A 52,137-nucleotide genomic window follows, 5' to 3' on the forward strand; every position below is an offset into this window, starting at 1 on the left:
GTTGGGGGGGGGGGGGGGGGGGGCCGGGGGGGCGGGGGGGGGGGGGGGGGGGGGGGGGGGGGGGGGGCCCGGGGGGGGGCCCCCCCCGGGGGGAGGGTCAGCGGTGGCCGAGCCGCTCCAGGGCGCGGGCGATGGGGACCAGGTTCAGCGGCCCGTACAGGCCGCTGCGCTTCAGGGGGCCGTTCATCTCGCGGCGGGCGATGTTGTAGCTGTAGACGCGGGCCTCGGCGTTGAAGCGCCGGATGAGGATGGTCGCGATGCGCAGCAGCTCGTCCTCGTTGGGGATGTTCGCGAAGCCGGGCTCGCTGGTCAGCATCAGCCACCGGCGGCCCGGGCCCAGGGGGTTCTTGCCGTACTCCAGCTCGTTCGGCACGAAGCCCCAGTCCTTCTCAAAGCGCTCCCAGTAGGCCTCGACGGCCGCGACCGGGTGGGTGGCGTACGGCTCGCGGACGATGTGCGCGCCGGGGACGTCGAGCATCCAGGTGATCCGCTGCGGCTTGTCGCCCAGCGAGGAGGTGTCCTCCAGGACCTGCCGGTCGGCGGTCACCGTCCACACCTCGGGCTCGGTCCACTCGCCGCCGTCCAGCGCCGGGCGCTCCTTGGGCCACACCCCGGCGACCACGGCGGTGGCCGTGCCGTCGCCGTTGTCGCGCAGCCAGGTGTAGGCCAGGACGTTCTCGAAGGCCTCGCCCGGGTGCCAGGCCGTCGGCATGTCGGCGAACGCGTCCTTGGGGAACAGCAGCAACACCCCAGCCATCCCGGCCCGGTGGACCCCGGTGCCGTACGTCTCGTTGACGGCCCGCTCGATGTTGCGGCGAAGGCTGCGCTTCATGGGCTGCTCCTGACCTGGAGGCGGTGGGCGATCACCGCCCCGATGACTCATACTCTATATCAAAGAGTGCTAATTCTGCAAGTAGAGTTCCACGGCGATCGGGCACGGAGAAGGCGGCCGCCCGGCCGGGGTCGGAACCGGGGGCCGGCCGCGGTGCCGGGCCCGCGTGATGCGGCGGCCCGCTCGCCCGGCTCGGTGCGGGATTGGTGCGGGCCGGGGCCGGTCCGGCCCGGCCGGAGGCCCTGCGCCCGCCCGCCGCGACCGGCACAACCCCCTGGCGGGTGCGTCACCGCTGCGTCGGTGGGGCGCGTCGCTCGGTGCGTCGCGGCCCTGACCTGGGCGGACGCCGGGTGTGGCGGAGTCGGCGGCCGCGTCCCACCCGGGCCGACGCACCCCGCGTCTCAGCCTGCTGCTGTCCGGTGGCGCGGTGGGCGGCCCGGCGAGGGCACGGCGGCCGCCGTTGTCGGGCAGTGTCGGATCGTGGGGTGCCGATGTTGACGTCGATTAGAAAAACATGTAGATTAATACTTGTTGGAACGACCGGAACAGCACGAGGAGCAGCCATGATCGACACCACCGTTTTGGACGCGATGCTGGCCGCTGTTCCCCGGTGCGATCTGCAGGACACCGACTGCGAGGGCGACGCCTACGAGTACGGCGTCCACCCCACGGGCGTGGAGCTGGGCAACGAGGAGGGCTGGCTCAGCCTCTGGTACTGCTCCAACTGCGCGCAGAAGGCGGCTTGGGACGCCTGAGCCCCACCGGGGTCCGGCCGGGCCGCCGCCCCTGCCCCTGCCAGGTCAGGCCTCGCTTGCTGCGCCCCCGTCCTGACCGCCGGGGGCCTTCGCATGCCGGGGCCATCTGCTGCTCCGCACCACAGGCCGGCGCACCGCCGGTCCGCGTCACGTCGTCCGGTGCCGGTTCCCGGCGGGCGGCCCGCGACCTCGGCTGCGCCGTTCTTCGCGCAGGAGGACGGGAGAGTCGGTGAAACGCCGGGCCGCTCGCCGGCGGGCCGGTACGGTCGCCGACAGGGAAACCCGTCCGACGGGGCGGACCGGGCGCACGGCGTGACGCGTTGGACCCGAGACATCAGCCGGTAGTGACGGCGTACGGAGGAAGCATGCTCGAGATCTCGAACGGTGGCCTCGCCGCGGAGATGAAGATCGAGTACAGGGACGGAAGCACGCACTGGGTCGGCGTTCCCTGGGTGCTCCGGAGTCTGGAGGAAGCCCAGAGGGCGTTCGCCCGCAAAGGCAATGCGATCTGGACCGACGACCACCACAACGGCCAGTCCAACGCCGACATGATCCGCGTGGTGGCCTACCGCGGGATGTATCACGGGAATCAGCGGAGCTACCTCGCCAAGCCGCAGATCTGCCAGGGGTTCCGGCACCGCGAACTGGCTCCAGAGGAGCTTTGGCGGATCTCCCTGCTTGTCCGGGACTGCGACACGGCGGAGGTCTTCGAGCAGGCCGTTGACGCTGTGGCGTTCGTGTACCGCGTCATCGGCGACGACGAGATGGCTGCCCACTGGGCAGCGGAGTACCTCAGGTTGAAGCCCCCGGAGATCGAGGTGACCGAGCGCGCCCAAGCCGTGCTGGCGGAGCTCAACCCGGAACCGGCGTTCGATCTGTAGCCCGTGCGTCCGGGTATCCGGACTGTGCCGGCGCAGGTGAGCACGTCAAGCCGACGGGTTACGGCAGCGCCCGAAGTGCCGGAGCCCGCGAATCGGCGGACGGCGCGCGGGAGACTGCCGCCACGCGCCCGGCGGCGGCCGAGCCGCGGTGCTGTCGGTGTCCCCGGCGGCTCCCCGCTGCTCCTCCTACGGCGCGTCCTGGGACCAGGGGGCGGGCAGGCGGGGGCGTCGGTAAGGATCGTGTCCAGGCGTTCCCGCCGCACGCGCACAGGGTGCGCGGTCGGCGGCTTCCCGAAGGCATCGCGCAGCTCGTCGGTGCCCATCTCGTCCAGATCGGGCGGCACGGCCCGGTAGCCGGCGACCTGCCAGGTCCTCCCGTCCTGGACCCGGACGCGCAGCGGCTCGCCGTGGACCTCGGGGGTCGCGCCGGCGGTGCGCACCGTGCCGTCGGCGACGGGGACCGCGGCTCCGGGGGCCAGGTCCTCCCTGTTCGCCTCGGTCCTCCGGGGGCGGCGACGGGCGCACAGCGCCCGGGTGTGCCGGTGCCCCCCGGGCCCGGCTCGCGGTGAGCCGGGCCCGGGGGTCACGCGGTGAGGGCGGTCGGGGTGGTCGTGTGCAGGGCGGTGGGGGCGGGCAGGGCACCGAGGTGGACGGTGAAGCCCTCGGCGTCGGCGGTGCGGAGCACCTCGGCGGTGGTGTCCGGGCCGGCGTCGGGGCCGGTCGTCGCGTTGATCATGTCCAGGAGGTCCAGCGGGGCGGCGAGGGCGTCGTCCTCGACGGCGAAGGCGCGGCGGTCCAGGAACCGGGTGCTGTCGTAGGACCGGTAGTCGAAGTCCTGGACGCAGATCACGCAGATCGTGTCTTCCAGGTCCAGGTAGCGGCGGAAGTGGACGTCGGGGTTGTAGCGGTGGTCGTCGGTCAGGTCAAGGCTCAAGGGCGGTTCCTCCGGTAGGGGTGGGTGCGGTGCGGGGGTGGTCCCGGCCGGGGCGGCGGCCGGGACCGGTGGGGGTCAGTGCATGGGGGACAGGCGCGCGGAGACGATGCGGCCGTAGGAGTAGGGGGTCCAGGGGCCGCAGGGCGTGTAGCCGAGGTCGAACAGGACGCGCACGGCCTCGTCCAGGGTGGCGGCGGGGTAGTCGCCGACCGGTCCGCTGATGCCGCCGCGTACGTCGCGGATGACGGTGACCTCCCTGGCGTCGGCGTCGAAGGCGGCGTTGTAGGTCGCGTCCTGCTGGGTGTTCGTGCTCACGGGGCATCTCCTGGCCTGGCGAGTGTGGCGGGGATGACCGCCTTCCGATAAGTCATACTCTATATTGAAAAGTGCTAACTGTGCAAGCAGATGGGCGGGGTGGTCCCCGGGGCGATGTGCTTCCGCACGCCGGCCCGCCGGCTGCTGCTGCCCGTACCCGCCGGCGGCGCCCGGGCCGGCACCCGTCGGCGTCGAAGGCGTCGTACGGCCCGGCGCGGGTCGGTGCGAGGGGGCGCGGCTGCCGGCGGCATCGCTGCTCGGCCGGCCCGGTGCGACCCCCGTGGTGCTCCTGGCCGAGGGCCGGGCGGCCCGCGCGGTCTACGCCGGCGCGGGGTCGAATCGGATGTCGAGGGGGCCGGGCAGGTCGTAGTGGTCGGCGATGGCCCGCACGACGGCGGCCTCGGTGGAGATGTGGGCCGGCAGCGGGATGTCCCGGCCGGTGTGGTCGCTGGCCTGGTAGCAGGCGTAGGTGACCCCGACGCGCAGTTCGAAGGCGCAGGTACCGGTGTAGCTGGTGAAGGCGACGGCGCGGTTCAGCGATCCGAGCGGGCCCGGGCGGGTGACGCGGGCGGTGACCGGCTGCCGCGGGCGGGGCGGGGCGGTCCCGGAGGCGGAGCAGGTGCCGGTGCGCACCTCGGTGAAGCCGGCGGCCTTCAGCCGCTCCGCCCAGTCCGCGATGGTCCGGTCGTGGGCCGCGCGGGCGGCGCCGCCCCGGCGCGGGCAGCGCAGGTGGTCGTCGAACACGACCAGGACGCCGTCGGGCCGTTCACCGTGGAAGGTGACCTCGTAGGAGCCGGGCGCGCCGGCCATCGCCCGCCACCCCGTGGCCATGGGGTGGCGCCGGCCGGGGCCGGGAGGGTCGGGCAGGGGGCTGGTGGCGTCGGTGGGGGCGGGGTGCAAGCGGTACCTCCGGAGGTGGGGGCGGGGAAGGGGGCGGGCCGGGGCCGGCCGGTCGCGTTCGCGGTGCCGGACCCGGGTGCGGCGGGGACGCCTACAGGAGTCCGAGGGTGGGCCACAGCAATAGGACGCCGACCTCCAGCAGGCCGTCGCGGTGGTGCCCGCGCAGCGCGGGGTCCTCCCGGAGGTGGCGCTCGTCCAGGCGCAGCAGCATGTCGGTGCGCAGCTCGCCGCCGGGCCGCGAGTGGGGGTCCACGATCGTGCCCAGCAGGCCGTGCAGCGGGTAGGCGACGCGGTCCCCGGCCGCGGCCTGCTCGATCAGGGCCCGGCGCAGGCGGGTCCTGGCGCGGGTGAACGGGGTGAGCGCCGCGGACAGCTCCCGGTAGCGGGCCAGCTGCCCGGCGTCGCCCTCGAACACGGCCGCCTCCGCCCGGCCCAGTTCCTGCCACCGTTCGGCGAAGTCGGCGACGGCGGCCGCGCGCCCCCCGGTGGCGAGCAGGTCGACGGGCTCGGCCCACACGCGGGCGACCGCGGCGTCGGTCAGGAGTGCGATCTCGATTCCCTCGACCCGGAAGACCCGGCGCACGGTGCCGGAGGCGCCGTTCGGGCCGGCGGCCGCGCGCCCGGTCCAGGGGGAGCCGGGGACCGGTTCGGCGGCGGGGGTGAGGGGCTCGGCGTCGCAGGTCGCGCCCTGCTGGGTGTTCGTGCTCACGGGGGCATCTCCTGGCCTGGCAGCTGTGGCGGGGACGACCGCCTTCCAATAAGTCATACTCTATATGTGAATGTGCTAATTATGCAAGTAGATGGGTAAGGTGGCCCATGGTGATGAGCTCCCGGACGCCGGTCCGCGGGCCACTGCCCGTACCCGCCGGCGGTGCGCGGGTCAGCTGCCGTCGGGCAGGTCGTCGCCGAAGACGTCGTCCAGTTCGGCGTTGGTCAGCGCGAACCCGCAGTAGGAGTGGCCGCTGGGGGCGTCGCGGTGGTCGGGGTCGGGGGTGAGCCGGCCTTCGCGCCACCGCTCGGCGGCGTTCCGGGCCAGGCCCACAGGTCGGCGTCCAGGCCGGCGGCGCTCTGCTCGCCGAAGGAGGCCAGGACGCCGGCGTCGGGCCCAAGGCCCCGGCGGCGGTGGGTCTCGCGGGCGGCGGCGATCGCTTCGGCGACGGTCTCGGTGTGCAGCGGGGCGCCGCGCAGCCAGCCGGACAGGTACAGCGCTGCGGCGGGGACGTCGGGGTCGGTCACGGCGGTCGGGCTCCTCGGGTGGTCGTTGGTGTTCCGGTCTCATCTCAGCGCGGCCCGGGGTGTCCGGCGCGGACCTGGCCGGCGGTGACGCCGTCCAGGGCGACCTGCGGGGCGGCGCGGCGGGCCAGGGCCAGGGCGGTGGGCAGGTCGAACAGGTGCTGCTCCCACCAGGCGCCGTCGTCGTGGGGTGGTTCGCGCTGCCAGTGCCCGTCGGCGTCCAGGTGGGTGCGCAGGTGGACCACGGTCCACTGGTCCGCGGCGAGTTCCTCGACGGTGATCTCGTACAGGCCCGCGTCGCTGTGGCCCGCCGGCAGCACGCCGGCGGTGTAGCGCGAGGGACGGACGGCGGGGGCGTTCGGGTCGAGGGGGCTGATCTCGACCAGGGCCCGGACCTCCTCGCCGGCCGCCAGGGCCCGCTCGTGGGCGACGGGCTGACCGGCCAGCCAGCACGCGGCCTCCACGGCGTGCAAGTGGGCGCGGGCCGTGGCCCCAAGGGCGCGGGCACCGCGGTCCAGGACCGGCTGCAGCAGGCCGGCCAGGTCCTGCACCAACGCGTCCGGATCGCTCGCAAGGTCGGCCCGCAAGCGGCCGGCCTCGTCCAGCAGCAGGTCCCGCAGGTCGCGCCGCAGCGCCTCGGGGGTGGTCGTCATCGGGGCCTCCTGGTGGCGGGGTGCGCGGCGGCGCGGGCGGGAAGGGAGGTGCGGCCAGTGCCTGCCGACGGGGCCGGTGCGGCACGGGCGGAGCCGCGCGGGGCGGTTCGCCGACCGCCCCGGCTCTGAGCGCGCCCACGGTCTCCGGCGGCGCGGTCACGGCGCGAGGGTGTCCGGCGCCCCGAGGACGAGTTCCATGCGCTCGATCCGGGGGTCGTCCTCCGACAGGCTCCACCGGGCGCACGTCCCGTCCGCCAGTGCGAGTTCGACGAACGCGGTGGGGCAGGGGACGGTCGGGTCGGCCGTGGCCGTGGTCTGGTTCGGCATGGATTCCTCCGGGGTCTGTCATCGGTGAGGGTGGTGGGCTCGGTGTTCGGGTGCTGCACCCGGTCCGATCGCGGGGCGCGATCAGGCGGCTTCGCGGATGAGCCGCTCGGCGCTCTCGGCGCCGTACTGGGCGAGGATGTAGGGGATCTGGGCGTCCAGGCCGCCGTTGTTGACCGCGGCCGCCTGCCTGCCGGCTTCCCCGTACAGGCCCTCGTAGAGTTCCTCCTCGCCCTCGCCGTCGTCGCCCTGGTCCTCCTCCTCCGCTTCCGCTTCCTCTCCCTCGCTGTCGCCCTGGTCCTCGTCGGCGGTGCCGGGGTTGTTGCACCTTTCGGAGGCGTAGCGGGCGGCCGCGTCGTGGACGGCCTCGTCGAGGTCGGTCGGGTCGACTCCCAGGAGTTCGGCCAGCGCCAGCAGGCGAGCGGTGTCCGCGGTCTGCTGTTCGGCCGCGGGGAGGTGGGCTTCGATGTCGATCACGGTGTTCTCCCGGTGGTGTGGCGGGGGTGTCGGATGGTCGTGGCGAGGGGGGCCGGCTGCCCGGGGTCGGCCGGCGGTGGTCACTCCTGCGTCGGTGCCGGGTACCGGGCCCGCAGGGGAAGGACGCACAGCAGGGTCACCGGGCCGTGCTGCTCACCTGTGAGCAGCCAGTGGACGTCGACCCCGGCGGTCTCGGCGACAAGCGCGAGGTCCAGGGAGCTGGGCCGACGGCGGCCGGCCTTGATCTCCTCCAGCCGCCAGGCGTGCCGGGCCGGCAGCGGGCACCGGCCGGCGGCGGCCAGGTCCGCGACTCGCGCGGCGCAGGGGGACAGGCCGGCGGTGGGTTCGGGTCGGTCATCGGGGTTCGCGGTGGTCGGGTCGATGCGGTCCTCCCGGTTCGGCTTCGTCGGTGGTCGTGTTCGGAGTGGTGATCCACCGGGTGAGGGCGGCGGTGTAGGCGTGCTGGGCGGCGGCGTGGGCGCGCTGGGCGGCTTCGGCCTCGCGGCGCAGCCGCTGGGCCCGCTCGTGCAGGGGGACCAGGTGCGGGGCGTGCTCGTGCAGCGGGTCCCGCAGCCAGTGCGCCATGGTCGAGGCGAGCTTGGCCGGGGTCCGCTTGATCCGCCCGTGCAGGCAGATGTCGAGGAACGCGCGCACGGCCGCCTCGGTGCTCAGGTCGACGCCGGTGCGCACCGGGTCGGTGGCGTGCGGCCCGGCGGAGGCCGGGGTGTTCTCGGTGGTCATAGGGGACCTTTCCGGAGGTGGTGGGCGCGCCCGGCGAGCGGGCCGGTCAGCGCCAGGGCTCGCCCAGGGCCCCGGACTCGACACCGGCGTGGGCCATGGCCTCGGCGTCGCTCCAGGTGGCGGCCGTGAAGGTGCCGCTCCACCGGCCCTCGGTGTCGGTGTAGGCCCAGGGGCGGTCTACGAGGTCGACGCGGGCGGCCTCGCCCGCGATGACGCCGGCGACCTGGAGCTCGGGCCGCGAGCCGCTGCGGTTGATGATCCCGAACACGGTGAACGTCCCCTGCGGGGTCGGCAGTGAGGCGGGGTCCGCGGCGCCGCAGTAGACGCAGAAGCGTCCCGGGTCGAGCGCGACGGGCTTGGCCATGTGGCCGCCGCCCGGGTTGCGCGGGCATTCCTGCTCGGCGTAGGGGCTGGTCAATGGGGTGCTGCTCATGACGGGTGGCTCCGATCTGGAAGGGCTGGTCGCGATGGCGGGCCGCTCGGCAGGGGGACGTGCCGGGACGGGCGTCAGGCGGCGGGTGCGGTGGGCAGGTAGCGCAGCGGCGAGATCCAGATGCCCGCGGGCGCGGTGCACTCCGCGTCGATCCAGGCGTTGAACCGGGGCGCGGTCATGCGGTTCTGGAGCTCGTCCATGAGCCAGCCGCGCACGACGGCGAGCTCCGCGGTCATCGGGGCGGCGTTGGTGGCCATCCAGCTCTCGGCCAGGCGCCTGCCGGTCAGGCGGGCGATGGAGGCGCGGGCGAGGTCCTGGGACCGGTCGGCCCGCTCGCGCAGCGCGCGCTGCTCCTGGGCGACGGCGAACGCGGCGAATGGGTCCTGCGGGGTATCGGTGGTCACGCCGGGCCTCCCGGGGGCGGGTTGGTGGGGAACAGCGCCCGCGCTCTGCGGGGCAGGTGCGGGGCCGGTCAGCGGCGGTCGAGGTGGATGGCGTGGGCGCTGGGGGTGCCGATGTGGCGGTGGCCGCCGGTGGCGACGTGGACGGCGGCGGGGCGGCGGTGGGTGGAGTTGCCGTGGGTGGCCAGCAGCGGGGCGGTGAGGGTGGCCACCGCGGTGCGGGTGGGGCCGCCGGTCCAGGTGACGGTGATCTCGTAGCGGGCCAGGCCCTTGGCGTCGCGGCGTCCGCAGCGCACGGAGAACTTCGTCGCGGGGAAGGCGGTGCGCAGCAGGCGGCGCAGGTGCAGGGCGGTGTCGCGGGTGGAGAGCCAGATACCGGCCTCCATCCGCTCCTCCTCACCGAGCACCGGGACCACCGAGGTGTGGCGGACGTGGTGGGGTCCCGCGGTGCCGTCGGCGGCGATCAGGGCGTAGCGGTTGGCAGGGAAGCCGAGCAGGACGCGGGCGGTGCAGCCCGTGCAGCTGCACGGGCGGACCTTCCAGGCGCCGTGCGCCTGCGCCTGGGAGCCGCGGTACTCGACCTCGGTGCCCGGGTTCAGGCGCATCGCGAGGTAGGCGGGGGCGGTGACGTCCGCGCGGGTGATCATGGTGTCGCTCATGGGGTGGCCTCCCGGCATTCTGACGGGTCAGCTCCCCCGTTCCATGACTCATACTCTATATGCAAAGGTGCTAATTCTGCAAGTACGCGGAGAGGGTTCCCGCCCCGGGACCCGCACCGCCGCCCGCCCGTGCCGTCCCGGACCGCCGCGGCGCCGCGCTGCTCCCTGCGACCGGGCCCGGGCCGCGGTCCCCTGGGGGCCGCGGCCCGGTGCGGTGGCGGGGTGTCAGCCGTTGATGCTGACGGGCGCGATCACGTACTGGTAGCCGGGCGCCTCGGGGGAGGAGAGCACGAACGGCTTGCGTGCCGTGGCCAGGTCCAGTCGGGTGGTCGCGGTGCCCAGCGACTTCAGGCCCTCGATCAGGTGGGCCGGGTTGAGCCCGAGCACCTGGTCGAAGGACCCGGTCACGGCGGTGGCGTCGATCTCGTGGGCCACCTGCCCCTCGTCGAGGTTGCCGGCGCGGAACGTCGCGGCGCTGTCGGTGAACGTCACGCGGACGGGGGTGCTGCGCAGGGCCGCGGTGGCGGCGATCTCGGTGGCCTTGCGCGCGGCCGCGGTGTCCAGCTCGTAGCTCGCGGTGAACTCGCTGGGGACCAGGGTGTTCCAGGCGAAGTACGCGTGGGGCAGCGGGCGGACGGTGATCAGCGTGCCGCCGGCCTCGAAGACGGCGAGCTGCAGGCCCTGGGGGTCCGGGTCCAGGGAGAGGGTGACGCTGTCCTGCGTGCGCAGGTGGCGGGCGAGGTTCTCCAGGACGCGGGAGGGCAGCAGCGTGCGGACCTCGGCGGGGTTCTCGACGGCGACCGGGACGCGGCTCACCGCCAGGCGCTGATTGTCGCAGGCGACCACGGTCAGGGCGTCGGCGTCCAGTTCGCACCACGCCCCGGTCATGGCCGGCTTGGTGTCGTCGCGTCCGGCGACGGCGCGGGCCCGGGCGGCCAGGGTGAACAGGTCGGCCCCGGACAGGGCGAACCGGGGGGCGTCGGCCCGCGGAACCGGCAGGTCGGGGTAGTCCTCCACGGGCAGGGTGACCACGGTGGCCCGGGTGCGGCCCTGGCGGATGACGACGTGGGGGCCCTCGAAGAGCAGCGTGGCGGCCCGCTTGGGGTCCAGCGGCTTGAGCATGTCCTGCAGGGCGCGTCCGGGCACGAGCCGCACCCCTTCGCCGCTGGTGGCGGCGTCGAGGCGGCTGGTGCAGCCGACCTCGTAGTCGAAGCTCTCCAGGACCAGGCGGTCGGCCCCGATGCGGAGCATGATGCCGGCCATCACCGGGACCGGGGTCCGGGTGGGCAGCGCCCAGACGTTGCGCTTCAGCGCGGCCAGCAGGTCGGACAGCGGCACGGTGGCGCTCGGCTCGCCGGCGCCCTGCGGCAGGACGGCGGCGGTGGCGGTACGGGTCAATGGGACCTCCGGGGGTCGGGGAACAGGGGAGGGGCGGCCGGCGGCGCGGGCGCGCCCGCGCCGCGGGTAGGGGACGGCGGTGCGGGCGAAGGTCAGCTCTCGCGCAGCGGGAACAACTGGTGGGGGTCCATCAGGAGCTCGCCCTGCCCCAGGTAGCCGGCCAGGGTGCCGGGGTGGCCCAGCGGCTCGGTGACCAGCGGGCCAAGGCCCTTGCCGCGCAGGGCGTCGGTGCCCAGCGCCCAGTACGGGCGCAGGTACATCTCACCCACCGCCAACTGGTGGGTGCGGCCGCTGCCCAGGCGCAGCGGGTGCGCCGGGCCGGTGTCGGGGATCCGGCTGGCGCCGACGAACGAGACCAGCCCCGGGCCGGCGGACTGCACGAACATCCAGGCCGGCGCCCGGACCGTGTACGGGTCCAGCAGCAGTGCGGCGACGGAGGCTTGGGTGGGACGGTGACTCAAGGGCGGGTCCTCTCGTTGCTGCTGCTCCCCGGCGGCGGGGGTGCCGCCGGGGGTGGATGACCGGTGACCGGCCGCGCAGGGCCCGGCTGCCCGTGCCCGGCTGCCCGGGGCGGGCGCCCGGTCGCGGTGCTGTCTGTCAGTGGTGGTCGGCCGGTGCCAGGGGGCCGCGGTCCAGCTTGAGGAACCAGCGGGTGACGTTGGGCGCGGTCCAGCGGGCCGGGGGCCGGCCGTCCTCGCGCAGGGTGACCTGGACGCCGTCCGCGGTGCTGCGGACCGCGACGACGTGGGAGATGGACCAGTTGCCGCCGGCGACGCCGTCGTGCATCAGCCGGTCGCCCGGGCCGATCGGGGCGCGCAGGGTGCCGCCGGTGTAGCGGGTGTACTCGACCAGCACCTCGGGTGTGCCCGGCGGCACGGTCATCGCCCGCTCGGTCAGCGAGGTGACCAGGTGCTCGCGGATCAGGGGGTACAGCTTCTCGTCCGGGGCACGGTCCGGGTACAGGGCCGCCAGCGACTGGCGCAGCCCGTCGCTGCTCAGCGAGGGCGGGTACCCGCGCCGGTCGGCGCGGGCGAGGACGGCGTCGGCGTGCTCGCGGGCCAGCTCGCCCAGGTGCCGCGGCGCGGCCGGGTCCGCCGCCTCGATTCCCCGGCACACCGCGCACGACAGGCCGGCGTCCGTCCTGCGCGCCGGGTCCAGCTGGTGGTAGGGGTGCACGATCTCGTAGCGGCCCGCGCCGCAGGCCAGGTCGATCAGGAATCCGGTGTGCGCGTTGAAGAGCCCCTCGTGGACGGCTCCGCTGTGGTCGGTGACGTTGTGGCGTTCGATGGAGGTCTCCTTGTCAGCTGAGGCGCTGCCCGCGCAACCGCGGGGCGCGGTCGCGCGGGGTGGTTCGGGGGCGGGCGGCGCTACTTCTCCCAGCCGCGGGCGACGTCGGCGGCCCGGGCCAGTGCGGCCGCCAGGTGCGAGCGCACGGGGGAGGGCAGGACGGCCCGCGCGGTGACGCCGTCGTACTGCTCGACGCCCAGCACCAGGCCGCCGTCGGGGCCGGGGCCGGTGGTGACGGTGGCCAGGACGCCGGGCAGCTCGGCGGGAGCGTCGGCGTGCAGGGAGGCGACCAGGTCCGGCATCTGCGCGGTGGTGACGTACGCCTCGGCGGCCCGGTGGTGGTTCTCGGTGATCCGCAGGACCACCGCGCCCTCGCCGGGGCCCTGGGGCAGGCCCTCGGGGATGACGGTCACGGTGGTGCCGTCGGCGTCGGTGAAGTCCCACGGCTGCGCGGTGAGCTCGGCGACGACGGTGTTCCATGCCTGCCTGAAGGTGGTCAAGGTGTCCTCCGCGGTGGGGCCGGGGCCGCCCGCCGGGTGATCCCGGCGGGGGCGGCGCTTCCCTCTCGCCGCTAGTCATATTTTATATGTAACTGTGCTAAATATGCAAGTCGATGGCGATCGTCGCCCTCCAGCGCCCCGATCGGGCCGGCCCCGCCGGGCGCCGGGGCCGGCCGCCGTCCGGCAGGTCAGCCGCGGATCAGGCGCACCGCGCGGACCGCGGGAGTGACCGGCAGGTCGGCCCCGCCGATCCGGACCCGGCCCACCGGACGCCGGTCCGGGCCCGGGAGCAGCGGGCGCGCCACGTCGGCGACCTGCTCCTCGGCCGGGCCCCCGCTCCAGGCGACGGTGATCTCGCGGGCGGCCCGGCCGCCCGCGCGTCCGCTGCGCACGGTGAACGCCTCGCCGGGGAAGGCCGCGCGCAACAGGCCGCGCAGGTGGGCGGCGCTGCGGGCGGTGCTCAGCTCCTCGCCCTCGCACCAGCGGGCCAGCTCGGCGGCCGCGGCCACCAGGGCCGGCTCGCGGTCCCAGTAGTTGGCCTTGGTGGTCGGGGTGCCAGCCAGGTGCTGGGCGTGGAACCGCGCGCCGCGCCCGGTGGCGGTGTAGGCCAGGCAGGTGGGGTGGTCCACGTCGGCCCTGACCACCAGGCCGGCCGCCAGCAGGGGCGCGGCGTGGGTGTGCAGGTGCAGCAGGGAGCGGAAGTAGCGGATGTCCTCGCCCTCGGCCGCGCCGCGCAGCAGGGCGAGCGGGTGGGTCCAGCTGGTGCGGCTCATGGTCGGACTCCTTCAGGGGGGAGGGGCGGGGGCGGGGATCGCAGGTGTTCAGGTGGTTCGCGGGGCGTCCCGGTAGGGGTGGTAGTGGGAGGCCGCGCGGTGGTGCAGGTTGTCGGCGACCACCCGGGGCCAGTCGGTGTGGGGCTGCTCCCTGGGCGAGACCGGGTGGTCCCGCCAGTTCGGGGCGCCGCGGTCGTCCGCCAGCAGCGCCTCGCACAGGCACTCGCCGCAGACGGCGCCGGCGGCCGGGTTCCAGTGCCGGTCGTCCGGTTCCAGGTCCGGGTGCACTACCAGGTGGCGGGAGGCGGCCTCGGTGAGCAGCCGGGGCCAGTCCACCGCGCGGGCGACGCGTTCCAGCACGGCCGTCATGGCGTCCTGGACGGCGTAGTAGGCGTCGGTGGGCATGGTCACGCACTCCCCGCGCGCGCCGTTCCACTGCTGCGCCCCCACCGCGTCCTGGGTGAGCACCTCGACGACACGCCTGCGGTTGGGCACGGGGCCTCCTGTTGTCGGATCCTCCGGGTGGAGGGGTCGGATGCGGGGCGGCTCGCACACTGCGGTGCGATAACCCCCGCTCTTCATTGCTCATACTCTATATGGACATGTGCTAAAAATTCAAGTAGATTGGTGGTGTTGCCACCGAGGAGGGCCCGATCCGGACCCCTTCCACCCCCAGCACGAGGAGACGCACCCATGGACGCTTCGGACATCCGCGACGGCCTGCTCCAGGGGAACGGCACCGACGCCGACGCCCGCGAGCACATGGCCCAGCTGACCCTCAGCGCCGTCCGGGCCGAGGTGTGCGGGCTGCACGAGGTGATGGCCCGCTCCGTGCGACTGCTCGAAAGGGGCCGTGCGTACTACGCGATGTGGGAGCTGCGGCACTGCCTGGCCCAGTGGTCCGCCGAACGCATGGCCCTGTACCCCCCGCGACGACCGGCCCCGGACGGCTCCACCCCTGAGCAGCGGATCGCCTGGCTGCGCGAGGGCTCCGAAGCGGTGACCGCCGAGATCCGGGAACTGCGCGCGATCAGCGCCGAGGGCGCGCAGCTCCTCGCGGACGGCCGCGAGGACGAGGTGCTGCAGCTGCTCCGCCAGGGGGGTGCCAGGCCGCTCCCCGGTTGCTGAGGCTCCACGGGCGGCCGACGGCAGCGGCCGGTTGCCCCGGGGGGCGGCCAGCCTGCGGACCGGCGAGAACGGTCCGGCCGTGGCGTCCGACATCCACGCACCGACCACCGGGGCCGCCCCCCGCTGTCCTTCGCGCGATCCCGGCGGGGCGGTCCGCCGCCGTCCACCACCCCGAGACCGGCGCGGTTTGACGGCGGCGGGCCCCGCGGGCGCCCCGGTCGACGCGCCGAACCCCCGCCCCGGCCGACGCCGCGCCACCTGAACGGAGACCGCGTCACCGGGCACCCCGGCGAAGCCGCCACCGCCCTGCTGTCCGCCCTGCCCGACGTCGACCGCGCCTACTGCGGGTGCGACTGGACCGAGCTGCTCATCGGTGCCTGCTGGCGTGAGGTCCCGGTCCCCGGCGATCACCTGCGACCGGGCGCGGGCCCCCTGTTGTCGGATTCTCCCGGCGGAGAGGCCGCCAGAAGCGAGATATCCCATCACCTATTACTCATGCTCTATATAGACATGTGCTAAAAATAGAAGTAGACTAGTGGTGTCGCCACCGAGGAGGGGAACCCGATGACCACCACCGTCCTGCACGAGCGCTACACCGCCGACCAGCTCGCCGACCTGACCCCGGCCCAGATCGACTACTGGGCCAGCGACATCGCCACCGCCCGCCGGGACGCCCGCACCGCCCTCGCCAAGCACCTGGACACCATCCACCACGCGGTCAAGGACCGCGACGAGCACCGCCGGGGCAGCCGGCCGCGCTGGCTGATGAGCGACGAGAAGGCCCTGGAGCTGGCCCGCGACATGCTCGACCGGGACAACGTCAGACCCTGGGACCGCCCCCACCTGGAACGCGCCCTGGAGGCGGTCGCGACGGCGCGGGCGACGATCGCGGACCTGGCCGAACTGGCCGCCCTGCCGCACCACGAGTGGCTGCTGCGCCGCTGGTCGCGGTTCTTCCTGGTGACCTCCAGCACCGGCGGTCACATCCACTCCTCGGACCAGTGCTCGCGCCGGGAGGCCACCGAGTTCCAGTGGCTGCCCGACCTGGCCGGCCGCACCGAGCAGGACGCGGTCAACGAGCGCGGACCGCTGCTGTGTACGCACTGCTTCCCCACCGCCCCGCTGGAGTGGACCCGGGGCATCCCCAAGCCGACGCCCTGCCCCGGAGCCGGACAGGAGGCCAAGGCCGGGACGGTCCGCCGCCGAGGGATGCGCCACTGGGGCACCTGCACCGGCTGCGAGGAGACCTTCCAGCTCACCGGCGCGCTCCGCGTCTTCAAGCACCAGCCGCCCGCCAGCAAGCCCGCCGCGTAGCCACCACCGGACCACCCTCCCCGCCACCGCGCAGATCGGAGCACCCGGTGCCCCTGGACCTCAGCGCCGCCGCCCTTCCCGAACGCCTGCAGGACCTGTCCACCCGGGACCTGCAGGCCCTGCGGGACGCCGTGGCCTCGGCCCTGACCCGCAGCCACGAACGCGACCTCGCCGCCGCGCTGCGACCGGGCCCCGGCAGCGGGCCCACCGCCCTGACGGTGACCTTCACCGTCTTCGAGGGCGACGGCGACCCCTTCTACGACCCGGGCGACGCGACCTGGCACCTCGCCGACGGCAGCACCCGCACCGCCGCACTGTCCCCGGCCGCCGAGCAGGCCCTGGCGGCCCTGTCGGACCTGCACGAGCCCAACCACGACGACGTGCTGCGGGTGGACCTGACACCCGCCACCACCCGGTCCTGATCCCGGGACCGCCGATCCCGGCGGCGGCGACCGCCGCCCCCGTCCCCATCTCCTACGGAGGCCCGATTGACCCCACACACCACGCCCACCGCCCTCACCCTGACCCGCCGCCTGGCCCAGCGCCTGGGCGAGGGCTGGACGGCCGCCTCCCGCCGCAGCACCCTGTGGGCGGTCCTGGAGGGCCCGGAGGGGTTCGAGGCTGATGTTCGCACCAGCCGCGCGGACGGCACCTTCCGCATCGTCCCGCGTCCGGTGTCCCAGAACCTGCTGCAGCCCGGCAAGCGCGACGGGTTCCATCTCGAACTGGAGGGCTCCGCACACGATCCGGAGGCGCTGGCCGACCGGATCACCGCCGAGCTGGCACCGCTGCTGCTGCGCCGCGAACACGAGCAGGCGGCCCGCACCGCCACCGCGCAGGCCGCCCTGGCCCAGACCGTGCAGCGCATCGGCATCACCCTGCGCCTGACCCCCGACGTCAGCACCTGGCCCCACGTGCCGGGACACACCCACGTCAGGTGGAGCGGCGGACGGGTCCACCTGCACGCCGACGGCCAGGGCCAGGTCACCGCCTCCGATCTGCACCTGCGGGTCCTGGACGCCGCCCAGCTCCTCGCGCTGCTGGCCATCGCCCCCGGCGCGGAGCGCTGATACGGCGCGTACTGCAGCCCGGACCGCCCCCGGTGGGGACCAAGGGTCCGGGCAGTGCTCGGCGGCAAGAGGCACCACGGCCGGCGGGTGGTGGAGGCTGTCACCCGCTCCGGTGATCGGTCCCGGTGGCGGGTGCCGGGGTGTCAGCATGGGCCGAAGGGCGGGGCTGCGGGCGACCGGTGCCCGGGGCCTGCCGGCGCAGGCGAGGCCGGCCGTTCCGGCGGGGGGCAGCACTGGATGGGGCGCCGTGCCGCCTCCGACGGTTCGAGACTCCGCCCGTACCGCCGGCGCCATCTGCGCCGGCCGGGCCGGCCCCTGCGACGAAGCCGCGCTCCTGGTCACGGACCTGGCCGCCCTGGCCCGTGAGGAGGGCACCGCGGACGCCTTCACCTGCCGCTGCACCCGGCTGCGCCGTGACCACCACCGCGGGAAGGCGTTCCTGGGCCGCCTGGAGACCGCCGGCGTGTAGCGGGGAGTGCCGGTGGCGGCCGCCACCAGCCGACTGCGCTGCCGGTCGGGCCGGTGTGTGACGTCGGGGACGCGGCCCGGCTACAGGCAGGCAGCCGTGGACCGGTGGCCCCACCGGCCCCGCCGCGGTACACCCCACACCACCGGCGCGCCCCTGCTCCCCGCAACGCAGGAGCGACCCGGCTCCTCGCTCTGCCGGCCGTCGCCTCCGGCGCCGAGCGCTGACACCGAGCGCCCCCGCGCTGCCGTGCCGTACATGCCGTACCGGCACGGCATGACAGTGCGTTGACGCAGCGTGCTGTTCAGGGGTGCCGCAGGGCTGTCCCTGAACGCTGTCGAGGAAGCGGTGACCATCGAGGCCCAGCACCAGATGCGCGTGGAACTCACCGAGCGGGGCATGGTCTGGGGCTGTTCCTGCGGCCACCCCCAGAGCCCCCTACATCCCCGAACCGGGGCCGCTGCCCCCGCCGGGTCGTAGGGTCCGCAGGCTCGGCCGCCGACGGCTCCGCTACCCTCAGCTCATGAGTCATCACTCTGCGCTCCCGTCCGGTGGTGGCTTCGGACGACGATGGGCCGCTGCGGACCGGTTCACCCCGGACCAGGCGCGCACAGTCGCAAGGCTGGCCACGATCGGTTCTGGTACGCGGCGTGCATACATGGCCGCCTACATCACCTCGGAGGAGACAGCCGACCAACAGATCCGGCTGCTCCTGGAGCGGATTTTGCAGACCGGCGCGATCGCCCGGGACGGGACACGGGTCCGCGCCCGCAGCCATAAAACAGACTCGGGATCGACGCACCGGTACGTCTTCTACTTGGACGACGACTGTCGCAGGGTGGCCGGCTTCCACGGGCCGCCCGAATCCTGGTTCGAGCAACTGGTCCGCATCCCCCTGGAGGATCTGCTCGGCCGACTCGAGGAGGCGCGCCTGCAGCAACGTGCGGCCCAACTCCGCAGGGAAGAGCAGTTGCGTACGGCCGAAGAGCGCGCCAGCCGTAAGAAGGAGGCCACCCGCGCAGCCGTGCCCAAGCCGACGTGGCCCCTGCTGCCCGTCGGCGCGTACGACCAGAACGGCCTGGCCGTGCCCGTGCCCATCCCTCGGCGGCCGATCACCGATGAGGCCAGGCTCCGCCACGTCGCCTACCTGAACCACGTCGTCTTCCACGCGGACGTCCTCAACTCAGCGTTCCTGCGCGACGTTCCGGTGGAAGAGCGGCATGAAGCGATGCGCGCGGTTCTCATCCGCCTGCTGAGAACCCCGAGGACGAGCGTGGCCCTGGACCGAACCGGTATCACCGCCACCGGGTCCAGAAACGGCCGCACGATTGTTCTCACTTTCACGCCCGACGGCGCCATGGTGCGCGCCCTCAAGGCGGGCCAGACGATGATGACGCGGTACCAGGCCCGGTACTGGAAGCTCCCGGAACCCAGGAATGCACAGCAGCCGGAGACGGGCACGGTCGAGCCCGCGCGGGAGCGGCTGAGCGTGCCGGCCGCGGCGAGCCAGGACGCGTGACCGCGCAACCGTCCGGGCCGGGAGTTACTCGCCGGTAGTGCGGCTGGTGGTGCTCGCCGTCTTGTGAGCCGGGTCCTTGCCGCCTACGCCCAGATGTCCGTGTCGCCGCCCTGCCACACCGCCGGGGCCGGGTGTATTGGCCGGTCTGCGCGGCCGTGGTCTCGCGCTGGGCTTGCCTCGGGTTCGGGGACCGTGGCCGTGGACGCCGTGTCAGGAACGTCGGGTGCCGTGGTCGGTGTGGGTTGGGCTGTGCTATGCGGGGCGGGCCACGGCGATGGCCGACCTGCTGGGGTCGAGCCGGTCGAGGGCCGCGGGGGGCGTGCAGGCGGGGTGGGTGAGCCGGACCAGCCACCGGGGGCCGGACGCCTCGGCGACCACGGCGTTGACGTGCTGCTCCCGGGCGAGGTCCTGGGCGCAGTCGGCGCAGTTCACGCCGTGCTGGGCCTCGTGCAGGACCCGGTGCGCGCCCAGCGCCCCCAGCAGGGTCTTGTCCTGGTCGCTCATGTGGACGGTGACCAACGGGTGCTCCTGTTCGCGTGCACTTCTTCGGGGCTCCGCGATGGGGGGACCGGCCGGTCGAAGCACCTGGAGCGTATGCGTATGACCGCCCCATTGTGGCAGAGCGCGGTGCCGGCGAACGCTCGCCCCCGGGCGGTGAGGTGCACCTCGGCTGCCTCGAGGCGGCTCGGCTCCGCGCGCTGCGGGCCGCCGCCCGCGGCGGCGGGCGCTGACACCGGGCTGCGCCCGGTTCGTTCCGGCGCGGCAGGACAGCGCGCTGCTACAGCGCGCTTTCCTAGCGAGCTGTAGCAGTGAGCAGTTGAGCGCGTCTCGCGCGGCCGGTTCGGGCCCGGTGGTCGCCTGCCGGGGGTGTGGTGTCGGCGGGGCCGGGCTGTTCGCGGTGGTCGGCCCCGGTTCGGGGGCGGGGCGGGGTGCGTCTTGTCGCGCGCTGCGGTCGCGGCGGGTCAGTTGCTGGTACGGCCGCTGGTGGTGGGGGTGTGGGCCCGGGGTACGCCGGCCTCGACCGGGTCGGTGTCCTCGGCGGCGGTGGTGGCCGCGTACTGCGTGGCGTACGCCCTCTGGCCCGGGTTGTCGGCCCATTCCACGACGCGGCGCGCGCGCTCACGCCACCCCGGTGCGGCCTTCACCCGGTCGCCCCACCGGCTGCGGCCCTGTGCGCACACCGTGCAGAGCAGCCGGCCGTGCACCTCCCACATCTGCGGATCGGTGGTGTAGCACACCGGGCAGCACCCCTTGGACCAGGCCGGAGCGCGGCACGGTTCGATGACCAGGGCCGTGATGATCACACGGCCGCAGTGCGCGCACTCGATGCCGTACAGCGCGTTCCGGTCGCATCGGGGGCAGTGCTTGCCGGCCGGGACCTCGGCGGGCTCCTGGGGGGCGGGAGTCGGGGTGGCCATCGCGGTGGTTCCTTCCGTTCGGGAGGTTCGGAGACGGGCACGGGTGGGGGCGGCGGGCTGCCGGCGATCGCGGGGGGCGGGCGGGCCGCGGTCCGGGGGAGGGGTTGTTTGTTGGCGCCGCGGGGGTTCAGCCGGCGGCGGGGGCCGGGCGCAGGGCGGTGGCGATGGCCTCGGCGAGCGGGGCGGGGTCCAGGGTTCCCGGGACGGGGCAGCACCCGGGGTCGTCGGTGCAGGAGTGGTAGACGACGTCGATGAAGTCACCGTCGGGGGTGTGGAGCTGGGCGTGGTAGCCGGTCGGCTCCTGGTCGGCCTCGGGCAGGCCCTCGGGGCTGCCGACCAGGATGTAGGTGCCGCCGCCGGCCGGGATGTGGAACTGGTAGCCGCAGCCGTCGGAGGACTCGATCGTGGCGGGGACGTGGCGGGCGAGCAGGGCGGCCAGCGCGTCGGTGACGCTGGGGTGCAGCTCGGCGGGGATCTGGGGGAGCGTCATGGGCGGGTCCTGTTCCTGTCGGGGATGGTGCGAGGGACGCCGCCGGGGCCGGCCCCGGCGGCGGTTGTCCTGCGGCCGGGGGTCAGTAGCCGCCCTCTTCGGGGGTGAAGTACTGGTGGAGGGACTGGCCGCAGTCGCCGTAGTTGCGGGCGATGTGGTCCTCGGCCTCGAGGTCGGCCCGGGCGTCGTCGGCGGCCTGAGCCTGTCCGGCGGGGCTGGCCCACCAGGCGTCGGCGGCGGCCTGCTCGCGGGCCACGACCTCGCGGTACTGCGGGCACCGGTCCTCGGCGTCGGTGTCGTAGCGCGCGGTGTCGATGCGGCACTGACTGCACATGGTTCTCACGCCCTTCCTGGAGATGGCGGCAGGGGCCGCTCACGGATCGGCGGACGCCTTCGGTCCGGCCTGGGGAGCACCGCCCGATCAATAATTAATCTACATGTAATTTGAATCACGGTCAACGCTTTGAGCAGCGCGGACGCAGGGCCGGGCGCGGCGGCCGGGCGTGGGGGTCCCGGGAATCCACACGTCCGAGCATGACACTTATAATTGTACTTACGCTTAGGTCTGTGGTATATTATATGTGTCAGGCCGGGTGGACGGACCACCCGCGCCGACCACGCCCCCGTGGAGTAGCGGTCGAGCTCACCTCACTCTCACTGAGGAGATCGCGGGTTCAAATCCCGCCGGGGGTACGCAGCACAGCACGTTCCAATGCCTTCGTCGTCCATGGGTAGGACGCCGGACCGTCGATTCGGTGAACGGGGTTCGAGACCCCGCGGGGGTACGTATCAGCACCACCGGTCGCGGCCGCAGGGCCGCGGCGAAAATGCCCGTGCGCCCCCTCGGCGCCGGTTGGTAGGGTCGATTTCGCGGGGCGGCTCCGCAGCGTGCTTCCTTCTCCCCTCTCTTGGTAAAGATCCAGCGCGCTCACTTCCCGCCCCGCTTTTCGACGTCTGCACGTACCGGCCCTCCACGGGCGGTGGGCACACCCCGACACCCGCGCCCGGCCCGCCGGGACCGCGGCCGCGCCCGGCCACCGCCGGAAACCACCCCCTGGAGGACGCTCTTCATGACGACCGCGCTGACCACCACCGCCGCCACCGGCCGCACCCGCTCGCTCGCCGAGGTGATGCTGGCGCGCCGCGGCGCCCTCTACCTGACCCCCGCCACCGGGCCGGCCTCGACCGACGCCCTGGCCGGGGTCACCCTGCTGGAGAGCGACCTGGTCGAGCGCGGCTACCTGCTGTCCGCCGAGCTGCGCCAGGCCCTGGCGCAGCTGGGCACCGACGCCCTGGCCACCGCGGGCACCGCGCTGCTGGCCGACGTCGACGCCGCCCTGGGAGCGGACCGCGACCACACCCCGCTGTTCCGCCGCTTCCCGGCCAGCACCCCCGCCGACACCCTCGCCTTCTACGTCGACCGGGTCCTGGCCCTGCTGCTGCAGCACCCCGAGCAGCCGTGCGTCCTGTGCGCCGCCGCCGACAGCGTCCACCCGGTTCGGCCCTGCGCCCACCTGGTGTGCCGCAACTGCTTCGACGGCTCGGACTTCTCGGCCTGCCCGATCTGCCACCGCCGCATCGACGCCCAGGACCCGTTCCTGCGCCCGGCCGACCCGCGCCCGGCCGCCGGCACCCGCCGCGCCCTGCCCGCGCGCCTGCGCGTCCTGTCCCTGGGCGGCGACCTTCAGACCCGCACGGCCCACGCCGCCGCCGAGGCCGCCCAGCTCCTGGCGCGCACCGGCGCGCTCAGCCCCCAGGACAACGAGGACCTGGACGTCCTGCTCGCGCAGGCGGCCTCGCGCACCGACCTGTCCTGGCTGCCCGCCACCGTTCCCGGCCGCGAGACCAAGGCCCGGCTCCTGGCCTGGCTGCTCGCGGACCGCACCGCCTACCCGACGACGCTCCCGGCCGCAGCCGCCCTGATCACCACCGCCACCGACGTGCTGCGCCTGCTGGCCGTACGCGCCGCAGGCGACGCCGGCCTGGTCACCGTCCCGCGCCACACGACGGTCCCGCGCCCGCTGCGCCGCACCCTGCTGTCGGCCATCAACGACCTGGACCCGGTCCAGGTCGCCCAGGACATGCGCCGCCACCCGCGGCACTGGAAGCACGCCGGCGAGCAGCTCCACCCCTTCGAGCACGCCACCCGCTACCCCAACACCGCCCTGGCCTTCGCCGCGCTGCGCGACCTGAAGCTGACCGGCGACCGGATCTCGGGCCTGCTGCGCACCACCGCCGGCGACCTGCCGGGCGTCGAGGCGACCGGCACCACCGTCAGCATCCCCCCGCTGCCGGTCGAGTCCGCGCTGGCCGACGCCGACGTGCCCCGCGCCCTGGCCCTGCTGGCCCAGCGCCCCGGCGAACTGGTCCGCCGCACCGACCACCTGCTGCGCCTGGCCGGCACCGACCGCTCCACCGGGGTCCTGACCGCGCTGCGGCACGCGGTGCCCAAGGTCGCCCCGGCGGTCCTGCTGTCCGCGCTCGGCGCCCTGCGGGTGCGCACCACCACCCGCCCGGGCCGGGTGTTCTTCCCCAAGAGCGCCGCCGCGAAGGTCTACATCGCCGCCGAGCAGCGCCCCGCACTGGACCCCGCCGTCGTGCAGAGCGCGGTGGACGTCCTGACCGGCGAGGTGCTGCGCCGTGCCGCGCTGCTGCCGCGGGTGGACCTGGCCGTGGTGGACGCGGAACTGCACGGGGTGATCGCCCCGTTCGCCGAGCGCACCGCCAGCCGGGCCCTGGTGACGCTGCCGCGCGGCAGCGAACTGCCGCTGCCGGTCGGGCGCACGGTGCGGCTGTTCGTCCACTGGATGGAGTCCGACACCTCCGGGACCACCGACCTGGACCTGTCGGCGGCGATGTTCAACGCCTCCTGGGACCACGTCGGGACCTGCGACTTCACCCGGCTGCGCTACCGCGAGACGGCGGCTGTGCACTCGGGCGACCTGACCAGCGCCCCGCCGCCGCACGGCGCGAGCGAGTTCGTCGACCTGGACCTGGACGAGCTCGACGCGGCCGGTGTCCGGTACCTGGTCGCCGTCGTCTTCTCCTTCAACAGCGTCCCCTTCGACCAGCTCGCGGACGCGTTCGCCGGGCTGATGGTCCGCGACGAGCCCGGCACCACCGGCGAGGTCTTCGACCCCCGCCAGGTCGAGCAGCGCTTCGACCTGACCAGCTCGGCCAAGGCGGGCATCCCGATGGTCATCGACGTGGCCGGGCGCACCATGCGCTGGCTCGACGTCGTCAAGGGCGTGAGCGGCACCGACCACGCCGTCCACCGCCACGCCGACGACCTGGCCACCCTGGGCCACCACCTGACCGACCTGTTCGCCTCCGGCGCCCGGGTCGGCCTGGGCGAGCTGGCCGCCTGGCAGGCAGCCGCCCGCGCCAACACCGTCGCGGTCCGCCACCTCGACGGCACCGCCAGCACCTACCGCCGCCGCACCGGCGAGGACCTGCCCGCGTTCGCCGCCCGGATCGCCACCCCGGACACCGACACCGCGGCGGCCGACCCGGCGACCGCGCAGCTCGCCTACCTGCTGCGCGGAGACCTGGCCCTGGCGGACGGCAGCGAGGCCTACGCCCTGCACCCCGCCGGCCTGGACGCCGCCAAGGTCCGCCTGCTGACCGCCGCCGACCTGGTCACCGCCCTCGCCCCGCAGTAGCCCGATCCCGTCCGCGCCAGGCCCCGACCAACCGGCCGGGGCCCGGCGCGCACCACCACCCCCGGAGGGCGGCGTCCCGCCGATCCCGGGGACGTCGTGGACGAGATCCGCGACAACGTCCTACCGGCGGGCACAGCGGACCTGGTCCGCCTTCCGGTTCCGATGGACCACGCCCAGCGCGTCGCCGAGAGCCGACAGCCCCGTCCCGATCATCCGCCACCCCGGCCCGGCGTCCGACCCTCGAAAGGGACCACCATGGGAACATCCACCTCCGCGAAGCTCATCTACGGCTACCGCCTGCAGAGCGACAACGAAGGCTGGCTCGTCCAGGAAGCCCTCGATGAGAACGGCGAGTACGACGGCCTGACGCTCGACTGGCTCGAACAGGACGGCGACTTCCACAGCGCCGCCAAGGACCGCCTGCGTGCCGCAGTCGGCTACGAGGAAGGCGACTACGCCGATCCCCAGGCATGGCGGGCCAGACGCAACGACGCCAACGCCCGGGTCGCGGTGACGTTCGAGAGCAGCGGCTACAAATACGGCGACCTGTTCCTTGCCGCCGCCGTCCACCGGACCGACCTGGGCGACACCGAGCAGATCGACCCGGCAGCCATGTCGACCGCCGCAGACGAGGCCGCAAACGAGCGACTGCGCTTCGCGCTCGGAGTCCTCGGCCTGACACCGATTCAGGAGAAGCCCGCATGGCTGCTGACAGTCTGCAGGGGCTGACGGTGCGGGCGCGCGACGGGGGACTCCCTGCCGAGGCTGACTCCGAGGCAACGGTCAGACGGCCGAGAGTGGAATCCGATCCGACGTCAGCAGGGGCAGCCTGGGCGCCGACCCCGTCGCTGCTCGGAATCTTGCGTTGTGTCAGCCCAGGACTGACACAACGGCCGCTTCTGTGTCCACGGCGCCACCCAGTCCGTGGCCGCAGCGCCACGTCCGGACGGCCCGGACAGCCCGGTGTTTGTTCTGAGGAACTGAAACAGATCGGTGGCACGGTCCGCAAGGCAACGTGCTCTCGCCCACGGTCAGATGCCCACCCACACTTCATAACGACTTGATAGCGGCTGGCCGGCTCGGCGGGGCCGACCACCATCCCAGCACCTACACCCAGACATGACCAACGAGAGACTCGCTGCCTTCACTGTCCTGCTGGACGCCGAACGCGCTGACGGCAGTAGCTGCCTGGACACCATTCCAAGCCCTGCACCGCCCCCTTGGGCCTCGCCCGAGCCCGGCCTGGACGCCAACTGGGCCGCCTGCCAGAACTGCCTGATCAGAGGCACGCGCCAAGCCATCAGCTGACCCATCCGCCATGCATGTCGGATGCCAGCTCGGCTGTCACCTACGGCGTCGGGGGCGTACCGGCACGGCAGGGCAGCACGCTGATACAGCACGCTGATGAAGCGTGCTGTTGTGGCGCGCAGTGCTGGACGGTCCGGGCCCGGTGATGTCGGGGCGGTCATCGCGGTGGTTCCGTTCGCTGCCCGGGCGCGACGGGGCCAGCGCGCTACTACAGCGTGCTGCCACAGCGCGCTGTGGCAGCACGCCTGGGCGGCGTGTACTTGTGCCCGGACCGGGCCCGGTGGTCGCCGGCCGGGCGGGCGCGGTGACGCTGGGCCGGGTCGGGTCGCCCGGTGCTTGCCGGGCCCCGGGGGCGTGCCGCGGTGATGCCCGGGACCGTGCCCGGGCATCACCGGAGCGGGTTGCCATCTGTGACCGGACGTCCCGTTGCCGCGGCATAGTGCAGATCTGTCCCAGAACCCTGCTTCGGCTTGGCTGTTGCCGTTCCCGTCTCCTACGCTGACGGTGCGGGCTCGCGACGGGGACCCCCCGCCGAGACTGACTCCAAGGCAACGGCGGACACTCGCACCACCCGCAGTCCTGATTGGCGCAGGGGGTGACCCTTGGACAGGGGCGGGCAGTCCGGCCCGCGCTTGTCCGGTGCCTTGCGGCCGGCCCCGGGGGCGGATGCCGCCACCGCGGTCCGTCAGGGGCGCCGTGGCCGCAGCGCCACGTCCGGACAGCCCGGTGTTTGTTCTGAGGATCTGAAACAAAGCGGTACCCCTAGTGGTACCGACGCACCCGCCGGCCCGGATACGGCCAGGCCCGCGGCCGCCCCGGGCCGCGTACCGCAGCACAGGCACGACCCGGAGCCGTCCGCCCCGCTGGGCGGCGCTGTGACCTGCCCGTTTCCCCAGGAGGGGAACGGTGTACGCCACCCACGGCCTGCCGCCGCTTCGGCCCGCGGGGCAGACCGGGCGGCTCCAGGCCGGGCCGGGGGAGCGGGTTGTGCTGCACGGTCGTCGGGGCAGGCAGGTCGCCGGTCCGGGGCACAGTTCCTGGCTCCACGCCACGGTCGAGGTGACGGCCGGCGGCGGGGTGCGCCACGTCCCGGCGGTGCGCGTGCAATTGGTGAGTGCCGGGTTCGGCCCGGACGGTGCCCCGTCGTCCAACAGCCTGACGCAGCCCGGACATAGCTCTGCCCCGGGGCGCATGCCGAAGCAGAGGCACGATCCGGGGCTTACGTCAGTCATTCTACCGCTCGGGCGGCCCCGGCACCGGGATGTGCCGACACCGGTGCGCCGCGGGCGAGTCGTCCTGACGGGCGGCCTCGAACTGGCCGGCTGCTGCTGCGAGGCCTTGTACGGTCGAGTCCAGCGGGGGAGCGGCGGGAAGGACGACACGTGGCCGGTCGGGGATCCGAGCTGTACCGCTTCGTCGCGGACCGGTACGAGGAGCGGATGCAGCACGGGTACGGCGGTGGGGGCGCCGCGGCGGTCCGGGAGTACGCGGACGCGTTTCGGCAGGCACAGGGCCTGCACCGGGACCTCGCGCAGGCCCTGGCGGCCGGCGACGCACCGGCCGCGGACCGGTCCGCCCTCGCGCTGGCCGCGCTGGCGCAGCCGTGGGCCGGGCACCGGGACTACCCGCCGCGGTGACCGGCCGCAGCAGACCGGCCCCGGGGTAGGCGACCTGACACCGGCTCGGGAGCGGCGCCGTACTGGGCGGGGGCCGGGGCGACACCGCCATCGCGGCGGCTCACAAGTCCGGGATCATCGCGGCTGCCCGGAACCCAGGTCCGGTCGACTCGATCGGTGCGCCAGGAGGCGGGGCCGGGTGCAGGTCGTGCTGCGGACGGTCCAGCCGGCCTCGCGCAGGAGCTGTCCGTAGGCGGCGACGCGGTCGCTCTCCTCCTGCGCGACCTCGGCGAACGTCATGGCGCCCGGGGAGCCCGGGAACAGGCAGCGGTGACCGACGCGGACGGTCCGGGACCCGGGGGCGCCCTCACTGGTCAGGAACCCGGCCGATGCGACCAGGCCCGTTGCGTCCAGGACGGCGGCGCGGTGATGCTCGGCGAGGACCTCTGCGAGGGCCTGGACCTCACCGGCGTCGCTGAAGACCATGGCGTTCCACCTCCACGGGCGCGGGCGAGCGACACGCCCACCGTAGGGCGAGCCCCTGACACCGACCCCGCGCACCCGCCGAAGCCCGCATTCCCCGGTTGCCCGGTTCGCGAGGTGGCGTCCCCCGGCTGACCTGGCACAACAGCACGCGCCAACGGCCCCGGCCGACGTCACCGCCGCTGCGCCCCGCGCCGCCCGGTTTCCGGCGCCGCGCTGCCGGAGACCGGGCGGGCTGGGCCGCCCTCCGACGCCGGAGCGCGGCGTTCAGTGGTGGCTGTGGGCGCGCTGCTGCTCCAGGGCGAGGTCGAGCTGCTCGTAGGCCAGGCGCAACTGCTGCCCGCCGTCGGCGGTACGGGCGCGCGGGTCTGCCCCATCGGCGGCGCAGTTCAGGAATCCGGCGGCGGCCTGCAGACACTGGGTGGCCATGGTGAGCAGGAGTTGGGCGTCGGGGTCGGCGTAGTGGGCCTCGGTCAGGCTGTCGCGGACGAGGTCCGCGGCGACTTGGGCGCCCAGTTCGAGGGTCTGACGGTCGGCGGGCTGCCCGGCGGGGCTGGTGAGCTGGTCGTGGGCGCGGCGCAGGTACTCCCCGCCCAGGAGCACGCCCACGCTGGGGGCCGGCCCGGTGACGGGGTCGGCGGTGAGCGAGGACAGGAACCCGACGGCGGCCTGCAGGCACATCGTGGCCACGGTGAGCGGCAACCGGGCGGCGCGGTCGGCGTAGTGGCCGCCGGTCAGTTGCTGCTCGACGGAGCAGGCGACGGCACGGGCACCCTGTTCGAGGCTTTCGCGGTCGGCTCGCGCCGTGATCGGATCGGGCATGCGCGTCTCCCTGGATGCCGGCGGTCCTTGGTGGTTTACGACCCTAGTGCCCGCCGGCCCCCGCGCGTCGGGTCCTCACCGTTCTGTCGGAGGCCTGCGAGGCGTGGAGGCCGGGAGCGGGACGTCGTGCGGGGCCGGCCGCGCGGGGGCCGCCTGGGGCGAGCCGCCCGCCCGCCCGCGGTGCCGGCGCGGCTCGCCAGGACGCGGCGGGCCCGGACCTGTCGCGGTCGGGGCCGAGCCGCGGGTAGCGGGGGTGAACGCGTCGGTCACCGCGGTGGTGCGCGCGGTCAGGTCCGCGACCTCGGCGACCGCGAGGTCGTCGCGGACGCTGCGGGCCATCAGCTCCAGCAGTTCCGGGCCAGCGGCGCTGACCTGGTCGAGCTGGGTCAGCTCCGCGTAGCGCCGGTCGGCCTCGGCGGCCTGCTCGGCGTAGGTCTCCAGCGCCGCGACCCGCCGTTCGATGCCCTGAAGGGCCTGGTCGAGTACGGCGCGGTGCGCCTCCAGGACGGGGCGGACCTGGTCGCCCTGCGCCTGCTCGGGCAGGGAGCGCTCGAGGCGGTTGTGGGTGCGCAGCAGCTGGGCGACCTCCCACCGCTGCGCCGGCAGGAGCAGGTTGTTGCGCTGGCGGTCCAGCTGGTCGCCGAGGTGGACCCGGGAGCGCAGGACCGCGGTGACGGCGCGGTCGGCGCGGGCGAGGAGCTGGCCGGCGTGCTGGCTCAGGTCCTGGTCCAGGACGTGCTGCTCCCGGGGCTGCGGGGCGAGTTGGAGCGGGGTGCGGGCCCTGCCGCGCTGGGCGAGGGCTGTGGTCGACGCCATGGCGGCCGCGCCTGCGTCCAGGCCGGCCGTGGTCCGCAGGGGGCTGGCCTCGATCTTCGGGGTGGCGGCGGCGAGGGCCACGGCGCAGGCGCACTGGATGCCGGCTTCCCGGGGCAGGGGCGCGGTCAGGGTGCTCAGATGCTGTCGGCGTCGGTGGGGTCGGGGGTGAGGAGTTGGTCGGGCTTCGTGGCGCGCGGCGTCCGGCTGGTGAGGTCCGGCAGGTCCGGGTCGGCGGTCAGCCGCGGTACGGCGGGCGTGACTGGTCGTGGTGGTGGTCTTCGCGGTGCGGGGTCCCCTTCGGTCGGTGGGGTGGGTGGGGTGGGTGGGTGGGTCAGCGGGTGGTGGTGGCGGCTCCTGCTTGGGCGTGTCGGGTGCCTTTGGGGGTGAGGGTGACGACGAGGTCGGTGTCGTGGCCGGTGAGCTGTTCGGCGCGGTAGGGGGCGCGGGTCTTGAGCAGTCGGTGTCCGATCAGGGTGGCCAGGGCGGCCTGGAGGTCGAAGTCGTCGGTGGGGTGGGGGTGCAGGCGCAGGCGGCCCTGGTCCAGGACGTCCTCGATGTGGGCGGCGTGGTGGGCGTCGTGCTCGTGCGTGGTGGTCGGTGTCCAGGGCCGGCCGGTGGCTTTGGCGTGGAGGAGTTCCAGCAGGGCGCGTTCGGCGGGGGTCAGGCCCGGGTCGGTCATCTTGGCGCCGCGGGTGGTGTTGTGCTCGGTGGCGGCGTAGGCGCGCAGGCCGTCGGCGAGGTAGACGGGGCCGGCGGCGAGTGCCTGGACGCGGTGCTTGAGCAGTGCGTCCTCGAGTTCGCTGATCCGCTGCTTGGAGACGCCGACGATCGTGGCGGCCTCGGCGACGCCGGCCAGTTCCGGTACCGGGGGCTGGGCGTTGCGGCGGTCCAGTTCGGCCTCGGTGAGGATCTCGGCCCCGATGAGGGCGTCGGGGGCGATGCCGGCGGCGAGGGCCGCGGCCTGGGCGTACTGGATGCCGCGGGTCAGGGCGTCCACGACGCCGGCGGCGTCGAGGAACAGCCGCACGCTGGGGTTGCCGCTGGGGGCCGGTCCGGCTGCCGGTCCGCTGTCGGGGTGGTGGTCCAGCAGGGCGTCGAGCATGGCCTCGTAGAGGGCGGGGGCGTCCGCCGGGGCGGTGGGCGCCGCGAACTCCACGCAGACGCTGAACGGCTCGTGGGCGCCGCGGGGGGAGTCGGTCATCTCGTCCTCTTCTTCGCTGGGGGTGTCGGTGACGGTGTGCGGGCCGGGGCACCGGGTCGTCCCGGTGCCCTGCGGCGGGTCAGCGCTGGAAGCCTGCCCGCTTCAGGTAGGCCATGGCGTTCTTCAGGCCCCGTGAGTCGCTGGGGGTGCTCGGCATGACCACGGTGAACGTGCCGTCCTTGAAGACCCTGTAGTGGCCGTTGCGCAGTGTCACCTCGAAGCCCTGGTTCTCCAGCTTCTTGATGAGCTGTCGGGTGTCCTTCTTGGCCGCCATGTTCTCCCCTATCACCGAACGCCGTCAAGATTTATGATGCATCACAAATCAGAACGATGTCAATAATTATGAACAAAGATGGGCGGGGTTCGCGCCCCGGCCGCTGGCGGGCCGAGGCCTGCGGTTGCCGTGGCCTGTTCGAGCCGGACGACGCCCCCGCCGCTAGCGGCAACCGGGCGTCGGGGTCGCCGGTCAGCTGCTCGACGAGGCCGGCCCCGCCGCTGTGTCTCGTCGACGGCGCGGTTCGGCGGGTAAGGCGGTATCGGCCCGGTGTGGTGCCCGCCGATCGGGCAGGATCGCGCTATGGCACAGGAGAGCTCGGACGCGGTGGTGTCCGTTCCCGAGGGGGCGGGCCGGGTCGTGCCGGCGGTCGCGGCGGTGCTGCGGCTGTCGGGGCGGCGGGAGCGGGTGGTGGACGAGCACATGTTCCGTCCCGGCCACGGGCCGCGGTCGGCGGCCTTCCGGCTGCAGTTGTTCACCGGTGCGGGGCTGCGCCCGGTCGCGGTGGCCACCCAGCGGCCGGGGGAGGGCACGGGGCTGACCAACGCGGCCGAGCGGTACGCCGCCGCGGTGTGGCAGCGGTACTTCCCCGAGCAGGAGCAGCCGCCGGTGTGGGTGCAGCGGCGACTGCGCGGCGAGTCGGCGGCCCGTGCGGCGGTGTGGGAGCTGGTGACCTTCGCCCGGGCCGAGCCGTTCCGCCTGGGCGGTCCGCGCTGGCGCACCCTGACGGACGGGCAGCTCGCCGAGCTCGTGGGCCAGCGGGTGGACCCCGGCCGCGGCCGGGGCTACGTGCCGCCGGTCCCGGTCCCGGAGCCGGAGCTGCGGTTCGAGGCGATGGCGGTGCGCCGGCTGGGGCGGCCCGAGCCGTTCCGCGGGCCCGGGTGCATGCCCGCGGCGTCCTCCCGGTGGCGAAGGTGGTACCGGTGGCTTGTGCCCACCCGCCGCCCGCGTACCTGCTGCTGGTACCACGGCGGCGACTGGCACACCGTCAGCCGCCTGGCCCGGCAGAGCCTGGAGCACGCCGGCCACCAGGGTGCGGCCGCCGGGGACCTCGCCGCCCACGCCGACCGGCACGCCCTCGCCCTGGGCGCCACCGTCTGGCAGCGCGAAGCACTGGCGAGCCTGCTCGACCCCGCCGACGCCATCCAACCCGACGGCCAGGGCCACTACGAAAACGGCCAGCACCGCGCCCAGGCGCTGATGGACCAAGGAGTACGCCGCACCGTCGTCCTTCGCCAGCACTGGCCCGAGCACCCGGCCTGACCGCGGCCGCCCCGGGCGGACCCGGGCGCAGCGGCGCCCGGACCGGGCCCGCCTCGCGCAACTGCCCGACGGCACCGCGTCGACGGGTGGGACGGTCAGGTGCGTCACCGGGTGCGTCAGTCGCTGCGTCACTGGGTGCGTCTCGGCCCTGACCTGCGCGGACGGGCGTCCCGGAGGCACCGGCGGTTGCGTCTCACCTCGACCGTCTCACCTCGACCCTCGCGCTGCCGTCCGCAGCCGCCGAGAGGTCCACCGGGGTGTGCCCATCTCACCGAAGGCCGGCCGCGGTAGTGGATTCGCGGGCGCCGCGCTGCTCCGGGCCTCCACCGTCGCCCAGCCGTCGCCCAGTCGTCGCCCTCCCCCCGGGCGGTCGGTTCCGCGTGCTGCGGCAACAGGCTCACCCTTCAGGCCCACCTGGCCGGTCGGCCCCGGCCGGCCATGGCGGCTCGGCGTGTTGGGAACGGGCGCCGGGGGTGCGTCGGTGGGTGGGACGGTCGGGTGCGTCACCGGGTGCGTCAGAGGAGGCGTCTCAGTCCTGACCTGGGCGGACGAGTGTCGTGGCGGGCCGGCTGGTTGCGTCTCACCTGGACCGTCGCACCGCGTTCACCCCGGCCGGGCAATACCGGCCGGGGCGGTCCACCCGGCCGGTCAGGAGCAACTGCTGCGCGCCCGTGGGCTACGGCGGCGCACGCCGGCCGGCACCGCCGGCACCGACCGGCCCGAACCGCCGGCGGCCTTCGTGCCGCGACGCCGGCGGGCGCGGGCGGAGGGCAGGGCACCGCGCGGCCGCCCTCGGCGGAAGCCGGCACCGGGAGCCGTCGAAAGGTGCCGCCCGGCTGCTCACCGCTGATCGCCCCGGCCGGGGGAGTGCTGCGTGCTGTGTCCGGCCGCTGCGCAGCAGCACCCGGTGCCGGTGCCGGGCCTGCTGCGCAGCAACCGGACCACCCTGCTGCACGGCAACCGGACCGCTCTGCTGCGCAGCAACCGCTGCTCCGTTGCCCCACTGCTGCACGGCAGCCGGACCACCGTGCTGCGCAGCTGCTGCGCCCGCTGCCGTCGCTGCGTCGGTGCTGCGTCAGCGGGTGCAACGGTGCTGCGTCGGTGCTGCGTCAGCGGGTGCAACGGTGGGTGCGTCAGTGAGTGCATCGGTGCCACTGATGCACCCCTGACCTGGTACTTCGCTGCTGTATCGGGCATGCCCGGTTGCGTCTCACCTCCACCGACGCAGCACCGGTTTCGCGCCGGGCAACCGGCTGCTGCTACCTCCGTGCAGCAACCGCAGCAACCGCAGCAACCGCGGCAACCGCTGCTCCGTGCAGCAGCGGAGTGACCGCTGCCGCTGCTGCTGCACGTGCTGCACCGGTGCAACCGCTGCGTGCTGCGCGCGGCTGCAGCACCTCGTTGCTGCTCGCTGCTGCAGTCCGGTCCCGGTCGCTCGGTGAGCACCAGGACGAGCGGGGTCACCGCGACGCAGGCTGCGCCAGAAGGTTGACCGCCCGCGGCCTGGCGAGTTGCGGTCCTGCCGACCGGGCGGCCAGGCTGCTCGGGTGACCACCACCAGCTATGACGAAGCCCGCGAAGCCGAGGCCGTTGCCGTCGACGCACTGCGCGCCGAATTCGTTGCCTCCCTGCGTATCGCCCCGCTGCCCGACCCGGTGAGGGTCTACCTGTTCACCCTGGCCGAGGCGGCTACCGCGACCAACGGCTACGGCTACCTCGTCAAGGCGCCGGTGCCCGGCAGCGTGGAGGTCGCCACCGGCTTCGGCTCCGACCTGTTCTCCCGTGTCCACGACATCGCCCTGGCCACCGGCTGGCTGCGCAGCGACGAGGCGGTGCGCGGCCAGGTGCTGCTCGTCGATGTTCCGCGCTGGGTCGCCCGGACCATGGACCTGGGCCTCTACGACGACCCCACAGACCCCCAATGGCACGGCCGGCCCGTCGAACCCTTCGAGGACACCGAGGTGTACAAGGCCCGGGTCGGCGCGCTCGCCCTGGCCTGACCGCCGCATCGCCGGAGCATCCGCCGCCCGCCGGGCTGCGGGCGGTCGACCTTCGGCGGCAACCGCCCCGACTTCGCTGTCACGGATCAGGCGGGTGGGACGGTCGTGCGTCACTGGGTGCGTCAGTCGCTGCGTCACTGGGTGCGTCTCGGCCCTGACCTGCGCGGACGGGTGCCCCGGAGGCACCGGTGGTTGCGTCTCACCTGGACCGTCGCACCACGTCAGGGCACAGCGGCCGGGGCAGGCCACCCGACCCGCCCCGGCTGGCGGGGAGCAACAACTGCGCCCCGTGAGCTACGGCGGCGCACACCGGCCGGCACCGACCCGAACCCCCGGGCCGCGCGGCCGTCCAGCACCGGCACCGGGGATGGACGAAGGTGGCGCCCGGCTGCTGGAGCACCACCAACCTCCCCGGCCGGGGGTGCCGCGCTGTCCGGCCGCTGCGCAGCAGCACCAGCTGCCGGTGACCGACCTGCCGGTCGCCGGCCAGTGCGGTCACCGTGCTGCTGCGCAGCAACCGGACCACGCTGCTGCACCCGCTGCCGTCGCGGCGTCTCACCTCCACCGAGGCGCCGCCGGTTTCGCGTCGGGTGGCCCGCTGCTGGTACCTCCGAGCAGCAACCGCTGCGTGGTGCTCGCTGCTGCTGCAGCACGTCGTCGGGGTGCTGTGGTTCGCGGTGGTGCGCGGCCGGATGCGGACCGAACTACGGCGTGGTGCTGCTGGACGCCGCCGTCCAGCAGTTGCTGCGGGCGCGGGCGGCACAATGGGCTCCATGTGGATGCAGGTGGGTGTCAACAGCCGTGTGGTGTACACCCGGTATCCCAGCCAGGTGCCCGCCGGGACGTACGGACCGGACCTGATGACGGGCGGCCTGACCTGGCAGCAGGTGCGTTCCCGGGAGGCTCACCACGAAGCCGGGCATGCCGCCGTGGGCATGGCCCTGGGGTTGCCCGTGACCGCTGTCCACCTCTACGCCGCCCCGGACGCGGTACCCGGCCTCGGGGCGACCGATGGCATGGCGCACCTAGGGCACACCGCTCTCGGTCCGTTCGATGCGGATGTCCGCAGCGTGCTGGTATTCCTCGCCGCTGGTGTCCGCGCCGCTCACCGCTGGCTCGCCGAGCAGGAGCTCCTCACTCCTCGCACCGCATTCTTCAACGACGTCCTCGGCAGCGCCGGTGACCAGGCCCGGATGGCGATGCTCACCACCGCACGGCCCGCCCACTTCACCTGGGGCGCCGACCAGGTCTCGGACGTGCCCCCGGGCCACGACCACATCGAGATGGCCTCGCTCTACGACCAGGCCGACGATCTGGTCCGCGACTGCTGGGCACACACCACCGCCATCGCCCACCACCTGCTCGCCCAGGGCAACGCAGACGCCAATACCCTGCGCCGCCTGCACCGCGTGCAGTCCCCTGCTGCGCCCGGCGACGGTCCGCAGCCGTGGCGGACCGGGACCGGGGCAGCGCGCTGACCTGGGCGGTCAGACTTCAGTGTCAGAAACAAGGGTTGGTCAATCTTCAGCGGCAAACGGTCAAGGTTCAGCGTCAGAGGACAGGTGGGTGGGACGGTCAGGTGCTTCACTGGGTGCGTCAGTCGCTGCGTCGCTGGGTGCGTCGCGGCCCTGAGCTGCGCGGACGGGTGCCCCGGAGCCGTCGGTGGTTGCGTCTCACCTCGATCGTCGCACTGCCGTCCGCAGCCGTCGAAGGCCTGCCGGGGTGTGTCCGCCGCCGAAGGCCGACCGCCCCGGTGCTGGACACACGGCCGCGGCGCTGCTCCCGGGCCTTCGCTCTCCCCTGTCCGGCGGTCGGTCCCGAGCGTGGCTGCAACAGGCGCACCCTCAGGCCCGCCTGGCGTGTCGGCCAGCCGTGCCGGCCCGGTGCGATGGGCAACGGGCGCCAGGGGTGCGTCGGTGGGTGGGACGGTCAGGTGCGTCACTGGGTGCGTCACTGGGTGCGTCAGTCGGTGCGTCACGGGGTGCGTCTCGGCTCTGACCTGCGCGGACGGGTGCCCCGGCGGTACCGGCTGGTTGCGTCTCACCTGGACTCTCGCACCGCGTGCGGCCCGGGCCGGGAGCAGCTGCTGGGTACGGCCCGTGAACAACAGCGGTGTGCGTCGGCCGGCCCCTCGGAACTGGGGCCGATGCCTTCACCCGGACCGCTGGCAGTGCCCGTGCGGCGGCGCCGGCCGGTGGCAGCCGGAGGAGGGCGGTGGCTCTTCGGGCGCCGGGGGGTGTTGTCATAGTCGGCGGGTAGTGTCGCGCCCGGTGGGGAACGCCACCGGCATCCTCCGCGGACGAAGGTGGCGTCCCCTCGTCGACCTGGAACAACGTCCCCGGTCTGGGCAGCGGGTGACGCCTCGTGGGGAACACCGACGACATACAGAGCGCGGCGCCGGGCAGGTGGCCGCGAACGGGGAGGACGGGCAGTGATGGACCTGGACGGGCTGGGCACCGACGAGTTGCACCCCATGATGGTTCAGGCGGTCCGTGAGCTCGCGCCGGAGCATCCGGTGCGGGTGCTGTGGCAGGCGCTGGACGAGATCCTCACCGCCGGCGGCGCCCAGTGCCTGCCGATGGCGTGGGAGCCCGACGGCGGCCCGCAGGACCACTGGGAGGTCTCGGGTGCCGGTGAGCGCGCGCCGCGGACCGCGGCGCGGTGAGGGAAGCAGCAGGACGCGGGGTGACCGGGACGATGAAGAGGCCGTGCACGGCCTGCAGCGAACGGGTGGCGGTGGCCAAGGGGTTGTGCCTGCGCTGCTACAAGCGGGCGCGCCGGGGCCGGCCGGACCCGGGCGGTGACGCGCGGGCGTACGGGCAGCCGGACGGCTTCGGCCGGTACGGGGTGCTGGAGGACGACGGGCAGAGCGTGCTGTGCCACGAGTGCGGCGGCAGTTTCCAGTCCCTGGCCGCGCACGCCGCCGGGGCGCACGGCATGACGGCCGATCAGTACCGTGCCGCGCACGGCCTGTCCCGCGGCCAGGGCCTGGTCTGCGCGCAGGTCAGCGCGAAGTTCTCGGCCAACTCCCGGAGCCGGATCGGCAGCGAGTCGTGGAAGCGGTTCGAGCGGGCCCGTGACCCGCAGGCCGCCTCCGCGGCGCGGACGTTCCCGGCCGACGCCGCCCAGACCCGCCACGTCCAGGTCGTGGGCGCTCAGGCCCTGGGGCGGGCCACGCGCAAGGGGACCGTGCGCTCGTGCCGGGTGTGCGGGGCGCAGTGGTGCCCGCTGCCGGGCGGCTACAACCGTGTGACCTGCCGTTCGGCCGAGTGCCTGGCCGCGGACAAGAACCGCAGTGCCCGGGAGCACGCGAAGTCGCGGGCGGCCGGGATCCGCCCGCTGAGCGATCAGGAGCGGGAGCAGTTGCGGACGCTGACGGGTCCGGCGCTGCGGGACCTGGTGCTGCGGCTGGTGCGGGACCACGGCATGGCTCAGCGCGGCCTCGCGCCGGTGGTGGGCCTCAGCGAGGCCGGCCTGTCCCGGTTCCTGAAGGGCACGCGTGTTCCGAGCGCGGACAAGCCGAGGCCGCCCCGGCAGTGACGGTCGGCCCGGTGAGGTGGCCCTCTGTCAGGCCGGGCGGCCCCGCGCCCCGGGCCGTTCCGCGGCGCCCGCCGGTTCACCGCGGTCGATGGCCCAGGCGGCGCAGCAGGCCCCTGGCCGGGCGGCGTCAGGCCGGGTCCGGTGACCAGCGGCTGTACCAACCCCCCGGACCGGACCGCCCGCCTGCGCGCCTACCGGTGCGTGGCCGGGCAGGCTCGCCGGCCGGGTCGGTACTGCGTGACGGGGGTGCGTCGGTCGTGCGTCGGTGGGTGAGACGGTCAGGTGCGTCAGTCGGTGCGTCACAGGGTGCGTCTCGCCCCTGACCTGCGCGGAAGGGCGTCCTGGCGGGGCCGGGCCGGTTGCGTCTCACCCCACCGACGCACGCCGTCCGCCCCGGGCGGGCACGTTGGGCGGGTGGACCGCCGCCGGACCGGTCAGGAGCAGTTGCTGCGCCCCGTCGCGTGAACCACGGCGGGTACCCGGCCGGCCCCTGCGCGACGGTGACCGGCGCCGCCGCCCGAACCGTCGGTGGCCGTTGGGGCGGGAGGCCCCGGTACCGCGTCGGAGCAGGTCGCCGGGCAGCCGGCCGGGCAGTGCCCGGGCGGTGCCGGCACGGTGCACGGAGGGGGCGGGTCAGTCCGGTTCGGTGGCGAGCTGCCAGGCGAGGGGGTCGAGGTCCTCCTCCAGGAGGGCGCCGAGGGTGATCTGGGCGGTCAGCTCGGCGTGCAGGAGGTCGGGGCGGGCCACAGAGGTCGCGCGGGTGAGCACGGCGGCCGGAATTCGGACCAGGACCTGGCCGGCGCACCAGGAGGGGAAGACCAGGTAGGCGTACCGGCTGTCCAGCCTGACGACCCGGGCGGCCTGGCGGCTGCGCCGGGAAGGCGCGGTGGTGCTCACGCGGCGAGCCCCTCCTCAAAGATCGTTGATGGTGTTGCCGTCCGCCGATGATGGTCCATCGACGGGACGGCGACCAGCGGTTATACCGGCAACCGGGCGTGCGGCGCCCGATCGCGCGCGGGTCGCCGGCCCGCGGCGGGGCACCGGTCCGGCGGGACGGTGCGCTGTCAGTGCCGGGTCGTAGCCTCAGCGGGTGCACTGCGTCCCGACGGCCGCGGGCCGACCGTGCCCAGCCCTTGACCCGACCGCTCTTCGGAGGCCCCCTGTGCCCCGCAGGACCGCTACAGCCCATGATCACGCCCGTGCCCTGGCCCTGGAGCTGGGCCCCGCCTGGAGCGCCGACGAACGGGGCGGCACTGCCGTCCTGGACGGCCCGGACGGCATGGTCAGGGTCTGGATCCCGCAGGCCGGCACGGTCCGGGTCGACACCTGCGCCTCGCCCGCCCACCTGGTCGGCGCCGGGCAGGGAGAGTTCACTGGCACGGCCAGCGGCACGGCCCAGGACCTGCCGGCGCTCGCCCGTACGATCAGCACGGAACTGGCCCCGATGCTGGCGCGCCGCACCGAGGAGCTCACCACCCGCACCGAACGCGCGGTCGCGGACCTGAAGGCCGTGACTGCGCGGGCCCGCGAACTGCTTGGCCCCAAGGCCCGCGTCGGACCCGGGCTGGACCCGGGCCACGTCAGGATCGGATGGCCCGGCGGCTGGGTCGAACTGCACTCCGACGGCCTGGGTCCGGTGTACTCCACGAACCTGCGCGCGGACAACGTGCGCTCCGTCCGCGCACTGCTCACCCTGCTGGTCACCGCCGACACCTACGCGGCGGCCGGGGCCTGACACCGGCCGGACCCGATCCCGCTGCTCCCGGTGCCGGAGCCAGCCGGGGAGCCGGTGGCCCTGCCGCCGGGTTCGGTGCAGGCGGATCGCGGCGGCATGGACGTTCTCGACCTGGCGGACCCGCCGGACGGTTCCGGTGAAGTCCGGGCCGCGGCGCCGTCCATCGGCCGGTGTCGCCGGCAGGTGCTGCGGTCGGCGTCACCGGGGCCGGGCCGGGGCCTACTACAGGCTGGTGCGGTGGTGTTGGGCGGCGGTGACGATGAGGGCGGCGACCAGGTGGGGGTCGGTGGTGCCGGCGTCGAGGGTATCCAGGGGGTTCTCGTCGCGCTCGAAGGGCCCGTCGCCGGCGGGGTCGCGCAGGTAGTGCAGGACGGCGCTGGCCTTGGTGAGGGTGGTGGCGGGGCTGCCGGTGGAGATCAGGCCGGCGCGGACCCAGTAGGCGCCGCGGGTGTCGCCGTCCCAGAACAGCCGGGGCATCCCCAGGTGCGGCTGCTCGCGGGTGGTGTGGCAGTTGAGTCCGGGCACGGTCTCCGCGGCCAGGGCGAGGGCTGCCTCGAACCTGGCGTCCCAGGCCTGCATCTGCTCGCGCTCGGCCCGGTGCTCGTCGGTGACGGTCATGGGTGTTCCCGTTTCCTCAAGGGGGTTGGTGGTCCAACGGTAGAGCGAGGTACTGACACCCGGTGCACCGCACGCGGCGCCGCGCCGGGGCGCAGCACAGGCCAGGTGGCGAAGGCGGCGGTCGGAGCCGACCCGACCCCGCTCCGGCGCGGTCTGATCTGTACCGGCGCCGCCCGCCGGCCGTAGCCGGTTCGGGTACCCGGGGTACCCAGTTGGCCGCGACGAGCCCGGCCGGGCCCCCGGGGCGGCCGCGGTCTGGCTGCGGGAGTGCCTGAAGTGCCTGAGTTTCCGGGTCGCCGAACGGCTTGCGGGCACTGTTGCCCGCTGGCCCGGCCGCGGCCATCCGGGCAGGCCACCAGCGGCGCGGCCACAGGCTGGTGGTCGGCCGCGGGAGGGCGGTTGTACTGCCGGCCCGCCCCTGCTGCTGCTCCCGGGCACTGCCCGCCGCCACGCGACCTCTGTCCACAGGCTGCCCTGGCCAGGATGCGGGCATGACCGAAGCACCGTCCCTGTCCCGAGTTCGCCGCGCCCCGCAGGACGTCACTATGACGGGCCTCGGTGGAGGCGACCGCACGGCCGGGGTGCCGGGTGCGCGACCCGACCCGGCGGGCATCGACCTGGCGAACATCTTCGCCGGCAGGCGCCACCGGCCCGTCGTGTACTTCGTGCAGATCGAGGGAGGAATCAAGATCGGTACGACGAGGAACCTGCAGAAGCGCATGGACCAGCTCGGGTGCCACCTGTCATGGGTCCTGCTGGTCGTACCCGGAGACAGGTTCCGTGAGGCCGCCTACCACCGGCAGTTCCAGGCCGAGCGGCTGCGTGGGGATCGGGAGTGGTTCCGGTGCAGGGGCGAACTGCGCCGATTCCTCGCGCCGGTCCTCCCGAAGGAGCCTCCAGCCGATACCCGCAGCGACGACGCGGGGCCCCTACAGCCCGCTTCCGCGGGCACCTCGCAGGCTGGTGGCACTGAGCCGGCAGAGCAGGAGACGCAGACAGGGGCCAAGGCACAGCTGTCCGTTGAGCCGGCCCCCGGGCCGGAGCCGCTGAGCCTCACCGCGATCGCACGGCGGCTGACCGCTGAGGGCACACCCATCAAGCCGGCGTTGCTGAGTACGCACAAGCTGCGCCGTGCCGACTTCCCGCGGCCGGTCCGCACAGTCGACGGCCGGGACTGGTACGCCTACGGCGACATCCGCGCCTACTACCGCGCGCGTGAACAGGCCAGTGCGCAGCCCTCTGACGAGCCGATCCCCGGGCCGGAGCCGCTGAGCCTCACTGCGATCGCACAGCGGCTGACCGCCGAGGGCGTCCCGACGAAACCAGGGCTGCTGCGGATGCACAAGCTGCGCCATCGCGACTTCCCGCCGCCGGTCCGCACGGTCGACGGCCGGGACTGGTACACCTACGACGACGTCCTCGCCTACTACCGGGCCCGCGCAGAGGCTGCTATGGCGTCCTGACCAGCGAAGACGGCTCCGCATGGACGACTGTGCCTGTGGCGGAGACACCCTGCCGCGTCGAGGGGCAGGTGAAGCCGAACCCACCGGGGGCACCGCCCCCGAACCGGTACGGCGCGCGGCGGTGCCGGGCACCCCAGGGCGGCATCCGGCACCAACGCGATGCGACCGCCGCCCTGGACCCCCTGGACCCGGGGCGCCCTGGTGGGGCAGTGTCGGCGTTGTCCAACGACGTGCACCAACCACCGAGGGAGCAGGCACAGTTGAGCTACACGCCGCGTGAGCTGAGGACGACCTACGAGCCCGGCAAGGAATACCTGCACTTCGTCCTGGCCTACGAGCCGCGGATCGGGGCTGTCGGGTCGGCGATGAACGCCGATGTGACCATCGAGCGCCCGGGCCCGTGCACGCGGGAGTGGGCCGGCGGGCTCGTGCGCTGCGATCCGAACGCCCTGCACACCACACTGGTCGACCCCCGCAGGATCCCCGACCTGTTCCACCCGTGCGTGGACGACGACAAGGACAGCCCCGCCGCGGTCGCCGGCTCGGGCTGCGGATGCTTCCGGACCTGGTACGACCCGCACTTCGGGCTCCCGGTGGTGGCCGAGCACTACCGGACCGCCGACGGCGGGCGCACCGACCGGTGGACCTACAGCACCTACGCCCCGCTGGAGCTGCGCGCCGGCGACACCTTCGCCTCCCTGGTCCTCAACGACGGCGGCAACTTCTGGATCCGCACGGCCGACGGCGTGCTGACGCTGCTCCCTCAGGAGCACCAGGGCGGCTACGGGACCGGGTACGGCGGGACCGGCCCGGGCAGGCTGGCCCGGTACATCACGGGCCTGCTCGCCTCGGACGGACGGCAGACCAACGCCGGCGGGTACCAGGCCGACGCCGACCCGAGGATCGCGGCCTGGGTGGCGAGCCGGGCGGCCGACGCCCGCCAGGAGCTGACACTGCGGGACCTGCAGCGCATCGCGCAGGACTGAACTGCCGCACGACCCGGTTTGTTTGTTCTGCGGGGGAAGAACAAGGTGTGTCAGCTGGGGCTAACGCCGTGCCGCTGACCTGCGGTCGCGGGCGGGGTCCGGTTGCTTGAGGCCGCGGTGCCGGTGAGTTGCCGGCGGGTCAGGGGTGGCGGTGGCGCCAGTACTGCTGCACGCGCAGGACCTCGTAGGCCCAGCCGGCCGGGTCCGCGGTCGCCTGGGGGCCGGCGGTCTGCCGGGCGAGGTGGGGGTAGCGGGGGTGCATGTCGCGCAGCGGGCCGGTCACGACGGCGGCCAGCAGTGGTTCGTCCGGCTGCCGCGGGGTGCTGGCCTGCGTCAGTGCCTGCTCGCGTTCGGGTGCGGTCAGCGGCCCGAGGGCCGGGGCGCGGCGCAGCAGGGCGGACCAGGTGACGGTGGTGCCCGCGGCGGCTGCTGCGGCCAGGACGGCGCGTACCTGTACGGCGGCGGCGGTCAGCCGCGCGGGGTCGGTGGCGGGCCGGTCCGGCACCGGCGCGGGCTCGGGCGCGGTGATGGCGGTGGACGGCTGCCCGGCCGGGCGGCGCAGGGGCTGCGCCGGGGGCCCGGGAGCGCGGCGGGGCGCGGGAACAACCTCCCCGTCCGCCACCGCCGTCGGGGCCGGTACGGCACCGGTGTCGGCGGCTTCGTCGTCGGTCCAGCGGGCGAGGCGTCCGTCTTCCTCCAGTGATGCAAGCCACCGCAGTTGGGAGGCCGAGGTGCTGGTGCGGGCCTGCTCCAGGGCGGCGCGGTACAGCTCCACGGCCCCGGCGGCGTCGCCGGCCTGCACGGCGCGCTGCAGCAGCACCAGGGTGTTCTGCAGCTCCCGCCGCTCGGCGGCCAGGGCCAGCGGGTCCGGCGGCGGTACGGCCGGGCTGCCCTTGGAGCGCGAGCGCAGCCGGTCGCTCCACTGCACTCCGGCGCTCAGGTGCGCGCGCTGCTGCCTCACTGGTCCCCCGATCGCCGAACGATCCGCCCGGTCCACGGTAGCCAGTGGCGCCGCCGCCCGGCCAGAGGCCGCCGGGAGCGCCGGTCCCGGCCGCCGCGCCCCGGCGGCGGAGCAGGCCGGTCCGGCGCCCGGCGGGCCGAAGCCCGCCTGGAGGCGGCGCTGCTCCCGGGACGCCCCGCCGGTAGGGCCCCGGGGCGGGGCCGGCGGCTAGAACGGGGGCTGGTCGTGGGGGCCGCTGGAGGTGTCGGCCCACGGGTTGTCGCCCGCGGATGCCGCGGTGCCCCAGCCCGCGGAGGCGCCCTGGTTCCCCTGCTGCTGGCTGCTGTTGCCGCCCTGCTGGTGGCCGAAGCCGCCGCCCGGGGCGCCGGGGCCGCCGGTCCGCTGGGCCTTGGTGACCTTCGCGGTGGCGCGCAGCAGGGACGGGCCGACCTCCTCGACCTCGACCTCGTAGACGGTGCGCTTCTCGCCTTCCTTGGTGTCGTACGTGCGCTGGCGCAGACGGCCCTGGACGATGACGCGCATACCGCGCTGCAGCGTCTCGGCGCAGTTCTCCGCAGGCTGGCGCCAGACGTTGCACGTGAGGAAGAGGCTCTCGCCGTCCTTCCACTCGTTGGTCTGGCGGTCGAAGGTGCGGGGGGTGGACGCGAGCCGGAACTTCGCGACGGCGGCTCCCGACGGCGTGAAACGCAGCTCGGGGTCGTCGACGAGGTTGCCGATGAGGGTGATGACGGTCTCGCCTGCCATGGGGGGTCCTCTATCTCGTGGGTGCGCGAGCGGTGATCTTGGGTGAAGCGTAGGGCCCGGTACTGACACGACCCCCTGCCCGCGGGGCGGCGCCCCCGGCCGGGGCGGGAAGCTGCTGCGGCGCGGCCCTGGCGGCGACCGCTTCCTTGCCCGCGCCCGGTGCGCGGTCGGCCCCGGTGCCGGGGCCAGGCTGGTGGCGGGAGGGGTTCGGCTGCACCGGTGGCGGCGGCTTCTGTAGTGTGGTCGGCGATAGGCCACCGCGCTGGCCTGCTGCCCCGTCCCTCGCGTCCACGCCGCAGGGGGCCCAGAGGCCAAGAGGCTCCGACTCGCGCACTTCCTTCGACGTGCACTGACACGGCACCGCTGACCTCCCTGCGGCCCGTGCAGCGTGGAGCACTGCGGCCGCGATGAGGACTGACATGAGCAACAACACCACCCGGGCACGCGACCGTGCGGTACGGGCCTACAGGGACGAGCACGGGGTGCCGCTGAGCGAGGCCCGCCGCGCGGTCGCAGCACTCGAGGAGACCGCTGCTCCCAAGGCCTCGGCCTGGGAGGCGTTCACCCCCGAGGAGCGCAGCAAGTGGGAGGGGACGAAGCTGTCGGGCCTGGCATCGCGCCAGGAACTGCGGCTTCTCGGTGAGGTCGCCGCTGAGCTCGGTTCCTCCATGTACGCGCTGGACGTGCTGCGCTGGGGCGACGAACCGGTGGTGCTGGCCGACCTCGACAGCCCCGACGACTACGTCCTGCCGCGGCTTCCCCGTCAGGGCGACCGCCAGGACCAGGCGTGGCGTGCCCGGATGGCCCGCGCCTTCACCGACATCGCCGAGGACCTGCGCGCGGGCCGGGCACCGGTCGCGCGCTGCCACGCCGAGGACCTCGTCCTGATGGTCGCGGCGCAAAAGGCCCGCGAGGTCGTCGAGCAGGCGAAGGAGTTCGCCGCGGACCCCCACGTGGACGAGCCCGGGGAGGAGCCGCTGGACGCGGCCGGCCACCTCGCCGAGTGGTTCCCCGGCCTGGGGCGGGTCAGCCTGCGGCGCAGCGACGCCTTCACTTACCGCGACCTGGAGGAGGTGCTGCTCGGCGCGGCCGAGATCTACCTGCTGTGGGACGACGACCAGGGCTTCGAGTGCCCCGGCCATCCGCTGGGCAACCAGATGATGCTGGGCGAGGACCTGCGCGCCGAACGCTGGTTCGACACCTTCGCCACCACGCTGCCCCGGGACCCGGGCCGCGGGTTCCCCGAGGAAGTCTGGTCCCAGTTGACCGAGCACGCCCGCCGCGCCCTGGCGGTCGAACCGGTCTGGCTCGGCGCCGACGACGCACCCGCACAGGGGACCGCGGCCCCGGGCGACCCCGTGTGCGCGGTGCCGGACCAGAACGCGCCGCTGGGCACCGTGTCGGCGGCGAACTTCATGGTCGCCGCATGGCGCCAGCAGGTGCTGAACCTGATCGGAGCGGCGATGGGCGAGAAGCACCGGGTCTGGCATGTGGAGAACCCGGACCAGGTCTGGGAGCTCGACGGACGCGCCGTGCTCAGCGACGTGCCCGAGATCGCCCTCGCGCAGGCCCGGCGGCTGATGCCCGGCGCTGCAGCGGGTGAGGGCGAACTGGTGAACGTCTACTGGGCCCGGCCCGCACCGGCCGGGCACTACTACCCGCCGCTGTGGTTCCGGGTGAAGGCCTGGGAGATCGAGGACCACTCCACGGGCCCGCGCGACGTCCCCTGGATGCGCGTGCAGTGGGCCGACGGCTCGCTGTCGGGCATCTCGTTCACCGACATCGTGGCGATCCGCCGTGCCACCGAGCAGGACCTGTCGCCCTGGGCGCCGGTCACCGGGGAGCTGACCCCCATGCCGACCCTCGCCGACTACCGCCGGCCCGAGGACGACGACTTCGAGGAGGACGAAGAGGCCGTGGAAGCCGAGCGGCCCGCACCAGACGGCGCGATCCCCGAGCAGCTGGCACAGCCGTCCGGGGCGGCTGCCGTCACGGGCGCCCGGGACGTCCCCGCGCACAGCATCCACCCCACCGCTACGGACGGGTGGCGCCTGGTCGGGCACTACCTGCACCACCTGGCCCACCGCGATCCGCAGCACTGGCGGCAGTCGGACGCGAAGGCCGCCCAGTGCCGGCAGCAGCTGTACGCGAACGGCGTGGAGAGGGGGCAGGACGTCTCGGTGGCGATGTGGCTGGACCTGACCGACACCGAGGTCGCCTGCGAAGACCCGCACTGCCAGGCCCGGTCCGCGTATCTGACCAGCGACGGGGCAGGGCGGATCCCCGCCTCCGGCCCCCTGCCGCAGTTCGCCCGCCAGGACGGCCGCGCCTACTTCGAGTACCAGACCCATCCCCACGGCGACGACGGCTGGGCCAGCTCGGTGGACCCGCGCAACGTCGAATGGATGACCACGGCCCTGGCCCTGTACGGCGGCGTGCTGCGGGTGAACTGGATGTCCTTCGGCTCCGAGGCCGAAGGGTTCTCCGTCGGCTCGGGCCACACGGTGTGGCGGGTCGCCGACCACGAGGCGACCGAGGTGCGGCGGCTGGCCATCACCAGTGCACAGGAAGGCATCACCACCGCAGAGAGCGGCGACCCCGCCTACGAGACCCCGCCCCTTCCGCCCGAGGTCCAGGAGCAACTCGAACGAGATGCGGCGGCCGCCCCGCCCGCCCGGGGCGACAGCCCCGGCCAGTAGCGCCGGCCAGGACCACGGCCGCAGCAGCGCGCCTCAGCCCGGAGGCCGGCCCCCGGGCGCGTCCGGCTGCTCCAGGCCGGTGAGCGTCCAACGGGCCCGGGCGGCCGTGTGGTCCTCGGCTTCGAGGCGCAGCAGGGCGCCGTTCGGGAGCGCGGCGGCCCGACCTCGTCCCTGACGGCGTGCCAGCTGTCAGGGATCAGGTGCTTGCGAACGGGCCGGCGCGCGGGGCCGTCCGTGCGACGTGGCCGCCGGCGCGGTGTGTCGGCGCCTGCGGGGCGGTGGGTGCTGGTCACCATGGTGGGTATGGAGACCCTGCTGCGGCCCGAGGGGCCGGCGTCCGCCTACCTGCGCGCGGTGGTGGCCGCGCTGGGCCCCGTCGCCGGGCCCACCGACGGCTTCCGCTGGCCGGAGCAGTGGTTCACCTGGCCGCGCGCGGGCCTGACGATCGGCCTGGACCCGAACGTGCTGGTCTGGCTGCCCGAGACCGGCTGGTCGGTCGCCCTGGTCGACCCGCACGGCGACATCACCGGCCTGTCCCACGCCCTGGTCGCCGGCGCGGTGGTGCCCCGCCCCGAGGACGTGGCCGCCGCCGCGGCCCTGCAGGTCGGCCGGTGCCTGGACGAGCTGCCGCTGCGCGCGGCCGAGACCGCGGCCGTGCCGGGAACCCGGCTGACCGGGGCCCAGCAGCGGGCGGTGGCCGCCTGCGAGATGACCGAGGACGTCGCGCGGCGCCTGGCGGTGTACACATCCGCGCAGACGGCGGCCGCGTGCGCGTGAGCGGCGCCGGCCCGCGTCAGATGCCGAGGGCGGTCTCGAGCATGCGGCGTTCGGCGACCGAGGGGCAGTAGGCGATCTCGATCAGGGCGGCGACCAGGTCGGAGCGGTCCATCTCGTTGCGCGCCGCGTCGGCGTCGATCCGTTCCAGCGTCGCCCTCGGCACGCGGGCCTGGAACTTCTCGCCCTTGGCGGGGCGTCCGCCCTTGGGCTTGTTGAAGTAGCGGTCGACGGCCTCGTGGTGGCCGTTCTTCTCCAGCCAGTCGCGTGCCTGCTCCTCGGTGATGCCCTCGTAGGCGAACAGGGCGTCGGTGCCGGTGTTGCTGGTGCCCCAGATCCAGAATCCGCTTTCGGTGCGGTAGAGATCGTTCACGCCGTAGACGGGGTTGTCCTCGCCCGAACCCTCGCCCTCGAAGTACTCGACGCCGGGGAAGTCGGGCTGGAAGACGCCGTGCTGGACGAACCCGTCGGAGTCCTTGACGGTGTAGGGGATCTGAGACATCCACACTCCTCACTGGTTTCGGATTCCAAATCCTATCATAATTTTGGAATCCGAAACCTGGCAGCCCTTGTTGTCGGGGAGCGCTGTCGGGTCGCCGCTGTTCCACCGTCCTGCGATGCCACGCCTCGAGGGCCTGGCCCACCACGGGGTCCGCTGCCGGTGCGGCAGCGCCCTGCCCGCGTCCTGCGGCGCGCAGTGGAGCCCGCCACCGACCGGGAGGCCGAGCAGGTGGGAGGCGGCCCCTGTCCGCTGCGCCCGGGTCGTCCCGTGTGGGTACCGGTTGCTGGACCCGCGGCTGCTCGACGCCTTCGGGGACCGGGCCCTACAGGCAGGCGTGGACCGGGTGCGGTGTGGGCGGCTTCACCGCGGCTGGTCCAACTCGGTGCGCGCCGCCGGGAGGACTGCCGGTGCGCCGGCGCTGACCTCCCAGAGCAGCGGCGCCCGGTCGACGTGGTTGTCGTCGTGGGTCGGGTGGTCGCCGGGCCGGGCCGGGCGGTGGCGGACGAGGCCGTAGCGCTGGGCGGCGCGGTTGATGATGTTGGTGGCCCGTCCCACGGTGCGGGGGCCGCCGATGGTTTGGACGATGGCGGCGGGCTCCAGCAGGAGGTCGCCGGGCAGTGCCTGGCCGGTGTCCAGGAGCTGGATGAGCTGGCGGGTGAAGTCGGCGGCGAGGTCCTCGGTGCTGAGCGAGTCCGTGCGGTGGAAGCCGGCGGGGGACAGCGCCCGCGGGGGCCGGCGGTCCGCCGCGGCCGCCGGGGGCCGTGCGGCAGGGGCGGGTGCGGGCGGTACGGCCAGGAGCGGGGTGGTGCGGCAGTCGTGCCGTAGGTGCAGGGCGGTCAGGTGGGCCAGTGCGCGGCGCAGTTCGCGGCTGGCCCGCGCGTCGTGGGCGGGGTCGGTCCCGGCGGACAGTGCCCGCAGCTCCAGCGGGTGCAGGCGGGGCAGGCGCTCCAGCGGGTGCTCGACCACCAGTCTGGGGCCGGGGGAGGACAGCGGCAGGTCGTCGGCCGCCGCGAGGGGGCAGCGCAGCGGCGGGCAGCCGTGGGGGCAGTCCAGGAAGCCGGACGCCCGCTCGTCGGCTTCGCCCTCGCGCCAGGCGGCGATCTCCTGGGGGCCCAGGTGCAGGATGACCCGCCCGTGGCCGTCCCACGCGGCCAGCTCCACCCGGGCCTGGTCCTCGCCGACCCGGCGCAGCCCGGGGGCCCCGCTGAACAGGCCGCCGGGTCCGATCCGCGGGGCGAGCGCGGAGTACAGGAGCTGCGTGCTGTACGTGGCCAGGGTCAGGTGCAGACACGAGGGGCCGGCCAGCGCGCCGGTGATGCCGAAGATCTCGTCCTGCTCGGCCCAGACGTCGTGTCCGGCGAAGGTCCGCAGCAGCACGCGCTCCAGGCGCCGCTGCCCCGCGCACGCCGCCGCCCACGGCGGCCGCGGCGGGTCGGCCTCGGCCACCGCCCGCAGCCGTTCCTCCAGCTCCTGCGTCCGGTCCTGGTCCAGCGGAAGTGCCGGGGAGGGCCGCGGGCGCCGGGGGTTGGCCCGGGTGGGCCCGAGGCCGCCGAGCAGGACGGCGGTGCCGTGGCCCAGCAGCGCTTCGGCGACCGGGGGCAGCGCGGCCAGCGCGTCGCGCAGCGCCCGGCTGTACGCGCGCGCTCCCACGTCCGGGGTCCGCGGTCCTCCGCGGGGCAGCAGCGCCTGCTCCTCGGCGGGATGCAGCCCGTGCTCCCGGTGCAGGTACACCGGCCCGGCCGCGGTGCCGCCGCCGACGGCCGTGGGGAACAGGTCCCGAAGCTCACGCTCCCACAGCTCGGCTTCGGCGACCGAGGCCCGGTCGAGGTGGAGCACCAGGTGGCCGTGGCCCGGGCCGGCCAGTACGAGGCGGTCGGGGCGGGCGGCCGGCTCCCACCTCAGCCCCGGCGCCCCGAGCAACCGGCCGCCGTCCAGCCTGGGCAGGAGCAGGTGCAGCAGCGGTCCCACGGCGGCCGAAGCCACCCGCAGGTGCAGGCAGTTCGGCCGCGCGGCGGCTTCCCGGATCCCCCACACCGACGCCGGCGCCCCGCGCCGGTCCGGGTGCTCCATCGACCTCAGGGACAGCAGGAGGACCTGCTCCAACTGCTCCTGCTGCCAGCACCCGGCCAGGTCCGGCTGCTGGTCGTAGTGCGCCAGCAGGACGCCCAGGTCCGCCTCGCGCCGGTCCCAGGACCGGGGCTGGCTGCCGACCTGCGCGCTGGTGGTGACGGTGGACTCCATGCCCGTAGCGTCCCACGGCGTCACTACCCTCCGTAGCTCCTTGGTCAACATTGCGCGACCGGTGCCGACGGCGTTCGGGCCGGTCGCCGGCCCGGGCCGGCTGGCAGGGACGGCGGGGGAGCGACCGGCCCCCTGGCGGCGGAAGAGGAACCGGTGCGCAGGCCGCCCGGCCCGCTCGAGGTCGCCGGGGCCCGGCGTGCGGCGGCAGCGGCTGCCTCACCAGCCAGTCCCCGGAGGGGTGTTCGGGACGCCGGCCGGCCAGCGGCCCCGTTCCCGGGGGGAGCCGTGCGGCTGTTTCGCGGCCGGCTCCGGCGCCGCTGCTCCGACTCGGCCGGTGCCGCCGGGCCGGGCGACGCGGCCCCGGCCTCCCGGACCGGCGTCGCCCGGCCCCTGCCTCTGCCGCCCGGCTGCGCGGCCGCGCCCTCTGTCCACAGGCAGGGCCGCTCAGGGTCGGTGTCATGCGGACCGGAACCTCCGCCGCATCCGCCGACCAGGGAGGTTCTTCTGAACGACATAGCGGACGGCGTGTCCGAGGGGGGCACGGAAAATGCAGGAAAGGCCGTCCCCGCGCGCCCGCGATTCCTGCTGCTGCCGATGCGCTCCAGCTGCGCGTCGGAGCGGATCTACAAGTGGACGCTGCCGGCGTTCGAGGGCGAGCTGCCCGACGGGCGCCGCTACAACGCCTGTCCCACGGCCGGGGTTTGCGTAGATTTGTGCTACGCGAGGGCCGGCCACTTCCGGCACGGCACCGTCCTGGCGGCGCACCAGCGCAACTTGCAGTACGTCCTGGACGACCTGCCGGGCTGGGAGGCCCAGATGACCGAGGAGCTGCAGCACCGCCGCTACCGCGCGCCCGAGGGCGGCACGGTCCACGTGCGGGTCCACGACGCCGGCGACTACCTGTCGCTGCCCTACCTCAAGGCGTGGCTGCGGATCTTCCGCAGCGCCCCGCACGTCACCTTCTACAGCTACACCAAGCAGGTCGCGCTCCTGGAGAAGTGGGCGCGGCCCGACCAGCCGGCCAACTTCCACTTCCGCTTCAGCTACGGCGGCACCCAGGACGGCCTGATCGACCCGGCGCGCCACCCCCACGCCGACGTCTTCCCGAACGAGGAGTCCCTTCAGGCGGCCGGCTACACCTCGCAGACGCCCTCGGACCTGCAAGCGGTGTACGGACCCAACACGCTCGGCCTGGCCGCGAACAACATCCCCCACCTGAAGAAGCGGCAGGGCAAGGAGACCTTCCGCGCGCTCCAGGAGGCGGCAGACGCGGACAAACCCGTCCGCCGGCACGGAAGGGGGCCCGCCCCGCGCCTGCCGCAGGCCGACTGAGCACGGCCCCGGACCCGGCCGGCACGGCGCTTCGCCCCCTGCCGACCGGGTCCGGGGCCGGCCGAACCGGTGGGTGAAGCGGTGCCGCTGCATCGGCGTCACCGGCCGCGGGGGGGGGCCCCCCAGGGGGGGGCCCCCCCGCCGGGGGCGGTTGCCCGGCCGGGTGCGGGCCCCCGGGGGGGGTGGGGCCGGGGGC

Annotated in this window: 57 protein-coding genes and 2 tRNA genes; 25 read left to right on the forward strand and 34 right to left on the reverse strand. The window is 74.5% G+C overall.

Going from position 1 to position 52,137, the window contains the following annotated elements:
- Nucleotides 1-97: 97 nt before the first annotated feature.
- The gene (locus ABH941_RS38560; protein ID WP_370135886.1) at nt 98-832 is read right to left on the reverse strand and encodes a hypothetical protein; all 735 of its coding nucleotides are present in this window, start codon (nt 830-832) and stop codon (nt 98-100) included.
- 563 nt (nt 833-1,395) lie between these two features.
- Here ABH941_RS38560 and ABH941_RS38565 point away from each other — a divergent pair.
- Nucleotides 1,396-1,587: a hypothetical protein gene (locus ABH941_RS38565; RefSeq protein ID WP_370135888.1), complete on the forward strand. Its 192-nt coding sequence runs from the start codon at nt 1,396-1,398 to the stop codon at nt 1,585-1,587.
- Nucleotides 1,588-1,952: 365 nt separating this feature from the next.
- Nucleotides 1,953-2,468: a hypothetical protein gene (locus ABH941_RS38570; RefSeq protein ID WP_370135891.1), complete on the forward strand. Its 516-nt coding sequence runs from the start codon at nt 1,953-1,955 to the stop codon at nt 2,466-2,468.
- A 583-nt stretch (nt 2,469-3,051) separates the two neighbouring features.
- Here ABH941_RS38570 and ABH941_RS38575 read toward each other — a convergent pair.
- The 18 genes from ABH941_RS38575 to ABH941_RS38660 form a co-directional block, all read right to left on the reverse strand.
- Nucleotides 3,052-3,402, reverse strand: a complete 351-nt coding sequence (locus tag ABH941_RS38575; protein WP_370135893.1) for a hypothetical protein — start codon at nt 3,400-3,402, stop codon at nt 3,052-3,054.
- 75 nt (nt 3,403-3,477) lie between these two features.
- On the reverse strand, nt 3,478-3,717 hold the full coding sequence (locus ABH941_RS38580) for a hypothetical protein (RefSeq protein WP_370135896.1): 240 nt from the start codon (nt 3,715-3,717) through the stop codon (nt 3,478-3,480).
- Nucleotides 3,718-4,035: 318 nt separating this feature from the next.
- Nucleotides 4,036-4,617, reverse strand: a complete 582-nt coding sequence (locus tag ABH941_RS38585; RefSeq protein ID WP_370135899.1) for a hypothetical protein — start codon at nt 4,615-4,617, stop codon at nt 4,036-4,038.
- Between the two features lie 91 nt (nt 4,618-4,708).
- On the reverse strand, nt 4,709-5,326 hold the full coding sequence (locus tag ABH941_RS38590; protein ID WP_370135901.1) for a hypothetical protein: 618 nt from the start codon (nt 5,324-5,326) through the stop codon (nt 4,709-4,711).
- 224 nt (nt 5,327-5,550) lie between these two features.
- Nucleotides 5,551-5,853 carry a hypothetical protein gene (locus tag ABH941_RS38595; protein ID WP_370135904.1) on the reverse strand — a complete coding sequence of 101 codons (303 nt, stop codon included), beginning with the start codon at nt 5,851-5,853 and terminating at the stop codon, nt 5,551-5,553.
- 44 nt (nt 5,854-5,897) lie between these two features.
- On the reverse strand, nt 5,898-6,503 hold the full coding sequence (locus tag ABH941_RS38600) for a hypothetical protein (protein WP_370135906.1): 606 nt from the start codon (nt 6,501-6,503) through the stop codon (nt 5,898-5,900).
- A gap of 156 nt (nt 6,504-6,659) precedes the next feature.
- On the reverse strand, nt 6,660-6,830 hold the full coding sequence (locus ABH941_RS38605; RefSeq protein ID WP_370135907.1) for a hypothetical protein: 171 nt from the start codon (nt 6,828-6,830) through the stop codon (nt 6,660-6,662).
- 81 nt (nt 6,831-6,911) lie between these two features.
- Nucleotides 6,912-7,304 carry a hypothetical protein gene (locus ABH941_RS38610; protein WP_370135909.1) on the reverse strand — a complete coding sequence of 131 codons (393 nt, stop codon included), beginning with the start codon at nt 7,302-7,304 and terminating at the stop codon, nt 6,912-6,914.
- 354 nt (nt 7,305-7,658) lie between these two features.
- Nucleotides 7,659-8,045 carry a hypothetical protein gene (locus tag ABH941_RS38615; RefSeq protein ID WP_370135912.1) on the reverse strand — a complete coding sequence of 129 codons (387 nt, stop codon included), beginning with the start codon at nt 8,043-8,045 and terminating at the stop codon, nt 7,659-7,661.
- Between the two features lie 46 nt (nt 8,046-8,091).
- The gene (locus ABH941_RS38620) at nt 8,092-8,478 is read right to left on the reverse strand and encodes a hypothetical protein (protein ID WP_370135915.1); all 387 of its coding nucleotides are present in this window, start codon (nt 8,476-8,478) and stop codon (nt 8,092-8,094) included.
- Nucleotides 8,479-8,552: 74 nt separating this feature from the next.
- On the reverse strand, nt 8,553-8,882 hold the full coding sequence (locus tag ABH941_RS38625; protein WP_370135918.1) for a hypothetical protein: 330 nt from the start codon (nt 8,880-8,882) through the stop codon (nt 8,553-8,555).
- Nucleotides 8,883-8,950: 68 nt separating this feature from the next.
- A complete protein-coding gene (locus ABH941_RS38630) occupies nt 8,951-9,538 on the reverse strand; it encodes an LPD29 domain-containing protein (RefSeq protein ID WP_370135920.1) in 588 nt (195 codons plus the stop codon).
- A 225-nt stretch (nt 9,539-9,763) separates the two neighbouring features.
- Nucleotides 9,764-10,936 carry a DNA polymerase III subunit beta gene (gene dnaN / locus ABH941_RS38635; RefSeq protein ID WP_370135922.1) on the reverse strand — a complete coding sequence of 391 codons (1,173 nt, stop codon included), beginning with the start codon at nt 10,934-10,936 and terminating at the stop codon, nt 9,764-9,766.
- A gap of 92 nt (nt 10,937-11,028) precedes the next feature.
- Nucleotides 11,029-11,397, reverse strand: coding sequence for a hypothetical protein (locus ABH941_RS38640; protein ID WP_370135925.1), 369 nt, complete (start codon nt 11,395-11,397; stop codon nt 11,029-11,031).
- Nucleotides 11,398-11,533: 136 nt separating this feature from the next.
- Complete coding sequence (locus ABH941_RS38645) at nt 11,534-12,112, reverse strand: hypothetical protein (RefSeq protein WP_370135928.1); 579 nt, start codon at nt 12,110-12,112, stop codon at nt 11,534-11,536.
- 191 nt (nt 12,113-12,303) lie between these two features.
- The gene (locus ABH941_RS38650) at nt 12,304-12,723 is read right to left on the reverse strand and encodes a hypothetical protein (protein WP_370135931.1); all 420 of its coding nucleotides are present in this window, start codon (nt 12,721-12,723) and stop codon (nt 12,304-12,306) included.
- A 188-nt stretch (nt 12,724-12,911) separates the two neighbouring features.
- Complete coding sequence (locus ABH941_RS38655; protein WP_370135933.1) at nt 12,912-13,496, reverse strand: LPD29 domain-containing protein; 585 nt, start codon at nt 13,494-13,496, stop codon at nt 12,912-12,914.
- Between the two features lie 48 nt (nt 13,497-13,544).
- The gene (locus ABH941_RS38660) at nt 13,545-13,991 is read right to left on the reverse strand and encodes a hypothetical protein (protein ID WP_370135936.1); all 447 of its coding nucleotides are present in this window, start codon (nt 13,989-13,991) and stop codon (nt 13,545-13,547) included.
- 198 nt (nt 13,992-14,189) lie between these two features.
- Here ABH941_RS38660 and ABH941_RS38665 point away from each other — a divergent pair, with 198 nt between their 5' ends.
- The 6 genes from ABH941_RS38665 to ABH941_RS38690 all read left to right on the forward strand — a co-directional run bounded on the left by ABH941_RS38665 (nt 14,190) and on the right by ABH941_RS38690 (nt 18,993).
- The gene (locus ABH941_RS38665) at nt 14,190-14,624 is read left to right on the forward strand and encodes a hypothetical protein (protein WP_370135939.1); all 435 of its coding nucleotides are present in this window, start codon (nt 14,190-14,192) and stop codon (nt 14,622-14,624) included.
- Nucleotides 14,625-15,188: 564 nt separating this feature from the next.
- Nucleotides 15,189-15,938 (forward strand): hypothetical protein, encoded by a 750-nt coding sequence (locus tag ABH941_RS38670; RefSeq protein WP_370135942.1) that lies wholly within the window; start codon nt 15,189-15,191, stop codon nt 15,936-15,938.
- A gap of 47 nt (nt 15,939-15,985) precedes the next feature.
- Nucleotides 15,986-16,360, forward strand: coding sequence for a hypothetical protein (locus ABH941_RS38675; RefSeq protein ID WP_370135945.1), 375 nt, complete (start codon nt 15,986-15,988; stop codon nt 16,358-16,360).
- Between the two features lie 66 nt (nt 16,361-16,426).
- Nucleotides 16,427-17,008 carry a hypothetical protein gene (locus ABH941_RS38680; protein ID WP_370135947.1) on the forward strand — a complete coding sequence of 194 codons (582 nt, stop codon included), beginning with the start codon at nt 16,427-16,429 and terminating at the stop codon, nt 17,006-17,008.
- A gap of 247 nt (nt 17,009-17,255) precedes the next feature.
- Nucleotides 17,256-17,477: a hypothetical protein gene (locus tag ABH941_RS38685; RefSeq protein WP_370135950.1), complete on the forward strand. Its 222-nt coding sequence runs from the start codon at nt 17,256-17,258 to the stop codon at nt 17,475-17,477.
- Between the two features lie 655 nt (nt 17,478-18,132).
- A complete protein-coding gene (locus tag ABH941_RS38690; RefSeq protein WP_370135952.1) occupies nt 18,133-18,993 on the forward strand; it encodes a hypothetical protein in 861 nt (286 codons plus the stop codon).
- A 252-nt stretch (nt 18,994-19,245) separates the two neighbouring features.
- Here the strand turns inward: ABH941_RS38690 and ABH941_RS38695 are convergent, their stop codons facing one another.
- The 4 genes from ABH941_RS38695 to ABH941_RS38710 all read right to left on the reverse strand — a co-directional run bounded on the left by ABH941_RS38695 (nt 19,246) and on the right by ABH941_RS38710 (nt 21,235).
- Nucleotides 19,246-19,512, reverse strand: coding sequence for a hypothetical protein (locus ABH941_RS38695; protein ID WP_370135955.1), 267 nt, complete (start codon nt 19,510-19,512; stop codon nt 19,246-19,248).
- Between the two features lie 443 nt (nt 19,513-19,955).
- On the reverse strand, nt 19,956-20,411 hold the full coding sequence (locus ABH941_RS38700; protein WP_370135957.1) for a hypothetical protein: 456 nt from the start codon (nt 20,409-20,411) through the stop codon (nt 19,956-19,958).
- Nucleotides 20,412-20,538: 127 nt separating this feature from the next.
- Nucleotides 20,539-20,901: a hypothetical protein gene (locus ABH941_RS38705; protein ID WP_370135960.1), complete on the reverse strand. Its 363-nt coding sequence runs from the start codon at nt 20,899-20,901 to the stop codon at nt 20,539-20,541.
- Nucleotides 20,902-20,983: 82 nt separating this feature from the next.
- A complete protein-coding gene (locus ABH941_RS38710; RefSeq protein WP_370135962.1) occupies nt 20,984-21,235 on the reverse strand; it encodes a hypothetical protein in 252 nt (83 codons plus the stop codon).
- A gap of 285 nt (nt 21,236-21,520) precedes the next feature.
- Here ABH941_RS38710 and ABH941_RS38715 point away from each other — a divergent pair.
- The 6 genes from ABH941_RS38715 to ABH941_RS38740 all read left to right on the forward strand — a co-directional run bounded on the left by ABH941_RS38715 (nt 21,521) and on the right by ABH941_RS38740 (nt 27,508).
- A tRNA-Glu gene (locus ABH941_RS38715) sits at nt 21,521-21,594 on the forward strand.
- Between the two features lie 21 nt (nt 21,595-21,615).
- Nucleotides 21,616-21,686 (forward strand) — tRNA-Asp (locus ABH941_RS38720).
- A gap of 285 nt (nt 21,687-21,971) precedes the next feature.
- Nucleotides 21,972-24,563 (forward strand): MXAN_6230/SCO0854 family RING domain-containing protein, encoded by a 2,592-nt coding sequence (locus ABH941_RS38725; RefSeq protein ID WP_370135965.1) that lies wholly within the window; start codon nt 21,972-21,974, stop codon nt 24,561-24,563.
- Between the two features lie 255 nt (nt 24,564-24,818).
- Nucleotides 24,819-25,292, forward strand: a complete 474-nt coding sequence (locus ABH941_RS38730) for a hypothetical protein (RefSeq protein WP_370135967.1) — start codon at nt 24,819-24,821, stop codon at nt 25,290-25,292.
- A 390-nt stretch (nt 25,293-25,682) separates the two neighbouring features.
- Nucleotides 25,683-25,871: a hypothetical protein gene (locus tag ABH941_RS38735; protein WP_370135970.1), complete on the forward strand. Its 189-nt coding sequence runs from the start codon at nt 25,683-25,685 to the stop codon at nt 25,869-25,871.
- Between the two features lie 1,382 nt (nt 25,872-27,253).
- Nucleotides 27,254-27,508 carry a hypothetical protein gene (locus ABH941_RS38740; RefSeq protein WP_370135973.1) on the forward strand — a complete coding sequence of 85 codons (255 nt, stop codon included), beginning with the start codon at nt 27,254-27,256 and terminating at the stop codon, nt 27,506-27,508.
- 114 nt (nt 27,509-27,622) lie between these two features.
- Here the strand turns inward: ABH941_RS38740 and ABH941_RS38745 are convergent, their stop codons facing one another.
- The 5 genes from ABH941_RS38745 to ABH941_RS38765 form a co-directional block, all read right to left on the reverse strand.
- Complete coding sequence (locus ABH941_RS38745) at nt 27,623-27,973, reverse strand: hypothetical protein (protein ID WP_370135975.1); 351 nt, start codon at nt 27,971-27,973, stop codon at nt 27,623-27,625.
- A gap of 264 nt (nt 27,974-28,237) precedes the next feature.
- Nucleotides 28,238-28,792 (reverse strand): hypothetical protein, encoded by a 555-nt coding sequence (locus ABH941_RS38750; RefSeq protein WP_370135978.1) that lies wholly within the window; start codon nt 28,790-28,792, stop codon nt 28,238-28,240.
- A 75-nt stretch (nt 28,793-28,867) separates the two neighbouring features.
- Nucleotides 28,868-29,689, reverse strand: coding sequence for a hypothetical protein (locus tag ABH941_RS38755; protein WP_370135980.1), 822 nt, complete (start codon nt 29,687-29,689; stop codon nt 28,868-28,870).
- 250 nt (nt 29,690-29,939) lie between these two features.
- Entirely contained in the window at nt 29,940-30,809 is an 870-nt protein-coding gene (locus ABH941_RS38760; RefSeq protein ID WP_370135983.1) for a hypothetical protein, read from the reverse strand.
- A 79-nt stretch (nt 30,810-30,888) separates the two neighbouring features.
- Entirely contained in the window at nt 30,889-31,083 is a 195-nt protein-coding gene (locus tag ABH941_RS38765) for a type II toxin-antitoxin system HicA family toxin (RefSeq protein WP_370135986.1), read from the reverse strand.
- Between the two features lie 303 nt (nt 31,084-31,386).
- Here ABH941_RS38765 and ABH941_RS38770 point away from each other — a divergent pair, with 303 nt between their 5' ends.
- The 5 genes from ABH941_RS38770 to ABH941_RS38790 all read left to right on the forward strand — a co-directional run bounded on the left by ABH941_RS38770 (nt 31,387) and on the right by ABH941_RS38790 (nt 37,886).
- Entirely contained in the window at nt 31,387-32,346 is a 960-nt protein-coding gene (locus tag ABH941_RS38770; RefSeq protein ID WP_370135989.1) for a hypothetical protein, read from the forward strand.
- Between the two features lie 1,547 nt (nt 32,347-33,893).
- Nucleotides 33,894-34,346 carry a hypothetical protein gene (locus tag ABH941_RS38775; protein ID WP_370135992.1) on the forward strand — a complete coding sequence of 151 codons (453 nt, stop codon included), beginning with the start codon at nt 33,894-33,896 and terminating at the stop codon, nt 34,344-34,346.
- Nucleotides 34,347-34,846: 500 nt separating this feature from the next.
- The gene (locus ABH941_RS38780; protein ID WP_370135995.1) at nt 34,847-35,824 is read left to right on the forward strand and encodes a hypothetical protein; all 978 of its coding nucleotides are present in this window, start codon (nt 34,847-34,849) and stop codon (nt 35,822-35,824) included.
- 956 nt (nt 35,825-36,780) lie between these two features.
- Entirely contained in the window at nt 36,781-37,011 is a 231-nt protein-coding gene (locus ABH941_RS38785) for a hypothetical protein (protein WP_370135998.1), read from the forward strand.
- 20 nt (nt 37,012-37,031) lie between these two features.
- A complete protein-coding gene (locus ABH941_RS38790) occupies nt 37,032-37,886 on the forward strand; it encodes a MucR family transcriptional regulator (protein WP_370136001.1) in 855 nt (284 codons plus the stop codon).
- 633 nt (nt 37,887-38,519) lie between these two features.
- On the opposite strand, the gene ABH941_RS38795 is transcribed toward ABH941_RS38790, so the two are convergent.
- Entirely contained in the window at nt 38,520-38,783 is a 264-nt protein-coding gene (locus ABH941_RS38795; protein WP_370136005.1) for a hypothetical protein, read from the reverse strand.
- 265 nt (nt 38,784-39,048) lie between these two features.
- Here ABH941_RS38795 and ABH941_RS38800 point away from each other — a divergent pair, with 265 nt between their 5' ends.
- The gene (locus ABH941_RS38800; protein WP_370136008.1) at nt 39,049-39,621 is read left to right on the forward strand and encodes a hypothetical protein; all 573 of its coding nucleotides are present in this window, start codon (nt 39,049-39,051) and stop codon (nt 39,619-39,621) included.
- A gap of 222 nt (nt 39,622-39,843) precedes the next feature.
- Here the strand turns inward: ABH941_RS38800 and ABH941_RS38805 are convergent, their stop codons facing one another.
- Nucleotides 39,844-40,239, reverse strand: a complete 396-nt coding sequence (locus ABH941_RS38805) for a hypothetical protein (protein WP_370136011.1) — start codon at nt 40,237-40,239, stop codon at nt 39,844-39,846.
- Between the two features lie 491 nt (nt 40,240-40,730).
- On the opposite strand from ABH941_RS38805, the gene ABH941_RS38810 reads away from it, so the two are divergent.
- Together ABH941_RS38810 and ABH941_RS38815 are read left to right on the forward strand one after the other, a co-directional pair.
- Complete coding sequence (locus tag ABH941_RS38810) at nt 40,731-41,702, forward strand: GIY-YIG nuclease family protein (RefSeq protein WP_370136014.1); 972 nt, start codon at nt 40,731-40,733, stop codon at nt 41,700-41,702.
- 260 nt (nt 41,703-41,962) lie between these two features.
- Nucleotides 41,963-42,688, forward strand: a complete 726-nt coding sequence (locus ABH941_RS38815) for a hypothetical protein (protein ID WP_370136017.1) — start codon at nt 41,963-41,965, stop codon at nt 42,686-42,688.
- A gap of 139 nt (nt 42,689-42,827) precedes the next feature.
- On the opposite strand, the gene ABH941_RS38820 is transcribed toward ABH941_RS38815, so the two are convergent.
- Together ABH941_RS38820 and ABH941_RS38825 are read right to left on the reverse strand one after the other, a co-directional pair.
- The gene (locus ABH941_RS38820; protein ID WP_370136020.1) at nt 42,828-43,649 is read right to left on the reverse strand and encodes a hypothetical protein; all 822 of its coding nucleotides are present in this window, start codon (nt 43,647-43,649) and stop codon (nt 42,828-42,830) included.
- Nucleotides 43,650-43,856: 207 nt separating this feature from the next.
- On the reverse strand, nt 43,857-44,393 hold the full coding sequence (locus ABH941_RS38825; protein ID WP_370136022.1) for a single-stranded DNA-binding protein: 537 nt from the start codon (nt 44,391-44,393) through the stop codon (nt 43,857-43,859).
- Nucleotides 44,394-44,812: 419 nt separating this feature from the next.
- Here ABH941_RS38825 and ABH941_RS38830 point away from each other — a divergent pair, with 419 nt between their 5' ends.
- Together ABH941_RS38830 and ABH941_RS38835 are read left to right on the forward strand one after the other, a co-directional pair.
- Entirely contained in the window at nt 44,813-47,092 is a 2,280-nt protein-coding gene (locus tag ABH941_RS38830) for a hypothetical protein (RefSeq protein WP_370136026.1), read from the forward strand.
- 303 nt (nt 47,093-47,395) lie between these two features.
- Nucleotides 47,396-47,869, forward strand: coding sequence for a hypothetical protein (locus ABH941_RS38835; protein WP_370136029.1), 474 nt, complete (start codon nt 47,396-47,398; stop codon nt 47,867-47,869).
- Nucleotides 47,870-47,885: 16 nt separating this feature from the next.
- Here ABH941_RS38835 and ABH941_RS38840 read toward each other — a convergent pair whose 3' ends face one another.
- Nucleotides 47,886-48,368: a hypothetical protein gene (locus ABH941_RS38840; protein ID WP_370136031.1), complete on the reverse strand. Its 483-nt coding sequence runs from the start codon at nt 48,366-48,368 to the stop codon at nt 47,886-47,888.
- A gap of 360 nt (nt 48,369-48,728) precedes the next feature.
- Nucleotides 48,729-50,609, reverse strand: coding sequence for a hypothetical protein (locus ABH941_RS38845; RefSeq protein ID WP_370136034.1), 1,881 nt, complete (start codon nt 50,607-50,609; stop codon nt 48,729-48,731).
- 594 nt (nt 50,610-51,203) lie between these two features.
- Between ABH941_RS38845 and ABH941_RS38850 the strand changes: the two genes are divergently transcribed.
- Entirely contained in the window at nt 51,204-51,941 is a 738-nt protein-coding gene (locus ABH941_RS38850) for a hypothetical protein (protein ID WP_370136036.1), read from the forward strand.
- The last annotated feature ends 196 nt before the right edge of the window (nt 51,942-52,137 follow it).

Origin of the sequence: Streptacidiphilus sp. EB103A (assembly GCF_041261405.1) — a bacterium.
Classification (GTDB): Bacteria; Actinomycetota; Actinomycetes; order Streptomycetales; family Streptomycetaceae; genus Streptacidiphilus.

Excerpts from the sequence above, each read along its gene's own strand:
- ABH941_RS38630 (WP_370135920.1), bottom strand. The coding sequence starts at position 9,538 with ATGAGCGACACCATGATCACCCGCGCGGACGTCACCGCCCCCGCCTAC.
- ABH941_RS38570 (WP_370135891.1), top strand. The coding sequence starts at position 1,953 with ATGCTCGAGATCTCGAACGGTGGCCTCGCCGCGGAGATGAAGATCGAG.
- ABH941_RS38735 (WP_370135970.1), top strand. The coding sequence starts at position 25,683 with ATGACCAACGAGAGACTCGCTGCCTTCACTGTCCTGCTGGACGCCGAA.
- ABH941_RS38705 (WP_370135960.1), bottom strand. The coding sequence starts at position 20,901 with ATGACGCTCCCCCAGATCCCCGCCGAGCTGCACCCCAGCGTCACCGAC.
- ABH941_RS38805 (WP_370136011.1), bottom strand. The coding sequence starts at position 40,239 with ATGACCGTCACCGACGAGCACCGGGCCGAGCGCGAGCAGATGCAGGCC.
- ABH941_RS38690 (WP_370135952.1), top strand. The coding sequence starts at position 18,133 with ATGGCCGCCTACATCACCTCGGAGGAGACAGCCGACCAACAGATCCGG.
- ABH941_RS38785 (WP_370135998.1), top strand. The coding sequence starts at position 36,781 with ATGGACCTGGACGGGCTGGGCACCGACGAGTTGCACCCCATGATGGTT.
- ABH941_RS38665 (WP_370135939.1), top strand. The coding sequence starts at position 14,190 with ATGGACGCTTCGGACATCCGCGACGGCCTGCTCCAGGGGAACGGCACC.
- ABH941_RS38700 (WP_370135957.1), bottom strand. The coding sequence starts at position 20,411 with ATGGCCACCCCGACTCCCGCCCCCCAGGAGCCCGCCGAGGTCCCGGCC.
- ABH941_RS38710 (WP_370135962.1), bottom strand. The coding sequence starts at position 21,235 with ATGTGCAGTCAGTGCCGCATCGACACCGCGCGCTACGACACCGACGCC.
- ABH941_RS38725 (WP_370135965.1), top strand. The coding sequence starts at position 21,972 with ATGACGACCGCGCTGACCACCACCGCCGCCACCGGCCGCACCCGCTCG.
- ABH941_RS38560 (WP_370135886.1), bottom strand. The coding sequence starts at position 832 with ATGAAGCGCAGCCTTCGCCGCAACATCGAGCGGGCCGTCAACGAGACG.
- ABH941_RS38670 (WP_370135942.1), top strand. The coding sequence starts at position 15,189 with ATGACCACCACCGTCCTGCACGAGCGCTACACCGCCGACCAGCTCGCC.
- ABH941_RS38615 (WP_370135912.1), bottom strand. The coding sequence starts at position 8,045 with ATGACCACCGAGAACACCCCGGCCTCCGCCGGGCCGCACGCCACCGAC.
- ABH941_RS38620 (WP_370135915.1), bottom strand. The coding sequence starts at position 8,478 with ATGAGCAGCACCCCATTGACCAGCCCCTACGCCGAGCAGGAATGCCCG.
- ABH941_RS38845 (WP_370136034.1), bottom strand. The coding sequence starts at position 50,609 with ATGGAGTCCACCGTCACCACCAGCGCGCAGGTCGGCAGCCAGCCCCGG.
- ABH941_RS38770 (WP_370135989.1), top strand. The coding sequence starts at position 31,387 with ATGGCACAGGAGAGCTCGGACGCGGTGGTGTCCGTTCCCGAGGGGGCG.
- ABH941_RS38655 (WP_370135933.1), bottom strand. The coding sequence starts at position 13,496 with ATGAGCCGCACCAGCTGGACCCACCCGCTCGCCCTGCTGCGCGGCGCG.
- ABH941_RS38745 (WP_370135975.1), bottom strand. The coding sequence starts at position 27,973 with ATGGTCTTCAGCGACGCCGGTGAGGTCCAGGCCCTCGCAGAGGTCCTC.
- ABH941_RS38765 (WP_370135986.1), bottom strand. The coding sequence starts at position 31,083 with ATGGCGGCCAAGAAGGACACCCGACAGCTCATCAAGAAGCTGGAGAAC.
- ABH941_RS38760 (WP_370135983.1), bottom strand. The coding sequence starts at position 30,809 with ATGACCGACTCCCCCCGCGGCGCCCACGAGCCGTTCAGCGTCTGCGTG.
- ABH941_RS38600 (WP_370135906.1), bottom strand. The coding sequence starts at position 6,503 with ATGACGACCACCCCCGAGGCGCTGCGGCGCGACCTGCGGGACCTGCTG.
- ABH941_RS38840 (WP_370136031.1), bottom strand. The coding sequence starts at position 48,368 with ATGTCTCAGATCCCCTACACCGTCAAGGACTCCGACGGGTTCGTCCAG.
- ABH941_RS38830 (WP_370136026.1), top strand. The coding sequence starts at position 44,813 with ATGAGCAACAACACCACCCGGGCACGCGACCGTGCGGTACGGGCCTAC.
- ABH941_RS38825 (WP_370136022.1), bottom strand. The coding sequence starts at position 44,393 with ATGGCAGGCGAGACCGTCATCACCCTCATCGGCAACCTCGTCGACGAC.
- ABH941_RS38835 (WP_370136029.1), top strand. The coding sequence starts at position 47,396 with ATGGAGACCCTGCTGCGGCCCGAGGGGCCGGCGTCCGCCTACCTGCGC.
- ABH941_RS38565 (WP_370135888.1), top strand. The coding sequence starts at position 1,396 with ATGATCGACACCACCGTTTTGGACGCGATGCTGGCCGCTGTTCCCCGG.
- ABH941_RS38850 (WP_370136036.1), top strand. The coding sequence starts at position 51,204 with ATGCGCTCCAGCTGCGCGTCGGAGCGGATCTACAAGTGGACGCTGCCG.
- ABH941_RS38810 (WP_370136014.1), top strand. The coding sequence starts at position 40,731 with ATGACCGAAGCACCGTCCCTGTCCCGAGTTCGCCGCGCCCCGCAGGAC.
- ABH941_RS38605 (WP_370135907.1), bottom strand. The coding sequence starts at position 6,830 with ATGCCGAACCAGACCACGGCCACGGCCGACCCGACCGTCCCCTGCCCC.
- ABH941_RS38730 (WP_370135967.1), top strand. The coding sequence starts at position 24,819 with ATGGGAACATCCACCTCCGCGAAGCTCATCTACGGCTACCGCCTGCAG.
- ABH941_RS38750 (WP_370135978.1), bottom strand. The coding sequence starts at position 28,792 with ATGCCCGATCCGATCACGGCGCGAGCCGACCGCGAAAGCCTCGAACAG.